Origin of the sequence: Flavobacterium sp. YO64 (assembly GCF_004119505.1) — a bacterium.
Taxonomy (GTDB): Bacteria; Bacteroidota; Bacteroidia; order Flavobacteriales; family Flavobacteriaceae; genus Flavobacterium; species Flavobacterium oncorhynchi.
Genome location: NZ_NRQV01000003.1, coordinates 115343 through 173013 on the forward strand (window position 1 = coordinate 115343; position 57671 = coordinate 173013).

Genomic DNA, 57671 nt, shown 5'->3' on the forward strand with positions numbered 1-57671 from the left:
GATTTATTGCAGCAAATATCAGAACTGAGGTTTAAGTGAAAAAGGAAAACTACAGCTAATTTTCAATGTATGTAACAAGTGGGAAAAACTTTGTAATAAGTTATAAAAATGATTGTCATCCTGAGCGAAGTCGAAGACTTAACAGCCTTCATCGGGCTTCGACTACGCTCAGGATGACAAAAAACAATTTATTACAAATGGCTATAATTTTACTTTTTTCAAAAAATCAGAACGATACGTTTCACTTAAAATTATAGTACTATTTTTATTATTTTCATCCGTATGGTGCAGCACAATTTCATTATGATTAAAGAATTTTATGGCTTTTACGGCTACAATTTCTTTTTTGTTTGCGCGGCAAAAATCGGCATCAGGCAGCTCCTCTAAAAGCGTAGCGAATTTAACATTCTTTAAATTCAAGAAACTTCCATCTGCAAGCAAAACCGTTTTATCACGACTGTCGCTTGAGGCTGTTTTTATATATTGTATTTGATTAAAATAAAGCAGTGTTTTGCCTTTATCTGTATTTAGCTGAACAAACTTTTTAGCTGCATCAGGCTTTTCGAAACGTTCTACAGCTTTTGTAATCGCTTTTTGCAGACGCTCTAATTTTACAGGTTTTGTAATATAATCTATTGCATCAATATTAAAAGCATCGGCCGCATACTCTTTATAAGCCGTGCAAAAAATAACCATTTTATCACTGAGCATTTCGGCCAGATGAAGCCCATCCATTCCAGGCATTTCGATATCTGATATTAATAAATCAAAATCGAGATTCGGAATATCTGATAAAAGTTTCTCTGGATTATTATACGTTTTTACAATTTCGACTTCATGAATTTGTTCACAAAGCATTTTTAAGTACGTTAATCCCGGAAGCTCATCGTCCAGCAGCAAGCATTTCAGTTTTGTATTCAAGGAGATCAATTTTTAAATGAGCAATATAAATATCGTTTTCTACAAACCTGTCCAGTTTGAAATTATTTTTATAAATAATCCTTAAACGATGTTCCAGCGTAGCATGACCAAAACCGCTTCGTTCTTTTTTAAGTACTTTTTTATCTGAGATTTTATTCGAAACCGTCATAAAAAAAGCATTATCACGAAACTCAAAAACAACTGATATAAACGCATCTGCACTTTGCAAATCAGCATGTTTAAAAGCATTTTCAATTAAGTCAATCGAAATTAAAGGCGCCAGCAAAGGCTGATCGTACAATTTATCTTCCTTGTTAATGTTGGTTTTTATCTTTAATTCGAAAAGCGGACTAATCTTGATTTTATTGATTTCGATCAAATTCAATGCAAAATCAATTTCTTCTTTTGCGGTAACAAATTTCTTTTTGCTTTCGTATAAAATATAATCCAAAACATTCGCCAGTTTGTCTAAAGCAAAATAGGTTTGATAAGCATGCGACTGAATTGAATTTAGAATATTCTTAAACAAATGCGGATTCAGTTTTGACTCTAATGTTTCTAACTGTAAATCATTCACCTTAACTTCAAGCGCATAAAAACTCCTTTCAGCATCATCTTTTGCTTTCTTCGCCTGCATTAATTGGTAAATCATAAAACAAATTATGATTATAAGAAGTAAAAGAATCGCTAAAAAAATAAATGTTGTGGTATTGTTTTCCTGCATTTTTAGTTTGTTTTTATGCCACTGATTAAAATGATTTTTTCTCTACTTAAAAAAATCTGTGAGAATCTATGTAATCTGTAGCTTATTTTTTTAATGACTAGAAACGAATTTCAATCCAATAATTGAGGCAATTAATGTTGAAAGGAAAAATATTCTCCAAAAAGTAGCTGGTTCCTTAAAAATTAAAATTCCAACCAGAACAGTTCCAACAGCTCCAATCCCTGTCCAAACCGCATAAGCCGTTCCAATTGGCAGTACCTGTGTTGCTTTATATAATAAAATCATGCTGATCGAAAGGCATACAAAAAAACCAATCATCCAGTAAGTAGACACCATTCCCGCCGTTTCTTTTGCTTTTCCGAGGCATGATGCAAAGCCAACTTCAAAAAGTCCTGCAATAATTAATAAAATCCAACTCATTTTCTTTTCCTTTTAAATTAATTGCAAATATGAGAAAAGCTGATGATTAAACAGTGTAAAGAAAGAAATTTATCACAAAAAACCATATGAATATTTGTGTTAACATTAAGTAAAATACAATCTATTGTTTATGATTTTGAGCACTTTTCACTACATTTGCATCCATTTTTAAAGAATTTATGAAAAACACTATCCAAGTTGGATTTTGGGAAAAACTGGCCCGAATTATACTTAAAAACAGAATAACAATTCTAATTGTACTTTCTGCTTTAACCATTTTCCTTGCTTTGCAATGGAAGAATCTTTCAATGACTTATACCGAAGCAAATCTGCTTCCTAAAGAACACGTTGCAAATAAGGATTATCAAAAATTCCTGGACAAGTTTGGCGAAGAAGGAAATCTTGTAGTAATTGGTTTTAAAGATCCTAAATTTTTTACTCCAAAAAATTATGCCGCTTGGAATGAGTTAATGACAGGTTTAAAAAAATCTAAGGAAGTTGATTTAGTGGTTTCATTAAATGATTTAAAGAAACTTGAAAAAGATACCATTAACGAAAAATTTGTTTTATCCCCGTTTATTGACCAAAGTAAAGCTTTAGATCCAGCTTATTTAAAAACGGTTCAGTATGATTTATTTCATAATTTACCTTTTTACGAAGGACTTTTATTCAATAAAGAAAGCGGCAGTGTTCGTTCTGCAATTTATATCAATAAAGCCTTAGTCAACACAGCTGAAAGAAAGACTTTTATCCTAGAAAATTTAGTTCCGAAAATCGATAAATTCGAAAAAACTACCGGAATTGATCTTCGCGTTTCTGGAATGCCGTATATCAGAACGATCAATGCGGACAATATGAAAGGTGAAATTGGTCTATTTATCGGCGCGGCTTTATTTACCGTTTCTTTGATATTCTTTTTCTTTTTCCGTTCGTTCAGAGCAACATTCATTTCAATTTGTATTTTAATTGTTGGTGTAATCTGGTCTTTTGGAACGCTGGGATTATTTGGTTATAAAATCACGATTTTAACAGCCATTATTCCGCCGTTAATTATCGTAATTGGTATTACAAACTGTATTTTCCTAATTAACAAATATCAGCAGGAAATCAAATTACATAACAATCAGGCAAAAGCGCTGCAACGTGTTATTTCAAAAATTGGAGTTTCGACTTTAATGACGAATTTAACAACAGCAATTGGTTTCGCAACCTTTATGATTACTGGAAATGATTTGCTTTTTGAGTTTGGTCTAGTAACTTCAATCAACGTAATTTCTGTGTATTTATTAACACTTTTTATTGTGCCGATTATATACAGTTTTATGCCGCTGCCAAAAGAAAAACACTTATATCATTTAACTAAAACGTATATTTCAACACTTTTAAATGTTGTTGAAAATCTAGTCAAATCAAAACGTAAAATAGTATATATTGTTTACGGCTTACTTTTGGTTTTTAGTGTAATTGGAGTTTCGCAGATGAAAGTTTCGGGAAGTTTAATTGGTGAGATGCCAAAAAGTGCTTCTTTCTTTAAAGACATTTTATTCTACGAAAAAGAATTTAACGGAGTAATGCCGCTTGAAATTATGATTGACACCAAAAAGAAAAAAGGTGTTATGAAAGCGTCAACCATTCGCAAAATGGACGAATTGCAAACTACAATTGCAGAAATTCCAGAATTAGCAAAACCCGTTTCAATTGTGAATTTAGTTAAATATTCAAAACAGGCTTTCTACAACGGAAATCCTGAATATTATCAATTACCAACTTCGCAAGAACAGGCTTTTATTTTGAGCTACGCCAAAAACGCGACCAAAAACAGCAAAGAAAACCTAATGAAAGCTTATGTTGATTCGACTGGACAATATGCGAGAATCACTACTTTTATGAAAGATATTGGTACTGATGAAATGGCGAAAGTCGAGAAAAAATTACATACTAAAATAGATGAAATTTTCCCGAAAGACCGTTATGAAGTTACCGTTACCGGAAAAGCATTGGTTTTTCAAAAAGGAACATCGTATTTAGTAGATAATTTAATTGAATCACTGATTTTTGCAATCGCAGTTATCGCCATATTGATGTTGTATTTGTTCAGATCATTTAAAATGGTAATGGCATCTGTAATTACTAATATTTTGCCACTTTGCATTACATCTGGATTGATGGGCTATTTTGGAATTCCGTTAAAACCGTCAACTATTCTTGTGTTTAGTATTGCATTTGGAATTTCGGTAGATAATGCCATTCAGTTTATGGCAAAATACAAACATGATCTGCTTCAAAGCGGCGGAAAAGTTAAGAAATCAGTTTTCAGTGCTTTAAGAGAAACTGGAATCAGTACTTTCTATACGTCAGTAGTTTTGATTCTAGGTTTTGCGACTTTTACATTATCAAGCTTTAGCGGAACTATTGCACTTGGAGGATTAATTTCTTGCACTTTGGCTTTTGCAATGTTTGCAAATTTAGTTGTATTGCCTTCATTGGTTTTGACTTTTGAGAAGAAGAAAACTAAGAAAGAGGAATTATTGGAGAATTTGGAGAAATAAGGTTTTGTTTGCCACGAATTCACTAATTGGCACAAATTAAAAATAAAAAACCTTTATCAAAGGTTGACACACAGTTTGTCATTTCGACGAAGGAGAAATCTTCGCAAGTAGCTCCGCACTGCAATTCCAAACTTTGTCGAGTTTCTTACGAAGATTTCTCCTCCGTCGAAATGACAATAATGAGAGAAAAACTAAATTTATAAAACAGCTCTCCTTAAAACGAGTGCCGTAGCCCTGATCGAAGCGGCATCCTTTCTATTTTTTCTTTAAAAACATAAAGATACAGCAGAAAGAGAGCAGGACACGAGCTAAAAGCGAATTGACGAAGTAAACAGCTTCAAAAATTAATTATTATCGTTTATATTTGCAGTTGTTGAAAAACAAATAATTTAATATCAATATTATATAAAATGAAACACACAAAGGTTAAAGACTTATTAAACAGTACGACGACGCTACAGGAAGTGAATGCAAAAGGATGGGTGAGAACTTTTAGAAATAATCAGTTCATCGCGCTTAATGACGGTTCTACAATTAATAATATACAATGTGTTGTTGATTTTGAAAATACGCCGGAAGAAACTTTAAAAAGAATCACAACTGGAGCTGCGGTTTCTGTAATTGGAACTTTGGTGGAGAGTAAAGGCGCAGGTCAGAAATATGAAATTCAAGTGAACAAACTTGAAATTCTTGGAGATTCTGATGCTGAGAAATTCCCAATGCAGCCTAAAAAACACTCTTTAGAATTTTTACGTGAAAACGCTCACTTGCGTGTACGTACAAATGCTTTTGGTGCGATTATGCGTGTGCGTTCGGTATTGTCATTTGCGGTTCACAAATATTTTCAGGAAAAAGGTTTTGTGTATGTAAACACGCCAATTATTACTGGAGCTGACGCTGAAGGTGCTGGTGAAATGTTTCAAGTAACATCTTTACCTTTGGATAATCTTCCAAAAACAGAAGAAGGAAACATTGATTTCAAAAAAGATTTCTTCGGAAAACATACAAACTTAACGGTTTCTGGGCAATTAGAAGGTGAAACTTTTGCAATGGCTTTGGGTCAGATTTATACTTTTGGACCAACGTTCAGAGCAGAAAACTCAAACACTTCTCGTCACTTGGCAGAATTCTGGATGATTGAGCCGGAAGTTGCTTTCAACAACCTTGATGACAACATGGATTTGGCTGAAGATTTTATTCAGTATGTAATTAAATATGCTTTAGACAATTGTGGAGATGATTTAAAATTCTTAGAAGGAAGACTTCTTGAAGAAGAAAAATCAAAACCACAAGCTGAAAGAAGCGAAATGGCTTTATTAGAGAAATTGAACTTCGTTTTAGAAAACAACTTCAAACGTGTGTCTTATACGGAAGCAATTGACATTTTAAGAGATTCAACTCCAAATAAAAAGAAGAAATTTCAATATATCATTAACGAATGGGGCGCTGATTTACAATCAGAACACGAGCGTTATTTGGTTGAAAAACACTTTAAATGTCCGGTAATTTTATTTGATTACCCGGCAAACATCAAAGCGTTTTATATGCGTTTGAACGACAACACAGAACCAGGAAGAGAAACGGTTCGTGCAATGGATATCCTTTTCCCTGGAATTGGAGAAATCGTTGGTGGTTCTGAAAGAGAAGAGCGTTACGATGTTTTAATCGAAAAAATGAAAGCTTTAGAAATCGATGAAGAAGAATTATACTGGTATTTAGACACCAGAAGATTTGGATCAGCAACGCATGCAGGTTTCGGTTTAGGATTTGAGCGTTTGGTATTGTTTGTAACAGGAATGACAAACATTAGAGACGTAATTCCTTTCCCAAGAACTCCTGGAAGCGCAGAATTTTAAAAAAAGTTTAATCGGTTAATCGTTCATTCGGTTAACCGATTTTCACGAAGAAACGAATTGACGATTAAACAAATAAACGATTAAACAGTATAAATGCTAAAGCAATTTTTAAATTTAAAATTATCACAAAAATTATCTCCACAGCAAATTCAGCTGATGAAGTTAATTCAATTGCCTACGCAAGCTTTTGAACAGCGTTTATTAGAAGAAATGAACGAAAATCCGGCTCTTGAAGCTGGAAAAGAAGACGAATACGAAGCCGATGAATTTGCCAATGAAGACTACGATGATTATGATGATGCAGAATCTGACAGAATCGAAGCTGATGACATTAATATTGACGAATATTTAAGCGACGACGATACGCCTGATTATAAAACTCAGGTGAATAATTACAGTGACGATGAAGAACGCGAAACGCCTTTTGCTTCGCCAATTAGTTTTCATCAGGATTTAATCAATCAGCTGAATACTTTTATTTTGAACGATGAAGAACGCGAAATCGCCGAATTCCTTGTTGGAAGTATTGATGATATGGGTTACATCCGCAGAAGCGTTCCAGATATTGTAGACGACATGGCTTTTACTCAGGGAATTTATACTGATGAAGCGATGGTCGAAAAAATGCTGACTGTAATTCACGAACTTGAACCTTCGGGAGTTGGAGCGCGCGATTTGCAGGAATGTTTATTATTGCAATTAAAGCACAAAACACCAACAGAATACGTTGATTTGGCGATCGATATTATCGAAAATCAGTTTGATGCTTTTACGAAGAAACATTACGATAAACTTTTACAGAAATACAGCGTTTCGAACGAACAGCTTAAAAAAGCGATTCACGAAATTGAAAGACTAAACCCAAAACCGGGCGGATCTTTTACAGGAAATAATAAAGTCACTGAAAATGTAGTTCCTGATTTTGCCATCAGAATTGTTGACGGCGAATTGGAATTGACTTTAAACGGAAGAAATGCTCCTTCTCTACACGTTTCTAAAGATTATCAGGAAATGATGCAGACGTATAAAGATTCTCGTGATAAATCATCTGCGCAGAAAGATGCGGTTCAGTTTATCAAACAAAAACTGGATTCGGCTAAATGGTTTATCGACGCAATCAGACAACGTCAGGAAACGCTTTTTGTAACGATGAATGCAATTATGCATTATCAGGAAGAATATTTCTTAGATGGCGACGAAACCAAACTAAAACCAATGATCTTAAAAGACATTGCTGATATGGTTGGTTTAGATATTTCGACAATTTCACGTGTTGCCAACAGTAAATATGTTGAAACACCTTACGGAACAAAACTGATTAAAGAATTCTTTTCTGAAGCCATGAAAAATGAACAAGGAGAAGATGTTTCAACTTTAGAAATCAAAAAGATTCTTAAGAATACTATTGAAGAAGAAGACAAAAAGAAACCGCTTCCAGACGATCAATTGGCTGAAATTTTAAAAGAAAAAGGATATCCAATCGCAAGAAGAACAATTGCAAAATACCGCGAACAATTAGACATTCCTGTAGCAAGAATGAGAAAGAAAATTTAATTCTTTTATTTAAATAAGTTCATTTAAAATAACAAACCCGACATTTTTTAAAACTGTCGGGTTTTGTTTTATAAATATTTTTCTAATCTTACAGATTAAGTTTGTCAGGCTGAGCAAAGTCGAAGCCCTTTTCCATTAAACGAGCCTTCGACTTCGCTCAGGGTGACAAACATTTTAACAACGTCTCAGAGAACGTTAATTTATTTATATTGATCTGGTAATATTTTCACGTTAAACAAGAACGTCTTCTTTTTATCGCAATAACTGTAAATCAAAGTATAATCATTGTCTCTAAAAACTTGCAGTCCCGTATTTGCTTTTGCGGTACTTAAGAGGCTTTTTTCCATTTCTACTTGTATTACATCAACTTCAGCAGTTACTTTTTCTACATTCAACAGTGTCAAATTATACTGAACAACTCTTTCTTCAGGTAAACTTACGCTGTCGAGACGAATCCCTTCTTGAATTTTCAACGGGCAGTTTTTATTGTATTTTTCAACTAACGTTGTTATTTCTGTATTTACTTCATCTGCCTTTTCAGAAAGAAAAAATTGAAAATAAACAGCCAGAGCTATCGCAATTCCAATTATAACTAATAGTATGATATTCTGTTTTCTTTTACTTTCTTTTTCCTTCATGTTTATAAAGCTTAAATGAATTTAAAATCTATTTTTCTTGACTTTTTTTCATAGCATTAAAATAAGCTGCACGACTTAACGGCTCATATTCTTCCGTTTCCCCAAGCATTACAAGTTTGTCATTATCTGTTTTACGGAAACTATAATTAGCCAAATTTCCTGTTCTCGTACAAACGGCATGAACTTTAGTAACATATTCTGCAGTTGCCATAAGTCCCGGCATAGGACCAAAAGGATTTCCTTTAAAATCCATATCAAGTCCAGCAACAATTACACGAATTCCCTGATTGGCAAGATCATTACAAACCGTAATAATTTCATCATCAAAAAACTGAGCTTCGTCAATACCAATAACATCGCATCCTTGTGCTAAAATTAAGATATTGGCTGCGGCAGGCACCGGCGTAGAACGAATTTCGTTAGCATCGTGAGACACCACCATTTCGTCATGATATCGAGTATCAATTGCGGGTTTAAAAATTTCGACTCTTTGTTTGGCAAATTGGGCGCGTTTTAATCTGCGGATTAACTCCTCGGTCTTACCCGAAAACATTGATCCACAAATAACTTCAATCCAACCAAATTGTTCTTTGTGATTTACTGTATTTTCGAGAAACATTTTGTATTTTTCTACCTTTAAAAATGAATAGTTTTTATTACTTTGTACTGGTAATAAATTGACGCAAAAAACTGCTGTTTTTCGGTTTTTCAAAAGTAGAAAATTTTTATCAAAACGGAGATTCGCAATCGCTTATTAACAGAAATAAAAAATTATCTCGTTGATTTTCTCCCAGAATAAAGACATTCAGATACAAAACATAATAAAATACCCTATTCACTATAATTTCAACAGTTATGAAAAAAAAATTGGAAGCCGACTTAATCAGCATTGCACATCGAATTTTAAAACTTAAAAACAAATCCGATATCAATCAATTGTATCTTGAAACTCAGAAATTATATGAGAAACTAGCCGTATTAAAATTTGTTGATGAAAATTTCGATAGTCTAAAACCTACTATAAATCACAGTGAAATTACTTCTGAAATAGAAACTATTTTTGAAAAAGAAGATACTATTCCTGCAGAAGTTAAAATCGAAGAGCCAATTGCCGTTGAAGAAACGGTAACTGAAACCGTAATTGCGGAAGAAACAAAAACGGAAGAAGTTATAGAAGAAACTGTACCTGAAATTATTGCAGAAATCTCTGAAGAAGTCATTTTAGAAACTGAAATTGAGACTATTCCTGAAACTGTTGCAGAAATCAATGAAGAACCTGAAGCAGAGGAAATTGAAGAACCAATTTTTGAAGCTAAAAAAGATATCGAAGCCGCTGACGAACTTTCGTTTACTACGATTAGCGATTTAAAACCAATTCCTGATTTCATTCCGGCTTTCGAATTAGAAACGGAAGAAATAGTTGCAGAAATCAAAGAAGAGCCAAAAATAGAAACTGAGACAAAGTCTCAAGCAGTTCATATGACTTTAGAAGAGCTTTTAGGCGTAAATTATGCCGATGCTCAATTTGTAAAAGTAGATAGTTTTGAGAATGTTTCAGCAAATACAACAAACACGGAATCTAAAGAGAAAAAAGCTGTCGAAACAGCCGTTTTAGAAACTCCAGCAGAACCTAAAACTGTTACATTAAACGAAAAACTTGCAAAAGGTTTCCACGTTGATTTGAATGACCGAATTGCATTCACGAAAAACCTTTTTGGAAACAGTTCTGAAGATTACAGCCGTGTTTTAAATCAGCTTTTAACATTTGATTCTTATGCAGAAGCTAAGGAATTTATTGACGATATGGTAAAACCTGATTATAACAATTGGGACGGAAAAGATGATTATGCAGAGCGTTTCCTTGGAATTATTGAGAAGAAATTCGCATAAAAACGAATTCCACAGATTTACACTAATTTATATTCGTGAAATTTCAACACTTTAATTATTCGTGTTAATTCGTGTAATCTGTGTTTAACTATTAAAAACAACTATGTCAAAATTATATATCGTTCCAACGCCAATTGGTAATCTTGAAGACATGACTTTCAGAGCTATTAGAGTTTTGAAAGAAGTCGATTTGATTTTGGCCGAAGACACTAGAACGAGCGGGAAATTGTTGAAGCATTTTGAAATTGGCACACACATGCACAGCCATCATATGCACAACGAACACAAAACCACCGAAAATTTAATTGCCCGTTTAAAAGCCGGCGAAACTATCGCTTTAATTTCTGACGCAGGAACTCCGGCAATTTCAGATCCAGGATTTTTATTGACACGCGCTTGTGTCGAAAATAAAATTGAAGTAGAATGTCTTCCAGGTGCTACAGCTTTTGTTCCAGCTCTTGTAAACAGCGGTTTACCAAATGATAAATTCGTTTTTGAAGGTTTTCTTCCTGATAAAAAAGGACGTCAAACTCGTTTTTTGGCTTTAGCCGAAGAAACAAGAACAATGATTCTATACGTTTCTCCACATAAACTCGTTAAAACATTAGCAGAATTTATTCAGTATTTTGGCGAAGACAGACAAGTTTGCGTTTCAAGAGAATTATCAAAATTACACGAAGAAAATGTTCGCGGAACCGCAAAAGAAGTTCTCACACATTTTGAAAAAACAGCACCACGAGGCGAAATCGTAGTTGTGGTTGCAGGAAAAACAATAACAAAAGAACCTAAGAAAAATAAGTTTTCTAAGGATGAAGAATAATTTATTTAAGCCACAGATTAAAAAGATTAACACAGATTAAAAATTAAGTCGCCACGAATTGCACGAATTAGCACGTATTAAATTAGTGTAAATTCGTAAAATTCGTGGCGAAGAAATCCCTCTTAATCCTTTTAATCTGTAGCAAAAAAATCAACACATAACAATCATGAGCATTCAAGCCTTTTTAGAAAAAGTAAAACAAACTCCAACACAAATAACATTTCCAGAAACTATTGCTGTAATCGAAGAAAATTACAATTTTACGCCAACTGCTTTTCAAAATGGAACACAGCATAACGCTGCCGGAGAAAACTCTGGTTCTTGTAAATTATTTTCGTTTGCAAAACTGCAAAACTTAAGCAAAGAAGAAACTTTGGCTTGTTTTGGCGCTTTTTATTTTGAAGAAGTTTTAGGAGATCCAAACGGAACAAATCACCAAAACATTAGAAATTTCATCAACTTAGGCTGGGACGGAATACAGTTTGAAGGAAATGCTTTAGAAGCGAAATAAAACAAAATATATTCTGCCACAGATTAAAAAGATTAACACAGATTAATATGAAGGTTGCCACGAATTACACCAATTAGCACGAATTAAATTAGTGGAAATTGGCGCAATTCGTGGCAAAAAATCTTTTAAATCCTTTTATCCCAATAGCTATCGGGAGTGACAAAAAAAATCGCAATCAGATTAAACGATTTCAAAAATCTACAGTCTAAAAACCAACACTCTAAAACCTAAAATCAACCCATGCGTTGGACCTTAAAACCAAAACCTTCACAAGATAAAATCAAACGTTTGGCGCAAGCCTTAAATGTAGAAGATTTTGTTGCAACGCTTTTGATTCAGCGCGGCATTGAAACTTTTGAAGATGCTAAAAATTTCTTTCGCCCCTCTTTAGAACATCTTCACGATCCTTATTTGATGAAAGATATGGACAAGGCGGTTGCGAGAATAGAATTGGCAATTGAAAATCAGGAAAACATTCTGGTTTTTGGCGATTATGATGTTGACGGAACAACAGCGGTTTCTTTGGTTTCATCGTATTTAAAATCACATTATCCAAATATTGCAACTTATATTCCGGATCGTTATGATGAAGGTTACGGAATTTCTTTTAAAGGAATTGACTTTGCTGATGATAACGGATTTTCCTTAATTATTGCACTCGATTGCGGCATAAAATCCATAGATCATATCGCTTACGCGAAAGCAAAAAACATCGATTTTATTGTCTGCGATCACCATAGACCTGGTGAGTTTCTTCCAGACGCGGTTGCGATTCTTGATCCAAAAAGAGAAGACTGCTCTTATCCCTATGATGAACTATGCGGCTGTGGAGTTGGTTTTAAACTGATTCAGGCTTTAGGCCAAAACCGAAATGAAACGATCGAAGATCTAGTTCCATATCTAGATTTGGTTGCAACTGCAATTGCTGCAGATATTGTTCCTATTACGGGAGAAAATCGTGTTTTAGCTTATTTCGGATTACAGGTTATCAATAGCGACCCACGACCAGGAATTAAAGCTTTGGTACATCAGGTTAAAAAGAAAGTTTTAGATATTACTGATGTCGTTTTTATTATTTCCCCAAGAATAAACGCTGCAGGAAGAATCAAACACGGAAATCATGCTGTTGAATTATTAACTGAGTTTGATTTTGATCAAGCGCAGCAGTTTGCATCTGAAATTGAACAATATAATGCTGATCGAAAAGATCTAGATAAAAAAATTACGAAAGAAGCTTTTCTGCAAATCACAGAAAACAACGAGCAAGAACGTTTTTCTACTGTTGTTTTTCAGGAAGACTGGCACAAAGGCGTTATTGGAATTGTCGCTTCAAGATTGATCGAAACCTATTATAGGCCAACTTTGGTTTTTACCAAAAGCGGAGATAAATATGCGGCTTCTGCCCGATCTGTAAAAGGATTTGATGTTTACAATGCATTAGATGCCTGCGCAGAACATTTGGAACAATTTGGAGGACACATGTACGCGGCAGGAATGACTTTAAAAGCCGAAAATTATCAGATTTTTAAAGACGCTTTTGAAAAACAGGTTTCATCAACTATTTCACCTGAAATGCGAACTCCAGAAATTGAAATTGATGCCGAAATTAATTTCTCTGATATTACTCCAAAACTCATCCGTATTTTAAAACAATTTGAACCTTTTGGTCCGCAGAACATGACTCCTGTTTTCATGACTAAGGACATAAAAGATACTGGTTACGCCAAAAATTTAGGTTCTGAAGAAGAACATCTAAGGCTTTTTGTAAAACAATCTAATTCTGATGGAATTGCTGCAATTGGTTTTGGACTCGGAAAAAAATTAAGCATAGCACAAAATCAGAATCTGTTTCAGCTGGCATATTCTTTAGCTGAAAATGAATGGAACGGAACTATTTCAACACAGCTTATGCTGAAAGACATTAGAACAAATGACAACTAAATCAACAAAACCAGATCCGTATCAAGCGCTTCGCTATAGAGAGTTTAATATATTTTTACTACTGCGCTTTGCGATGGTTTTTGCTTGGTCGATGCAGTTTATTGTGATTGAATGGGAGGTTTACAGTTTAACTAAAAATCCGCTTTCGTTAGGAATCATAGGTTTAATGGAAGTAATTCCAGCGGTTTCAATGGCATTATTTGCGGGACATATTGTAGATCAAAGAGAAAAGAAAGGATTATTGGTAAAATGTATTCTAGGATTTTCAGTTATTAGTTTTGGACTATTCTTATTGACTTGGCCAAAAATTGTCAGCGGCTGGTCGACTGAGTCTATCTTATATTCCATTTACTTTTTAGTATTTCTTGGCGGATTAGTTCGTGCTTTTCTTGGCCCTACTATTTTCTCACTACTATCACTTATTATTCCTAAAAAAGCATATCCAAATGCCGCTACTTGGAGCAGTTCGGTTTGGCAGATTGGTGCGGTTATGGGACCCGCACTTGCAGGATTTTCAATTAACTGGATTGGCGTTCACTGGTCAATGTGTCTCGTTTTCGGATTCTCAATTCTTTCCTTAATTGCCTTATCACAAATCAGTAAAAAACCAATCATAAATCCGAAGATTGGAGAATCAATAAAAGACAGTCTTACAGAAGGTTTGACTTTTGTATTTAAAAACCAGATTGTTTTAGGTGCTTTGTCACTTGATATGATTGCGGTACTTTTTGGAGGAGCAGTTGCATTATTACCCGTTTTTGCACAAGATATTTTAAAAGTGGGTTCTGAAGGTTTTGGTATATTAAGAGCTGCACCTGCTGTGGGTGCTTTTATTACGATGATTGTTTCGGCGTATATCCCTTTATATAAAAACGCTGGAAAAAAACTTTTAGGTGCCATATTTGTTTTTGGATTGTCGATCATCTTATTTGGACTTTCTACGTCATTCTGGCTTTCTGTTTTTGCTTTATTCTTGAGCGGACTTGCTGACGGAATTTCGGTAGTAATTCGCCAGACTATTTTGCAGCTTAAAACTCCTGATCATATGCGCGGGCGTGTTGGTGCTGTAAATTCGATTTTTGTTGGCTCTTCAAATGAATTAGGTGCGTTTGAGAGCGGTGCAACTGCCAAATTAATGGGAGCTGTAACATCGGTTGTCTTTGGCGGAAGCATTACACTTTTAACCGTTTTAGGTTTTGGCTTTATATCTCCAACTTTTAGAGATTTAGATCTTCATAAAGATATGGAAGAACATCATAATCAAGAGTAATTAGTTTTTAAACCATATAAGTAATGTAAGTTCATTTAAAGAATGGATCTTAAATATAGAGACCTCCAATAAAACGGAGGTCTTTTTATTTTTGCATCAAGCAAAATAAAAAAGCCTTTACTATGAACTTTATATTACTTATATGGTAAAACATTTTTCAAATTTTTATGCTTTTTTTATTTAGAATTAATATAAATAATATTTATATTTGCTGGAATAAAAGGATTTACAATGAGAGAAATACAACAAATATATCACAACAGCTTCGGCATAGCCTTTTACTGGAAACAAAACAGCCAGACAATTCTCGACAAAGTACAGTTGGTTTTTAAAGAAACGGGCTTCTATTTTACGGTTTCGGAATTGAATATGTTTTGCGATTTAATTGAAGACAGCATTATCGAAAATGCTTGTTGCGAAGCTTGTGAGTTAAAATATTCTTGTCATAAATTTTTACTAAAAACTCCTTGTTCATCAATAGATTTAGCGGTTTCAATGACAGAACTAAAATCTATTAAAGATTTAGTTGAAGGTTCTTTGTTTAAAATCGAATTAGACGAATATGTTTATGGTTCAGGACTAAACTAAGAAACATTCTAAATATTTTAACAACATTTTTTCATTATTGAAATATATTTTGATTTTATTCAAAAAAAAGTATATTTACGGCAATGAAAAAAATAAGCATTCTTATTGCCTTTACTATTCTAGCGCTCTTTTTTACAAACTGCAAAGACGCTTCTGAAGAGTATATTGATCCGCGAGGCACTGATTATGCAGGCTCTGAAAGCTGTATTCAATGTCATCAGACTCAATATGACATGGCAGCAAAAAGTGCTCACTTTAAAGCAACTGCTCCAGCAATTCCGGCAAATATTTTAGGTGATTTTGACAAAGGAAATCACACTTTTATCTATGACAAAAACACCAAAATTGTCATGGAAAAACGCAACGACAGCTTGTATCAGGTTTTATATAAAAACGGAAAAGAGGTTGAAGCACATCGTTTCGAGATTGTTTTTGGAATTAAACATGCACAAACTTCGGTATACTGGCGAGATCGCAATACATATGAATTACCTGTTTCTTACTATAATTCTATAAACAATTGGGCTACAAGCCCAGGTTTTCCGGCAGACAAACCGTATTTTGACCGTATGGTTGTAAAAGACTGTTATTCTTGCCACAGCTCAAATATCAGCAGCAGAAATGTTAATCAGAATTCTACAGATAAGAACTTTTTATCGATGGAGGTTGAAGATGTTATTGATAAAAAAACAATTGTTTACGGAATTGATTGCGAACGCTGTCACGGGCCAGCAAAAAAGCATGTTGATTTTCATCTAAAAAACCCTAACATCAAAGTTGCAAATAGTATTACAAGTTTTAAAACGCTAAACAGACAACAAAAATTAGATGCCTGTGCGCTTTGTCACGCTGGAAATGACGGAATGAAAATGAAATCCCGTTTTGACTTTAAACCGGGAGATAATCTTTCCGATTTTTATAGAGAAACAAGAAGTGTAACGGATACAGCGAAATTTGACGTTCACGGAAACCAATTTCGATTAATGGCGCAAAGCAAATGTTTTATAAAAAGTGACAAAATGGATTGTATAACTTGCCATAATCCGCATGAAAATGCTTCTAAAAATATGGCATCGTATTCTAAAATCTGTATGAGTTGTCATCAAGATTTAAAACACAATGCAACTACTTTAAAAACTATGCCTGAAAAATTATTGGCTGCTAATTGTGTGGAATGCCATATGCCGAAAAAAGCATCAGGCGCAATTAAATTTCAACTTTCTAACAGTAAGCAACTTTCAGAATATATTTTGAGAACGCACAAAATAGGAATCTATCCTGCTAAGTAAATGGTAATTATTTTTCGAATTTTTTAAGTTCAAAAGTTTCTCCATCAAAAACTCCGTAGGTAAAATAGCCAATCCAATCGCCTAAATTTACATAATTAGAATCTTCACCAACAGGAATAATCATTGGTAAATGGCGATGTCCAAAAATAAAGTAATTATAATGTTTGGTTTCAAGTTTGCGTTTGGCGTACAACACGAGCCATTCGTTTTCTTCACCAAGAAATTTTACATCTTCATCACCAGAAATCAGTTTATTTTTAACAGATAAATACTGCGCCAAACTTACGCCTACATCTGGATGAAGCCATCTAAAAAGCCATTTTGAAAACGGATTTGTAAACACCTTTTTCATTCTTTTATAACCTTTATCGCCGGGACCTTTTCCGTCTCCGTGACCAATTAAAAAGGTTTTTCCGTTAAAAGTAAATTCTTTGTTATCATGGTAAACCGGAATATTCAATTCGGTTTCAAAATAATCATTCATCCACAGATCATGATTTCCAACAAAAAAGTAGATTGGAATACCGCTGTCGCGAATTTCGGCCAATTTTCCTAAAATTCGAACAAAACCTTTTGGCACAACGGTTTTATATTCGAACCAAAAATCAAATAAATCACCCAGTAAAAAAATTGCTTCGGCATCTTCTTTAACCTCATCTAACCAAGCTACAAATTTCTTTTCGCGCGGCAGACTCAATTCAGGAGTCGGCGCACCAAAATGCTGATCTGAAGCAAAATACACTTTTTTCATTTAGATTTTTAGATTACTGGACTTCTTAGAATTTTAGACTTTTGTCTCTCTGAGCGAAGTCGAAGAGTTTGGAATTTGGAATTTCTTTTTTGAATATTAAATGTTATCACTTGCGTACCACTCTGCAAACGAAGATTCTGTTTCTTGAAGTTTAAGAGAGAACAGCGAAATTCCTTTTGGCAGTCTTGCTATGATTCTATCTGCAAAATCAACTACCATATTCTCACTTGTTGGCTGATAATCAACCAATATTACATGATGTCCACGGTTTTTTAATTCATTTGCTAATTCGATATGCGGCGTTGTTTGATTGAATACAGTCGCATGGTCAAATTGATCGACGATTTCTTCTTTTACAATTTTCTTTAAATCAGAAAAGTCAATTACCATTCCGAATTTCACATTCGATCGATCTGTAATTGGCGAACCAATAACAGTTACCGACAATTTATAACTGTGTCCGTGAACGTTCTTGCATTTTCCGTCGTAACCGTACAATGCATGCCCGGTTTCGAAACTAAATTGTTTTGTAATTCTAATATTACTCATCGATTTTTAATTTAAGCTTGCAAATTTACAAATTAATAACCGTTTTCGTCTCTTTTTTTAGCACGGTTATACATCCAATAGGCAATTCCTACTAAAATGACAAACGGAATAAATGATCCTATAACAACACCTATTTGATATCCGCTGTCTGGAGCGTTTTTAATTTTCTCTGCAACATCGACCTTTTGGAATAAAGAAATAATAGTCATATTCAATAATTTATATGATGAAAAATTGGTTTTAAATCCTTTTTCAAAACTATGTTACTATTTGGATAAAATCAATGACTTATGTCATGCCTATTTTTTAAACTGCATCAAAGCATTTCTGCTAAAATCAGACAAAACTAATTTACCTGTAATAGCGGCACGTTCAAAAAGCAGCGATTCCCAGTTTTCTGTGTTTTCCCAAATGATCTTTTTCATTTCGTGCAATGCTTCTGGATTGTATGAACTTAATTTTTGAGCAAAATTTTCTACCTCTTTATCGAGATTTTCTAAATCAACTAAAACAGAATATAGCCCTTTTTGAAAAGCCCAATCTGCCGATTTCCATTCGTGCGCTGCCAATGTCATTGCTGTCATTGCTGTTTTTCCTATTTTACGAGATACAGCCGGCTCAATTACAAACGGACCAATACCAATTGCAAGTTCAGATAATTTAATATCGCTTTGAGGAGTTGCAAAAACATAATCGCAAGCCGCAATTATTCCTACTCCGCCTCCAACTGCTTTTCCTTGAACTCGCCCAATTATAAGCTTGCTGCAACTGCGCATAGCATTTAACAAATGTGCAAAACCAGAAAAAAACTCTGTTCCTTGTTCTTCATTTTCTACCTGCAGAAGTTCATCAAACGAAGCGCCGGAACAAAAAGCTTTTTCGCCTTCGCTCTTCAAAACAATAAGTGAAACAGCATCGTTTCGGCTCAATGAATTAATTTCTAATGTAAGTTTATTTAATAATTCTCGCGGAAAAGAATTACTTGCAGGATGCCCAAACTGCACGGTTGCAATTGTATCTTGAAAAGAAGTCGAAAGCGATCCTTTTGTTGTTTCTAAACTCATAAAAATAGTTTTAACTGTAAAGTTACGGTTTTGACAACTATTTTTACTTAGATCCTTTTCTAAATTTGTTTATTGAAAATTAATTGACTTTATTTGCTATGACTTTGGGGGATTAGCTCATTTGGCTAGAGCGCTACGCTGGCAGCGTAGAGGCGATCGGTTCGAATCCGATATTCTCCACAAAAACTGTATTACTTAATTGAAATACGGTTTTTTTTATGATTTATTTTAAACACAATCAACTTTAAACCAACACAAAACCCCATGAAAAAAAGCATTCTGATCGCATTACTTACTCTAGCTGGCGCAAGCTCTTTTGCACAAGAGTTCAAAGTTAAAAAAGGTGAAGTTTTACTAGATGGTAAACCTATTGCTAAAATGTCAGCTAAAGTACTTCGCCAATATGAAATTTCAAATCTGGACGGAACAAATACAATTACAGCATACATGAGAGTCTGTGAAAATCCTGCACCTGGAAAAGCTTATATCGAAATTGCTAATGAAGAAAAGAAAGCAAACGATCTTGATTTTGCAAAATATTCACCTTTCAATGTTGACCGAAGCATTATTCAAACCTTGTTTGCAAAAGGTATGATTACAGAAAACGGAATTCAATTAGAACAAGTAAACACATTTGTAAATGGCGAACCAACTGGTTTAGGCGAAAAGTACGGATGTAAACAGCAAAGTGCAGAAAAAGCAATAACAGATGCATTGGCCTTAACAATTGATGATAGCGGAAATGTTTTTAGTAAAAAAGAAAAAATAGGTTACATCAGAATGATTACAAACAATGGAACTACAAGCGGTGCAGTTGAAAAATACGAAGTAACGAATTTAGATAACAAAGTAATCGGAACTTGGTATGGTAAATTTGGAATGGTTCAAGGCTATGGTAAAGCTTTAAATCAAGAAATTTATACTTACGATGGTAAAGTTTTTAAAGTAGAATTTAATAACGGAGGAAATTTTATTGGTTATAAAATGAGCCAAGATGTTACTGCTATGAACATTATAAAAAAATTAACTGGTAATGGATATTCTTTAGGCCATAAATAAAACCAGCAATACAAAACCAAAAAAGAGTTCTCGTTGTTAATTCGAGAACTCTTTTTATTTATAGCTTCTTCTTATTTCTCATTTGCCGCGTCATCGGCGTCTATTCTATCTTTTACAGCTTTTTTGAAATCATTATTCAATAAATCTGTTAGTTTCTTTTTCTCTTTTTGATTTTTTCTGATTGTAAGTACAACTAGAATAACTACTAGTACTGCAACAACCGCCATTACAACCCAATTAATTTCCATAGCTTTAATTTTTAATTAAAAGTAAGAAACTATAACTAAATACTGTATTATCAAAAAGTTAAGTATTATATTCTACAAAACTTATTTTAACAGAATTATACCTTTTGTAAGACATTTCACTAAATGATATGATTACTTTTGTATATCAAGAATCTTAAAAAAGTGAATGTTTGTAAAATTTCAAAAACAAATCTTTTAAAATGAATCCAAATTTAAAGCTTAAAACCATTTCATTCTTAAAGAAACTTATTGCAGTTGCACTATTAACATTCATATTCACTTTCGTAGAAATATATTGGTCAATGCAAAGTCTTTCTAAACAAATATCCAGCGGAAATCCAGACAGTCATTTTTTTGATGATGCTTATTTAATATCTGTATTTACTACCGTTTTTCTGACAATTATTTTTATTTTACTTGCATTCATAAAAAGAATATATCTAAAAATAACAGCCCAATTACTGATTATAATTTCAACATGGTTTTTCTGGAATTACAGCATTTTTGTTGACCGTGAATCTTCATGGAGTACTTATCTTTTTAAAGAAGAATTAATGCATACTCTTATCTTGTCCTTTTTTCCTATTTTGGTTTTATCAATTGTTATGGTGTTTGTTTTAAATTATATCTCAAAAAATAGGAGCCTAAAGCATGAAAAAATAAATACTCTAAACATTTAAAACTCCTATCAACATTTTTTTAGTTCGTTTTTACAATTTCACTTAAAACTATCAATATGCGTAACCTAAAATTTTTACTTCTCGGATTTTTACTAATGTTTTCTTTTAAAGGCATTTGCCAAGATAAAATTTCACAACAAGTACTAGAACGACTAAAAGCGCAGCAAACCTGCTGGAATAATGGTGATCTCGAAGCTTACCTTGACTTTTATGCTCCCGTAGATTCAGTTCGTATGATTTACAGCGGCGGCGTGGTATATGGAAAAAACAATATCACAGATTTCTTCAAAAAATATTGGCCAAAAGAAAGAATGGGAAAATTGACCATGACCGATTTTGTTATTGAACCTCTTTCAAAAAAAGATGCTTTTGTGAGTGCAAAATTTAGTGTCGAAGCTCCGAATGGTAAAAACAGTTCTGGACAATTTTCAGGAATAATGCGAAATATAAACGGCCTTTGGTATTTGTATGTTGATCACTCGGGATAAATAAATCAACCTAAAAGAATATAACTTATTCCGAAAAAATTAGAATTTGACTACGTTTTAAGTTTCTATTTGAATTTAAAATAAAGTACTTTCGTACACATCGAAACTCAAAATCATATTTAAACAATGACAACAAGATTGTTCTTTTTATCAAGCGCTTTTTTAATTTTATTATCTGCCTGTAATAAAAAAGAAAACACTACAAGTACACTTCATAAAGTAACAGAACAGACGGCAGCTGAAACTGATACTCTTCAAGCTGAAGAAACTTCAAGAAAGGAAAGCATCTATTTATTTACTGTTATGCCAAAAGACAGCAGTGATATTGCTTTTGTTTCTCTTTCAGATATTTATCCTGTAGACGACGAAAAGGACACGCTTGTTTTACCCAACCTTGAAAAAATGGCAGATGCCGATGCTCAATATTTCACCTTTGCCAAAAACTACAGAAAAAGATTTTTATCTAAAACCAATATTTCTGAAACCGATTCATTGTTTGTTTATGATTATGCCAAAAACAAACTTGCGTCTTTTTTAGTAAAAAATCTAAAAACTGCTGCGATGCTAAATTTATATTCTATTGGAGATGCCGGCCCGTATCGTAATTATGATTATATGATTGGTTTCGAAATCAACAAAAAACTTTTAAACGGATTCAGCGAGTATTACAGAAATGCTTTAGTATATGTAGGCAAAGAAAATCCGTTTTCGAAAGAACGCTTGAAGCCAATTTCGTGGAAAAAAATGGCAAAAAAAGATTATCCATCTAAAGCACTGAAAAATAACGACCGTGCTTTGCTGAAGGGTACAATAATGGGCAATACGTATTTTTACAAAACAGAAAGCTATGAGTATTTTTTACAAGACTACCTAGACAGCAATAAAACAATTTATGGCAGACGTTTGTTAGTCGTTGATTCAAAAACAAAAGATGTTATAATCGAAAAACTTTTCAGTCAAAGCGAAGGCACATCACCGGCTCCGTTAAATTATGAAAATGGAGAAGATTCTATTGAGCAATGGACTGGAAAACTTTTTAAAAACAAACCTGACGTTGTTTTTGGTTTCGAATATCTTTCTTTTAGCTGTCCAAGTATTTCTGTAATCGACAAATCAAATGAAGAAATTAATATTCAATGTGATAATCGTCATTAATAGATACTATATATAAAAAGATACTACTTCAACAAAAACCCCATTCTAATCGAACCAAAAAAATATCCTCTATTGGTATCATTAACATCGCCTTCTAATTCACGACCTCGATAAATAAATGAATACGACATATTGAAATTATTATGGCGGTATTTCAACCCAAATTCGGCATTAAAACGAAGCGGCACCAAATCAAAAGTTATAGGACTTGTATCATTAAACATACTGCCTTCGATTGTGGCATCATAAAACTGATAATTAACGCTTGGCATAGCATAAAAATAGAATTCTCTAATATTTGGTTGTACTTGTGCACTCATCGAAGCATCATGCATATTTGAATCGTAAAGCGGAAGCAGTTTTTTAAAACCAATCCTAGTCATAAAACCTGTTGAAACACCTGTAAAAATAGTTCCTAAATTGGCGTCTGACTGCCAATGAAGATCTGCAAAATCATTATGTTTTGATGGAAATAGTTTCTTTGAATACATTACATGAGCCTGTACTGCAAAAGCATTATGAAGCTGATTTTCCCAGCCATACACTTTTTTATATCCAATAATTTTATGAAATCCTTCCTGAGTTTCTCTCCCTAAAGCATTTGGCCCTATAAAACCCACCTGAAAATCGGTCTTTAAAATGGACTCGCTTTGATAAAAAAAACTTTTTCCTGCTTCGGCAAAAAGATATGCGGTAAATGGACGGTCATTTACATTAACTGCCTCTTTGTTTATAAATCTCGGATTATAAATATATTGTCCTATTCTAACTTCAGAAATTTTTTTGTTGATTTTTTCATTGTCGTTTTTAGACAGAAATCGATAAAAAAGCTCTAAACCATTGGTATAATACATATCATTTTTTGATGATGTATATAAATCATTATCAGATATGAAACCAATTTCTGTTTTTTTACCTTGACCAAAAGTCAAAGATGCCGTTAAAATGAGAAATGCAAAAATTATGTTTTTACTTCCCATTATAATTAATTTTTCCAACGGCACGCATTTCGCGTACGATTCTTTCTTTTCTACGGTTTATATAACTTGACGAACCTGTAGCTTTAAATTTTCTTGGATTTGGCAAAATTGCTGCAATTCCGGCTGCCTGCATTGGCGTTAAACTTGAAGCATCACGACGGTACCAATGTTCGGTTGCGGCATAAGCACCATAAACGCCATCTCCCATTTCGATACTATTTAAGTACACTTCCATGATACGCTCTTTGCCCCAAATTAATTCGATTAAAACAGTAAAATAAGCTTCTAGTCCTTTACGGAAGTAGCTTTTTCCCTGCCATAAAAAAACGTTTTTAGCAGTTTGCTGTGAGATTGTACTTCCGCCTCGAATTCGGCGTCCGCGTTCATTGCTTTTATAAGCTTTTTGAAGTGCCTTAAAATCAAAACCATTGTGGCTTAAAAAAGTTCCATCCTCGCTGGCGATAACCGCTTTTTGTAAATTCATTGAAATTTTTTCAATTGGTTCCCAATCGTGATCAAAGTAAACTTCTTTTCCAGCCATTTTATTTTCGATTGCTCGAATAACCATTAAAGGCGTAAAAGGCACTGGCACATATTTAAAAAACACAACCGATGCAATCGAGATTCCAAAAAACCACAGACATAGTTTAATAAAAAACCATTTTACTTTTTCTCCAAAAGAACGATTTGTCTTCTTAGAAGCTGTTTTAGGTTTAGGTTTGCTTGCGGTTGTTTTTTTGGGTTCTGCTTTTTTGATTGCCATTATATTAAATCTGCTAATTCTGTTCCTATTAAACTGCCTATCGCCACTCCCATTCCGCCTAAACGCACTCCACAGAACACGTTTTCAGAAAGTTGAGCAACAACAGAACTTTTACTATTTCCGACTCCCATAATCCCACTCCAGCGGTGTGCAATCTTGAAATCCTGATTCGGTAAAATTACATTTTTCAACAACTCCTCCAATTTATTTTGAATAATTTTCGTCTGTCCAAATTCCGTTGTTGTTTCGCCTTCAAAATCGAGATTTCGACCTCCTCCTAACAAAATGCGATCGTCTATATTTCTGAAATAATAATAACCACGATCTAAATGAAACGTTCCTTTTATGTCCAAATTTTTTATGGGTTCAGTAATTAAAACCTGTGCTCTCGCAGGCTTTACTTCTCCTTTTGTCAAAGAACCTGCAAAACCATTTGTAGCAAAAAGTACTTTACTAGATCTAAAACTAAAATCATTTAGAACAAGCTCAACATAATTTCCTGCATCAAAATACGAGGTTACCGTTTGCTGATTTAAAATTAAAATACCTGCAGAAACAGCTTGTTTCAATAATTCCTGCATCATATTTCCAGTATCTATCTGTGCTTCGAATGGATTAAACACCAAATAATCCTGAGTATTTTCAAATCCAAATCGATCCGTTTCTTTAGAAAAAACATCTGCTTTAAAAAGGGGTTTTAAAATTTCATTAATAAAAGGCATTTTCAAAATACATTCATTAAAACCAGCTTCATCTTCCTTCAAAAACAACTCATATCCGCCGTGAGGTTTAAAATCAATTGCAGAATCTCCTAATCTTTTCCGGAGTAATTGCAGTCCTTTCCAACGTTTTTCGATCAAACCCACAACCTCTCCTTCTGAATTTGTTTTTAAGTCATCCATAATTTCCGAAAGACTTCCAAAACAAGCAAAACCAGCATTTTTTGTACTTGCACCTTGCGGCAGCATTCCTCTTTCTATAACTAGAATTTTTGAAGCAGGAAATCTTTCGCGTAAGCGCAAAGCAGCATGCAGCCCAACAATTCCGCTGCCTACAATTGTGTAATCAATATTTGTAAACCAGTTCTTTAATTCCCAATAACTTAGTTCCATCTTCAGAGTTTTTATAAAAATAATGTTTTTTTATTCGCCACGACTCGAGCGATAGCGAACAGACGAAGTAATTCACGAATTATTTTTTTGTTAGTCTTTGACAATAAAAAATTTGTGAATTCGTGGCGAACAAAATTTTAAAGATTCCGTTTTTAGATCTCTATCCAAATGTCAGGCTGAGCGAAGTCGAAGCCTCTTTTGGGAACGAAGGTCCTTTGACTTCGCTCATGGTGACAATGGATGATAAACTTTAACAAATTTTGGAATTTTAAATTCGTATTTTTAGCCCCACAAAAAATAGAATTTTTATTATGAAAAAAGTATTATTTACAACCTTAATAATGATGAGTTTAAACGCTATCGGGCAAAATGTAATGTCGCCAGAATTGTTATGGAAATTAGGAAGAGTGAGTGCACTTGGTCTTTCGAAAGATGAAAAAAATGTTGTTTTCAAGGTTTCTACTCCTTCTGTAGAAGAAAACAAATCGCATTCTAAATTTTACACTATCCCTGTAGGCGGTGGTAATGCAACTGAAGTTACGGATACAAAAGCGATTTTGGCTGATAAAAACATTTCGCCTGACGGAAAATTTTTAGTGTACAATGAAGAAGTAAAAATTGACAAGGTTTTAGGTAAAGATTTTTATCCAAAACTTGATAAATCTGACGCACAAATTTATGATGGTTTAGATTATCGTCATTGGGATACTTGGAACGTAGGTAAATTTAACCACGTTTTTTATAAGGAAAACAAAGACGGCGCTAAAGGAATTGACATTTTGAAAGGAGAAACTTTTGACTCTCCGCAAAAACCTTTTGGCGGTGATGAAGATTATATCTGGTCTCCTGATGGAAAAAGCATTTTGTATGTGTGCAAGAAAAAAGCAGGAACTGATTATGCGGTTTCTACGAATACCGATATTTATGAGTACAATTTAGAAACTCAAAAAACAACTAACAGAACTGAAGGCAACTTAGGTTATGACACTGCACCACAATTTTCTCCAACAGGAAATTTAACTTGGCTGCAAATGAAACGTGATGGCTATGAGGCTGATAAAAACGATATTATTGTTGAATTTAAAGGAATCAAAACTAACTTAACGGCAAACTGGGATGGAACTGTAGATAATTTTATCTGGAGTAAAGACGGGAAAAATGTATTTTTTGTTGCGCCTGTTGATGGTACAAAACAACTTTTAAGCGTTAATTTTCCTGGGTTAACAAGAATTGCAATTACTGTTCGCCAAATAACAAAAGGTGATTTTGATGTAAATGATTTAGTAGGATTTGCTGGTGATGATATTATTGTAACTAGAAATGACATGAATCACGCACCAGAGATTTTTTCTTTTAACTTGAAGAAAAACACTTGGAAGCAACTTTCAAATGTAAATACTGACACTTACAAAACACTTACTTTAAGCAAAACTGAAAAACGTTATGTTACTACAACTGACGGTAAAAAAATGTTGGTTTGGGTAATTTTACCTCCAAATTTTGATGCTTCAAAAAAATATCCAACTTTATTATTCTGTCAAGGCGGACCTCAAAGTGCATTGACACAATCGTATTCTTTCCGTTGGAATTTCTCATTAATGGCAGCAAAAGGTTATGTTGTTGTGGCGCCAAATCGTCGTGGAATGCCTGGTCATGGTGTTGAATGGAATGAGCAAATTAGTAAAGACTGGGGCGGACAGGTTATGGATGACTACCTTTCTGCAATTGATGATGTTGCTAAAGAAAGCTATGTCGACAAAAGCCGTTTAGGATGTGTTGGTGCGAGCTACGGTGGATATTCAGTATTTTATTTAGCAGGAATTCACAAAAACCGTTTTAAAACTTTCATCGCTCATGATGGTGTTTTCAATACGGTAAGTATGTTGGGAACTACTGAAGAAGTTTTCTTTAACAACTGGGATTTTGGCGGTGCTTATTGGGAAAAAGACAATGCTGTTGCACAAAAAGCATATACGACTTTTAACCCTGCCACTATGGTTGAAAAATGGAACAAACCTATCTTGATTTTCCAAGGCGGGAAAGATTTCCGTGTGCCAATCGGACAAGGACAAGAGGCGTTTCAAGCGGCACAATTGCGAGGAATTAAAAGCCGATTTGTTTATTTCCCTGAAGAAAATCACTGGGTTTTACAACCTCAAAACGCTCAAGTTTGGCAAGGTGAATTCTTTAAATGGTTAAACGAAACTCTTTAATCTCAAAATAAAAACAAAAAATCAGCCTCAGATATTTATATAATCTGAGGCTGATTTCTTTTTAAGACTGTTTAATTATATAAACATTTGGACTGTTTTTGCTTTTTTGAGATCGAAATTTTGAATAAATTGCAGATAATTCCAATATCTCAAACACTTCCTCAATCTACACCTAAATATTTATGGAGAGTAAAAAAAGTTATACAGCACTAAAAGTCTTATTCAGTTATGTTGCATTACTGGCTTTGGTCGTTACTGTTGGATGGTTTTTATACTCTGAAAATGTAGTCTACAATAAATTGGAAGATAAAATTGCTTTTGAAAAAACTAAAATTTTAAGAGTCAGCAAACTATTTTCAAACGTTTATAAAACAGAAAGTTTAGCGCGAAAAACAATTCAAACCAATTCTGAAAGTGATTTTAAAAATTATCTTATCGAAACGGATTCTTTAAGAGCAAGAATTGATACTTTAAAACAAATTGTTACTACTGAATATCAAAAAGTTCTATTAGACAGCGTTACATATTTATTATCTGAAAAAACAGAAAACATCCGCAAGTTAAAAACTATAAAAAACAAAGCTGATGATGAAGTTTCTGTAAATACTGCAATTGATGAAATCACTAAAATGGAGTTTAAGCTTAGAAAACTGGAGCTTCAGGATTTTAGCAAAAACCCAAATCAATTAGGGAGTTATCAGCGAAATGTACTTCAAAAATATGTAGATTATCTGAACCAAAATATTCCTGATGACAGTACTAATACTTTGAGCAAACAAGCTTCTGATTCTATTTTGGCCAATTCGAAGAAATTGTTGAGTAACGTAAAATTGAAGGCTGAAAAGAAAAAGGAATCTTTAAATTTTGAGGAAAACAAGTTATTAAAAAACGAAATTGCCATTTCTGAGCAACTTAGAAAGGTTCTTCGAATTATCGAAAGAGAGATCATTATTAATTCGATAAAAAACAATTCGCTAAAAGAAAAATCATTACGCAAAGTCAATGAAATTGTGACTGCTTCTGCCATTATAGGATTAATATTGACTATTTTCTTTTCGATTTTAATTGTAAGCGATTACTCAAAATCGCAATTGTATAAGAAACAGCTTGAAATTGCGAATTTTAAAACTAAAAATTTATTAAAAAGCCGAGAGCAGTTAATTTCGACAGTAAGCCATGATTTAAAAACTCCTTTGAGCACCATTGTGGGCTATTCTGAACTTTTGGGTAATTCTGATGTCAACACAAAACAATCTTACTTTATTAAGAACATCAAAAATTCTTCTGAATATATTACACAACTGGTTCAGGACTTATTAGATTTCTCTAAAATTGAAGCTGGAAAAATTACTATCGAAAAGGTTCCTTTTTCTTTAACTGAAATTATTGAAGACACTGCCAAAAGTGTTCAATCTGTTTACGAGCAAAAAAACATTGATTTAATTATAAATGTTGACGAAAAATTAAAAACAAGAATCGTTGGCGATCCGTTTCGATTAAAACAGATTTTAACCAATATTATTGGTAATGCCTTTAAATTTACCGAAGAAGGTTTTATTAAGATCAGCGCATATTGTACTGATGATGAAAACTCTTTTGCAATTACAATTGAAGACACTGGTATTGGAATCGAAAAAGGCAATCAAAAATTAGTTTTTGAAGAGTTTGCACAGGCCAATGAAAACATTGAAAAGAAATACGGCGGTACAGGATTAGGTCTGTCAATCTGCCAAAAAATAATTGCAATTCTTGGTGGAAGTTTAAAACTCGAAAGTACGTTTGGAAAAGGAAGCACATTTAAAATCAAACTTCCTCTGCAGTTTGACAGCAGTACTAATACTGTTGAACAAAACGAAAAGCCAAAACTTGGTTTTACGCAAAAACTAACTTTTATTGTAATTGATGACGATACTAATCTTTTGAATTTAACAAGCGGTGTGCTTCGACAAGAAAAGCATGAAGTTTTATCCTTTAACAGCGCCGTAAAAGCATTGGAAACTATTCAAAATACGCCTTTTGATTTTGTTATTACCGACATTCAGATGCCTGAAATGGATGGTTTTATGTTTTTGAAAAAGCTCCTAACTTCTGAAAAAGGATTGTACAAAAACCAACCTGTTATAGCTTTGACAGGAAGAACAGATTTAGAAGCGTCTGTTTACACCGAAGCTGGATTTACGACGGTAATCAAGAAACCATATTCGCCAAAAGTACTAATAGAAACAATTCAGTCTATCTTGGCTGATGACAGACTTCCAAATACAGAAATAAATGAGCAAGAAGTTGAAGAAACAGCTGCACAATTGTATTCTTTAAAAACGCTAAAAGAGTTTTTGGGTCATGATAATGATGCTTTAAAAGACATTTTAAAAGCTTTCATGGCTAGCAGTAATGAGAATTTTACGGCTCTTGAAAATGCTATTGTAGAAGAAAACATTACAGATATTCGAGCAATCGCTCATCGAATTGCGCCTATGTTCAAACAGATTGAAGCACGAGAAATTGGAGCTATTCTAAAAATACTGGAACAAAATGATCTTGAAATTGAACAGGTAAAAGACATTTATCAGGATCTAAAAATCAAAAGGGATCTGCTGTTTAACGCTTTACAACAAGAAATAGTCTAATCTATATTGTATTGTTTTAATTTATTGTAAAGTGTTTTTCTGGTAATTTTAAGCAGTTTTGCGGCTTCTGATTTATTGTTTTGAGTTCTATTCAGCGCCTGAATAATGGCTTCTTTTTCGTTATCAGATAATGAAAAAGAACCTCCAGTATTTTGCTGCTTTTGAGTCTGAAAGAATTCAGCCGGCAATACATCACTTTTTATAAAATCTCCTTGAGACAAAAGTGTAGCTCGTTTAACGCAATTTTGTAATTCGCGTAAATTACCCGGCCAGTTGTAATTTTGAAATATAGTAACAACTTCTGGAGAAAATCCTATAATATCTTTATTTAACTGCTGATTTGCTTTTTCAAGAAAATAATCCGCAAAAACCATTAAATCTTCATCACGATCTTTTAAAGATGGAGACTGAATGGAGAATTCATTGATTCTATGGTATAAATCTTCTCTAAAATCACCGTTTTTTACTGCCTCACGTAAATCTTCATTTGTAGCAGTAATGATTCGGATATCAACGTTTATTTCTTTATTGCTTCCAACAGGTTTTATTTTTCGCTCTTGAAGTGCGCGTAATAATTGAATTTGATTTTCATAAGAAAGATTTCCTATTTCATCCAAGAAAAGTGTACCTCCGTTTGCGGCTTCAAAATACCCCATTTTATCACTAATTGCTCCCGTAAAAGATCCTTTTAGATGTCCAAAAAATTCACTAGCCGCTAACTCTTTGGGAATAGCTCCGCAATCTACTGCAATAAAATTATTATTCTTTCGATGGCTTTGCTGGTGAATACTTTTGGCAATAATTTCTTTTCCGGTACCGCTTTCGCCGATAATTAAAACAGACATATCTGTAGGACTTACTAATTGAATGTGATCCAATAGTTTTTTTGAAGCAACCGAAATTCCTTTTACAAATTCATTTTCAGTTGATACTGCCTTTTTTACTCGCTTTTTTTCTTTAACAGGTGCTTCATCTTCAAATTCAGATTCAGGAACCTGCAGCGCATTTGTAATGACAAGGAGAACCTCATCTGGATTAAATGGTTTTGAGATATAATCGGCAGCGCCATTCTTTATTGCTTTTACAGCTGTATTTACATCAGAATATCCAGTCATTAATACAACTGGAATTTGAGGATGAGAATTTTTAAATTCAGACATAAGCCCTATGCCGTCAGAATCAGGCAGGCGAAGATCTGTCAAAATTAAATCAAACGATTCAGTTTTAATTGCTGATCTTGCTTCTGCAGCAGAGAATGCTATAGTTACTTCGTATTGTTTTTTTACTAGAAATTTCTCCAGCAGTTTACAAAACGAAATATCATCTTCTATCAATAAAATCTTTGGCATTTGTTTTTAGGGACTTTTTTGCTAAAATAAGACTATTAAAATTGTATTTTCACAAAGTTATGCAAAAAAAAAGAGATTGCACGCTGCAATCTCTTTTCACCAAAAACATAAATCTAATTTCACCTAATTATATTTTCAACCAGTTGCCATTGACATCTGAAAAAACAGTAGCCTTCTGGTCACCAACCGATATTTCTAGTTTGTATTCCTTTTTATCATTAACAAAAGCTTTCTCCAGTTTTGCATTTGGATAAGCGGTTTGCAGAGCGGTTTTTACAGCTGCCGGAACAGCTTCTGAAGTAATCTCGGTATATTCTGTTTGTACCGAAATTGACATTTGTACTTTATTTGAAGTTGTCTCTGCTAAAGCAGGAAGTGACAAACTCGCTAAAATAATAGTTACTGCTAGGGCTGACTTTTTCATAGTGCTCTGTTTTTAATTATTTCTTAATGATATTTCCTGAAGCATCAGTGAAAAAAGTATATTTCTTACCTTCTTTTGAAATTTCAAGCTTGTACTCATTTTTATCGTTTTTGTACGCTTTTTCAAGTTTAGTACCTGGAAAAGATTTCTCGATTGTTGACTTCACTGCTGCCGGAACAGCATCTGCTGTAACTTCAGTGTATCCATCTTGAATGTTTACTGTTTCAATAACAGAAACTGACTGATTCGAAATTGCCGCCTGAGATGTCAAACCTCCTAAAATAAGTGCTGCAGATAAGATTAACTTTTTCATAATGCTTAGTTTTTATGGTTACTTTTTAATAATTTTTCCTGTCGCATCTGTGTACACAGTTGATTTTTCACCTCTAACAGTGATTTCAATTTTGTACTCTTTTTTATCGTTTACAAATGCTTTCTCCAATTTTACACCTGGATAAGCTTCGTCTAAAGATGTTTTGATTGCTGCCGGAACGGCATCAATTTCTTTATACTCATCTTGATAATTTACTGTGTTTACAGCTGATTTTGCCGCAACAGTATTTTCTGCCTGAATTGACAAACTTCCTAAAAGGATAGCTGCCGATAAGATTAACTTTTTCATAATTATATTTTTTTAAAGTTGACTTGACTTATTTTTTGATCCAAGATCCATCAGCGTTAGCATAAAGAGAACCTACTTTGTCTCCTACAGTAACATCTAATTTATACTCTGATTTTGCATTTTTAAAAGCTTTCGAAAGTATTGCATCTGGATACGCTTTTTTAAGAGCGTCTGTTACTGCAGATGGAACTTCTTCAAGTTTAATTTCAGTGTATTCGTCTTGAATTGAAATTGTTTTTACGATTGTATTTGAAATTGGCGAAGTTGAAGCAAATGATGTTAAACCTCCCAAAACGATTGCGGCTGATAAAAATAAATTTTTCATGGTAGTGATATTTTAATATTGTTAATTTAATCTTAGTATTACTAATTCGAATTTTCAAGAGAATACTCTTTAGGGATTATTTTTTAATCCAAGTTCCGTCAGCGTTAGCGAAAAGATTCCCTACTTTTTCTCCTACTGTAACGTCTAATTTGTATTCAGATTTCTCGTTTTTGTATGCTTTTGTAATTACTGCATCTGGATATGCTTTTTTCAAAGCTTCAGTAATAGGAGCTGGAAGCTCTTCTAGTTTAATCTCTGTATATTCGTCTTCAATCGAGATAACTTTTACAATAGTGTTTGTAACTGGACTAGTTGAAGCAAATGAAGTTAAACTTCCTAAAACAATTGCGGCTGATAAAAATAGATTTTTCATAATGTATATATTTAGTAATTAATAGTTGTTTTACACTTTAGATAAAGAAACTATCGTGCCGTAAACCAAATACCAAACCCCAAAGCAGTAAAACCACTTATTATCAGCAGGTTAACACTGAATACACAAAAATACAAAAAATACGAATAGTGTGTAAATCAATTATATAGTGTGTAAAAAGTAAACACTTTTTGTGTTTACTTAACCCTATAACACAACAAAACCCGACAAGTAAACTTATCGGGTTTATGATATAGATTAAAAAAAAAGCTGTCGAAATCGACAGCTTTACTTATTTATTCTTGAATTGGATTCATTTTGAAAGTATCCATAAAAGCAGTTGTGTAATCTCCTGCAATATATTTAGGATCATCCATCAATTGTCTGTGGAAAGGTATTGTAGTTTTTACACCTTCAATAACAAATTCATCCAAAGCTCTTCTCATTTTACTGATCGCCTCTTCACGAGATTGTGCAGTTGTAATTAACTTAGCAATCATTGAATCGTAATTTGGCGGAATGCTATAACCTGAATAAACATGAGTATCTAAACGAACTCCGTGTCCTCCTGGCATATGAAGCGTAGTAATTTTTCCTGGTGAAGGACGAAAATCATTATAAGGATCTTCGGCATTAATACGACATTCAATAGCATGTAATTGTGGTAAATAGTTTTTTCCTGAAATTGGAATTCCGGCAGCAACCATAATTTGCTCACGAATCAAATCGTAATCAATTACTTGTTCCGTAATTGGATGCTCTACCTGAATACGTGTATTCATTTCCATGAAATAGAAATTTCTGTGTTTGTCAACCAAAAATTCTACAGTTCCAGCTCCTTCGTATTTAATGAATTCAGCAGCTTTTACAGCAGCTTCTCCCATTGCAGCACGTAGTTCATCTGTCATGAAAGGTGAAGGTGTTTCTTCAGTAAGTTTTTGGTGACGACGTTGTACAGAACAATCTCTTTCAGAAAGGTGACACGCTTTTCCGTAAGAATCTCCAACAACTTGAATTTCGATATGACGTGGCTCTTCAATAAGTTTTTCCATGTACATTCCGTCATTTCCAAAAGCTGCAGCAGCTTCTTGACGTGCACTTTCCCAAGCTTTTAAAAGTTCATCTTCTTTCCAGATAGCACGCATTCCTTTTCCACCACCACCAGCAGTAGCTTTCATCATAACTGGATAACCAATTTCTTTAGCTATTTTTAGTGCATGTTCGTAAGATTCTAATAATCCATCTGAACCTGGCACACATGGTACTCCTGCCGCTTTCATTGTAGCTTTTGCAGAAGCTTTATCTCCCATTCTGTCGATCATTTCAGGAGCCGCACCAATAAATTTGATTCCATGCTCTTGACAAATTTTTGAGAATTTAGCATTCTCAGAAAGAAAACCGTATCCTGGGTGTATTGCATCTGCATTTGTAATTTCTGCAGCAGCAATAATATTTGACATTTTTAAATACGATAAGTTACTTGGAGGAGGTCCAATACAAACCGCTTCATCAGCAAATTTAACGTGCAAGCTTTCTGCATCTGCTGTAGAGTAAACTGCAACAGTTTTGATTCCCATTTCCTTGCAAGTACGAATTACACGAAGTGCAATTTCTCCTCTATTCGCAATTAATATTTTTTTAAACATCTTATTTTAATTAGATAATTAGACAATTTGATAATTAGATAATTTTAGATGTCTGTATTAATTCTGGCAGATCAATCTAAAATCTAAAATCTAAAATCTAAATTTATTTATGATGGATCTACTAAGAATAAAGGTTGATCAAATTCAACTGGAGACATATCGTCAACAAGAATCTTAACAATTTTTCCTGAAACTTCTGATTCGATTTCGTTGAATAATTTCATTGCTTCAATTACACAAAGAACATCTCCTTTTGCGATAGTGCTTCCTACTTCAGTAAAAACTGGTTTGTCTGGAGATGGTTTTCTATAAAATGTTCCAATAATTGGAGATTTTATCGTTATGAATTTAGAATTTTCAGCTGGAGCTTGTGGCTCAGCCGCTACATTTACAACTACTGGCGCTGTTACTTGCGGTGCAGCTGCTTGTGGTAATGCTGCCTGAGCTGGCAATTGCTGTACATAAGTAGTTTCTGTTACATTTCCTTCTAAAGTTGTTCTGATCGTGATTTTTACATCATCCATTTCTAACTTCACTTCTGCAACTCCCGAATTGGCTACAAATTTGATTAGGTTTTGAATTTCTTTTAAATCCATAATGACTCGTTTTTAGTTTTGATTTATTTTTTATCGTAAGCCCATTTTAGGTAAATAGATCCCCAAGTGAATCCACCGCCAAATGCAGCTAAAATAATATTGTCTCCTTTTTTGAGTTGTTTCTCAAAATCATAAAGTACCAAAGGTAATGTTCCTGAAGTTGTATTACCATATTTTTCAATATTAACTAATACTTTAGACTCTTCTAGTTCAAGTCTTCCTGCAGTTGCATCAATGATGCGTTTGTTTGCCTGATGAGGCACTAACCAATCAACATCTTGATTTGTTAGATTGTTTCTTTTCAAGATCAACTCGCTTGCGTCTGCCATATTGGTTACAGCATATTTAAATACTGTTTTACCATCTTGCATAATATTGTGTTGTCTGTTTTTTACAGTATCTTCTGAAGCTGGGATTAAAGACCCTCCAGCTGGTATTTTAAGAAAATCACGACCTACTCCATCGCTTCTTAAATACTCATCTTGTAAACCTAAGCCTTCATAATTTGGCTCAAATAAAACAGCACCGCCTCCATCACCAAAAATAATGCAAGTTGCTCTGTCTGTATAATCTACAATTGATGACATTTTATCTGCCCCAATTAATAGTACTTTTTTATATCTTCCAGATTGTACATAAGCCGCAGCAGTTGACATTCCGTATAAGAAACTTGAACAAGCTGCTTGCAAATCATAAGCAAATGCATTAGTTGCTCCAATTTCTGTTGCAACATAAACTCCTGTAGAAGCCACCATCATATCTGGTGTTGCTGTTGCCATAATAACCATATCAATTTCTAAAGGATCGATATTAGCTTTTTCGATCAAATCTTGTGCTGCTTTTATAGCAAGGTACGATGTTCCTTTGTCAGCATCTTTAAGAATCCTTCTTTCTTTAATTCCGGTACGAGTGGTAATCCATTCGTCATTGGTTTCTACCATTGTTTCCAACACTTTGTTAGAAAGCACAAAGTCTGGAACGTATCCTCCAACAGCGGTAATTGCGGCTGTGATTGTATTCATTATATTCTATTATTTCCTTTCAAATATTGTTATTTGAAAAATTTTTAAAAGACTTGAAAATTACAAAAAAAATCAAAACGAATTTGCCTGTATTTTCTTAAAAAACGAAAATTATAACCAACAAAAAAAACTCTCACTATGTGAGAGTTCTAGTATAATTTACAAAAACGTATTAAGCAACCGCTTCAGATTTATCGATAACAACTTGCCCTCTGTAGTACATTTTACCTTCATGCCAGTAAGCTCTGTGGTATAAATGTGCTTCTCCAGTAATAGGACATGTAGCGATTTGAGCTACAGTAGCTTTATAATGTGTTCTTCTCTTATCTCTTCTTGTTTTCGAGGTCTTTCTCTTAGGATGTGCCATTTTACTATATTATTTATCCGTTAATAGTTTCTTTAATTTTTCCCAACGCGGGTCAATATCTTCTTCTTGTTTACTCTCTTCCTTTTGTTCTTTTACACTTAATTCATTCAACTTTGTTAAAGCTTCGGTCTGTAAAGTCCCGTCTTTAACGCCTGGATGAATTCGTTTTTGAGGCACTGAAAGCGCTATCATTTCATAAATGTATTGTGCTACATTCACTTCATGCTCTCCATGCGGTAAAATCAACAACTCTTCATTATCATCATTGAATTCATCTCCAAAGCGAACAATCAATTTCATTTTCCCTTTTAAAGGAAGATCAAAATCTTCACTTGTTAGATCACAAGGTACATTTACAGTTCCTTTATGTTTGAATTCTAACTCTAACATGTTGCTTTTCTTTTCGAAAACCAAACTCACTTTAATTTCAGAACTTTGAAACTCTTCATAGTCAAAGTCTTTAAAGAACGTGTTATTTATTTGATACTCAAAATGGTGTTTTCCCAGCTTTAACCCTATAAAAGGAATTAAAAATTCTTTTGTTTTGCTCATTTCAACATCAATTTGTACAATCCGAATATAAAACTACATATCTGAATTGGGGTGCAAAGATATAAAATTATTATAAATCTAATAATCTTATTCACCTTTTTTTGTTTATAACTGTTTTTCTTTTATTTTAAGAGGTTTTTGGCTAATCTCCTCATACTGATTACGCGAGCGAAAAATATCAAGCGCAAGATAAACAGCCTCTTTAAACGAGTTGAAATCTGCCATGTCTTTTCCAGCAATATCATAACCAGTTCCATGATCCGGTGATGTTCTAATTTTATTTAAACCCGCTGTATAATTAACTCCTTTACCAAAAGACAATGTTTTGAACGGAATCAATCCTTGGTCGTGATAAGTCGCTACAACAGCATCATATTTCTCATATTGACCGCTTCCAAAAAATCCATCGGCAGAAAATGGTCCGAAAACCATAGTTCCAGAATCGAATATTTTTTTCAAAACCGGTTTCAAAACTAAATCATCTTCTTTTCCAATCACTCCGCCGTCGCCGCAATGCGGATTTAATCCTAAAACTGCAATTTTTGGTTTTACGATACTAAAGTCTTGAATTAAAGATTTTCTAATTGTTTCAATCTTTCTTGTAATTAATTCTTCTGTTAAATGAGAAGAAACTTCACTTATAGGCACATGATCTGTTAACAAACCTACTCTTAAATTATCCTGAACCATCATCATTAAAGCATTACCTTCTAACTCTTGATCTAGATAATCGGTATGACCTGGGAATTTAAATTCTTCAGATTGAATATTGTATTTATTTATAGGAGCCGTAACAAGCACATCAACCAAACCTTCTTTTAAAGCTTTTGTTGCTGCTACAAATGATTTTATAGCATACTCTCCTATTTTTTCATCATTAGTTCCTAAGTTAATATCAACTCCTTCTCTCCAAAGATTAAACACGTTTACTTTTCCTGGAACAATCTGATCTAATTTATCTATTCCATGAAACTGAACAGTCGAAGTAAAACTTTTTTTAACAAAGGATAGAATTTTAGCATTTGCAAAAATAACCGGTGTACACAATTCCAACATTCGAGAATCCTCAAATGTTTTTAGTATAACTTCGCTTCCAATACCGTTTAAATCTCCAACTGAAATTCCAACAATTATATTTTCTGCTTTTTTATTCATGAGCTCAGCTTATTTATTACTAATTTTGATGTGCAAATTTAGTAAAATAAAACCACAATGTTCACAGGAATTATAGAAACCCTAGGAAGGATTCACGAAATACAAAAAGACAAAAACAACTTACATGTAACTGTCGACTCTTCTATTACAAACGAATTAAAGATTGACCAAAGTGTTTCGCACAACGGAATCTGTCTTACAGTAGTCGCTATAAAAGATTCATTTTATACGGTTACTGCAATTGAAGAAACTATTTTAAAGACCAATATTGGCGATTGGAAGGTTAATGATATTGTAAATCTAGAAAGAGGCATGAAACTTGGCGACCGTCTTGACGGACATATCGTACAAGGTCACGTTGACCAAACTGGTACATGCACAAAAATTGAAGAGGCTAACGGAAGTTGGAATTACACTTTCGATTACGACGCAAATCTTAGCAATATTACAATCGAAAAAGGTTCTATAACAGTAAACGGAGTTAGTCTGACGGTTGTAAATTCTAAAACCAACGAATTCAGTGTTTCTATTATTCCTTATACTTTTGAAAATACAAATTTCAAAAATTTCAAGGTTGGTTCTAAAATAAATTTAGAGTTTGATGTTGTTGGAAAATACATTTCAAGACTTTATTCAATAAACAAATAGTTTTAGAAAAAATTCAAAACGAAAAAGCTTCAAATTAAATTGAAGCTTTTTTTGTTTTATTTCGATATATAATTGTTATTCCTAGAATTAATCCGCTTGCAATTAAAAAAGAAAGATCCTCATTAATTGGCACTTTTGTTGGCGGCGGAGGCTTAGCATCTCCAGCACGCGGCGGAGGTGGCATCTCCTCTGCCAATATATATATCGGGTTAAATACTATCAAAAAAAAGACCAGCCAAACAGTTCTTACAATTCTCATAAATTTCAAATTTCATTGCCAAAAAGCAATCTTTTACAAAAAAGCAACATTGATAAGCCAAAACAGTCCCACCTATCCAATAAATTTATATATAATATAATTCTTACATCAAATATATGCGTATTTTATAAAAAACACAAAATTTCCCAACTGTTTTCCTTTTAGATCTTTTAAAACACTTTTTAGCATCATGAAACTTAAAAACTTCCCACAGAATAAAGTTTCAAAAAACACATCTACTTTAAATAAGTCAGAAAGAACTGTAAAGTACGAGATTGAAAAATAAAATACGTTTTCTTTTTAAGCCCTGACCATCATCAACTATACTCTAATTAATATATTTGCAAGAAATAATACAGAATAAAAAGCGCAAGACATCATTCCTTTAGCCAAACAAATAATGGAGAATAAATTTACAGTTGGAAGTTTGTACGCAGGTGTAGGCGGCATATGTCTAGGCTTTAAGAAAGCTGGTTTTAATCTAAAATGGGCCAATGAATTTGACAAACATGCATGCAAAACTTACAAATCAAATTTCGAACACAATTTAATTGAAGGAGATGTAATGAACTTAAATTTAAGTTCTCTTGAAAAAATAGATATTTTAACAGCTGGATTTCCCTGCCAGCCTTTTTCGCTTGCGGGACACAGAAAAGGTTTTGAGGACAGAAGGGGAAATCATTTTTTTAAAATCCTTGATTTTATTGACGAAATGAGACCTAAGGTTGTTTTCCTTGAAAACGTTAAGAACTTAAGAGGACATGACAATGGCAATACTCTTAAGGTTATCGAAAGCGAAATAAAAAAACGAAACTACACGTTTGACAGCGCTATTTTAAACACTAAAGATTTTGGGAACACACCTCATAACAGGGAAAGGCTTTTTATGGTTGCTTTTGACAAAAACTTTGTCAATAACAAAAAGTTTAGATTTGAGTTTCCCAAAAAAGAAAATCTGACTACCACAGTAAAAGATTTAATTCTTACCGAAAAAGTACCGGATAAGTTTTATTATGGCGAAGATAAATACATGTACAATACGCTAAAAGAATCTATTGTCGATAAAGGCAAAATTTATCAATTCAGGAGACATTATGTTAGAGAAAACAAAGCTGGTTTATGCCCAACTTTGACTGCAAACATGGGAACTGGCGGACATAATGTTCCAATTATTATAACAGATCATGGATTTCGAAAACTAACGCCTCGTGAATGTTTTAGATTTCAAGGTTTTCCAGACAGCTTTAAACTTCCTTCTATTTCAAATTCTAACTTATACAAACAAGCAGGAAATTCGGTAAGCATGCCTGTTATTGAAAGATTAGCCAATGAGATTTCTAAAGTTATCGAAAAAGTCGAAAAGAAGAAAAACGCCTAAACCCTATTTCTCTTGGCTTTTGATCTTTGAATTTTCTATTTCTCCTTGAATTTTCAGTAAACAAGTATCTAGTTCTTTCTGAATTTCTTTACTCCAAAAACGTATTACTTTCCATTCTTCTGAAATTAAATAAGCATTAACCTCAGCATCGCGTTTCCTATTTCGTTCAATTTTAGGAATCCAATATTCACGATTCGACTTAATATGTTCTTGATTTAAGTCCCAATCTTTACCGTGAAAAAATTCGCTGTCTATAAAAATGGCAATTTTATACTTTGCAAAAGTCAAATCAGGCTTACCAAATACCTTTTTATTATTCTTTCGATACCTATAGCCTAGCCGCCATAAAGCCTTTGCAATTCTAACTTCGTCTTTGGTTGCGGTGCTTTTTATAGCCTGCATATTTTTTCTCCGTTGTTCAGGCGTTAAATTATCCATTGTCTTGTCCTGATTAAATTTGTCTTTGCAGTATAAATTTAATTCATTTTTAATTAAACAATGAAATTTCAATGACTTACCTAAAAGCCCAAAAACAAAAAAAAGCCTTTACATTGCTGTAAAGGCTTTGTGTTTCATTAAACAACTATAATTCTTTCTTTTGTAATTTCATCACTCTCTTTTTATCTAACTTTTTAATCATCATTCAAATAAAAAAATTAGATACTTCAAAATTACACAATATGATAAAAATTAATTTTCTATTTTAAATTTAATAAAGTCAAGCCATGATTTAATTTCTTCATATCCTCCAATTTCTTTTAATCTAGCTGTTGTCATTTTCTGAACAGCACTATTATTCAATTCACTCTTAACTTTAGAATCACTACTTCTAGAATACCTTACCCTTTTTAATTCGCTAATTAGTGGTTTTAAATAATTTTCTTCAGTGTTAATATGATCATAATTAATTTTATCATCAAGATATTCTTCATATACATCAAAATGCTCCTCTATAGCCTGAGGGTGAAGATAATTTTCCATCATCAATTTTACTGTCACAGCAGAATCACTGTTATCATCCTCTTTCATCTTATTCGCAAATTCTACATATTTCCCATCTTCGTCACGGTCTACTATTAAATATTCAAATACATTAAGCCTCTTGAAATATCTATTCTCAACATGATGCTTAAGATTTCCACCTCCAAGTATATTAAATATTAAAGTCCCTTTTTCTTCTTCTTGTTTTAAACAAATAATAGAGGGATCTTCTGAATTTAATATTTTACTAATATGAATTAAATAAGAAATATCATTAGGACCTTCAACGCTCAAAATAATTTTGACAGTCTTAGAAGGATCTGGTAAAATACCTAATGTTTGAATAATTTTATTCAAAATTTCAACATTATCCGTACCATCTTTATTGACCCCACTTTCTTACTAAAATTTTACCTTCTTCTTTAATATAAATATAGCGCAAAGAGTGTTTTGGAATTAACTGAGCTAAATTTGAATTATGTGTTGTAAATAAAACTTTGAGAATTATCCGATTGAGAAAGTTCTATAAGTGATTTGATAATTAAAAGTTGATGATTAGGGTGCTGTGAAGTTTCTGGCTCTTCTAAAGCATAAATTACATTTGGGGAATTACTATTTTCAAATCTAGCCTTATCAATTTGAGCTCTGAAAAAACTTAACAACACAAGTCTTCTAATACCACTACCTCTATTATTTAAAGGAATTCCTAACTCATTTTCTAAGTTTAGTTTAAAAATCGTATTCCAAGCAGGTTCTTTTGAAAAGGTCGATTTCAAATTTTGTGCAAGCTGCTCATCAATTTCTTTCAATTTTTCAACAATTCTATCGGCTTCTTTGGTGGAATCTTCTTTTACTCTCTCTTTAATAATTTCCAGCATAGCAAAAATCTCCTCGTCTTTTAAAACCTTTGAAATTACTGTTTTCATAGGATTTTGAACATCTTCATCTCCATCAGTCAACTCCTTATCTACTTTAAAAAGTGAATAAATGGGCAAATACTTCTGTAAACTTGCATATATTTTTTTTCTATTATCCTCCGCATTCAAACCTCCTTCAACTTGAATTTCTTGCAAAGCTATTGCCGACGGAAATTGACTTCTTATTGCTTGTCTAATTTCCTTATTTACTCTTTTATTCACATCTTCCAAATCAACTTGTAGTGTTCCAGCCATCACTTTTAATGACGGAAGCTTCAAATTGAGTAGTTCACTAACCTCAGGTGCAGTGGGATGCATACATTTAATAAAAATCTTTTCAGTTAATGTCGGATTAGAATATCTTTTAATAATCTCTAAATCGCCATCATCATTTAATAAAAATTCTTCTTTAAATGACGTCTTTGCAGTATCATCTAAAATTACTTCATCAGGAAGATTATCAAAAACACATACAAGTTCCATAGGACCTACCGAACCTATCCGAATATCTAACTTGGATGGTTTAGAATTAAAAAAAATGTCCAAAGCCTCCAAAATAGTAGATTTTCCAATATCATTTTTTCCAATAAAAGCATTCAAGTGATCAAACTCAATTTCTAAATTGTCATAACAACGAAAATTTTTTAAAATAATTTTTTTTAAGTTCATAAGTTAGGCTAGGTAAAAAGTTAATATAATAAATTAAGATTAAAAAAATGAATTTCCAACAAACCTATAGTTTATAATACCAAATAAAATCAGTCATCATTAATATCCTTATCGCCACAATTTTAATCCTATAATTAACAACTATTCTTAAATTCTAAAACATCTATACAAGATGTTTTCTAAAATTAATATACTCGAAATGTAAATAAAAAAACCTACAAGAATTACAACTTACAAACATTTATATTAATTGCGGCCTAAAAACAAAAAAGCCTTTACATTGCTGTAAAGGCTTTCTATTTCTAAATAAGTGGTCCCACCTGGGCTCGAACCAGGGACCACCTGATTATGAGTCAGGTGCTCTAACCAGCTGAGCTATAGGACCGGTTTAGAGGATGCAATATTACTACTATTTTTCATTCACTCCAAATATTTTAAGACATGATTTGCATTTAATTTTAATTCAAAGCCCATGTTTTAAAAACAAGATTGATTTTCAAGACATTATTGAGAATAAAAAAAGTATCTTTTTTTATCTAATTTCCTGACAAAGCTCAACCAAAACGCCATTTGTATTCTTTGGATGCAGAAAAACCACCAATTTATTATCAGCTCCTTTCTTCGGAACTTCATTTATCAATACGAAACCTTCCTCTTTTAGTCGTGAAATCTCGGCATGAATATCTTCAACATCAAAAGCGATGTGATGAATTCCTTCACCTTTTTTTTCTAAAAATTTTGCAATCGGGCTTTCTGGATTCGTCGCCATCAAAAGTTCGATTTTGTTCGTTCCAGTTTGAAAGAAAGAAGTTAAAACGCCTTCACTTTCTACCGTTTCTTCTTTGTACGATGGAACGCCCAATAGTTTCTCGAACAATACATTTGCATCGTCCATATTTTTTACGGCAATTCCAATATGTTCTATTTTATTTACCATCTTATTTTAATTGAGTTACATAAGTATTAAAATAACCACATTCTGCAATTACATCCTGATAATATTTAGTATCCGAATATTCTTTTTGCAGTGTTTTAAATCCATTCCAAGCGATAAAGTTTATTTTATCGTCATTGGCATCCCACCAATATCTAACACTATTGTATTTTGTATTATAATATTCGTTTCGTTCACATTTCGAGATTAAATATACACATTTTGCTTTCTGCTCCTTTGTAGATGCTGCCTGTAATGCTTTTTGGTAATACATTTTAGAAACACTGCAATCTGTAATCATCTTTTTCATAGAATCTCTAAACGAATATGGACTTGAACCATAACCTACAATAGTAATTTCGTAAAAAGTTCTTCCATTTCCAAAATGCGAAATATTATAAAATGCATTTCCTAATAATAAACTATTGGTATAAACATCTTCGTTTTTAGCCAGTTTATCCTGCATTTCTTTTATTGTATTTAAGAAATCCAATTGTGTATATTTTCTTTTTTGATAAGCGGCGTGATCGCAATCGTGACAATCTTTTATGCTTCCGTTAAACGGATTTCCTAAAAATTTAGAGTTTTGAACTGAATCTGTCTGCTTTAAAAATTCAATTGCTTCTGGAATTTTGTTTTTGAAAGTTGCCTGAACTGCCTGAAAATTATTAATATCTTTTAATTTCAAACTATAAATTCCCGCACCAATATTCTCGATTTCAGTTTTATTAGACTTAGACAAAAACGTTTTTATTCCTTGTAAATTCTTCTCGTCATCATAAAAAGCATTTCCATCATTCCAATAGCTGTAACGAGATTCGCCAAAAATCTCAGCTAAAACTAGATTTCCTTTTTCTCTATAAAGCGTAGACAAATAACTTCTGCTCCATGAAGAAGCATTTTGATAACGAAATTCTTGTCCTTTATAGTTTTTTGGAAGTTCGTAATACAACCAATTCAAATCCGCTAGAATTGTTTTCTCGTTTTTATCCGTTAGTTTATCAATTTTGCTTAAGTTATTTACAAAACGCAATAAACGAAGCTGCATTCCTGCCAATTCCGTTTTTGGAAGCGTTTTTACCGCTTTATCAAAATTCTTATCCGCATTTGTATAATCCCCTTTTAAAGTCTGTAAATACCCAAGCGACAAATCCCATAAATAAGGTCTATCTGTATTTCCTGCTGCCGAAATTTTAGCAATTAAATCCAGCGCTTTTTTATCAACCTTAACTTGATTTTCTGTTTTATTTTCCGCAACAGTCAACTTTTTTACGGGCTGGTTTTCTCCGCCATCCTTCTGAAACGAGTTATTTATAGACTGTTCAAGTCCGTTTACCAATCTAGTCGCCAAATAATTTAAATGTTCACTTTTTGGATCTAATTCGCAAATTTTCTCGATTGCCTGTTTTTCATCTTTATAATAGCCGTGAATAGCCCAAAGTGCCGCTTTCTCTTTATTAGTCTTTGCCATTGTCAGCGCTTTATTCCAGTCTGTTTCATTTTTTGGAGCAAAACTATAGGCTGTTACGACTCTTAATTCAGGACATTTATCAAAAACCTGTGCATACAAATAGTTCGAAACGGCATATTTTCCTTGTTTATGATTAATTCCGGCAACGTATGAAAGTGCGCGGTAATACAACGTGTTTTTAGGAACTGAGCTTTCTGTCTTATTAAAAAACTCAATTGCTTTTTGCTTATTATTACTGTAAAAACGAGCTTTCATAGTAAGAAACCAATATCTGTTTTTTAAGAACGGATCAGACAAAGTATTGTAAACATTCTCGATTGACTGAATCATTTTAGCATCATTGAACGTTTTTGCCACAACGGGATCGTAACTCCAATGATCTTCACTAATTGAAACAGTTTCTATTTTTTGTGCCAAATACAAAAACTCAACAAAGTTTTTTACTTTTTCATCTTTCAATGGCATCTTTTTTCCCCATTTTAAAGACGAAGCATTTTCTTTTTTGGCTTTATAATACACATGAAGATCTGTGATTTCTTCCTTATTCTTAATCTTATTTTTATTATCTGAATAATAATTTGGCTTCTCATCACCAATTAAAAAATAATTTACTGTCGTAGTATCTATTTTTCCTTTAAGATAAGCTGCCCAATCTGATTTTATGTCTTTATTGAAACGTGAATTATGCTGGGTATCAAAACCAATTCCGTAGAAAATACCGCCTGACAAAAAAAGCGGCGAATAGGATTTATCTGCAAAAGTTTCTGGAGTAAAATTGGAGTTATAAGCCCCAAAATAATCCCAATCACCATCTGCGCAAGCATAAATTATTCCATATGCAAAAAGGAAAGCCGCACTAAAACCAAGAAATAACTTGCTTAAAAATATTCTTCTCATAATTGTTTAAATTGAATTCGTCTAAATCGTAAAATATAATTTCTTTTGGAGACTGCGCTTTATTATCGTCTAAATCTTCAGCCATTTCTTTTAAATCTTCGGGAGAAATTGTCTCTGTTTTCAGCAGATCATTTTCTTCGTAGTAAACACCGTTTTTGTAATTAGATTGTTTTACTCTAAAAAATATAGAACTAATCTGCTCGAAGTTTTTATCTTTTTTGAGTTCGCTGACATTTAATTTCGAACGCAAACCTAAAACTTTTTGATTCCTGATATGAATTGCCCACGAATAAATAGGAAGTGCATAATCGAGATGCAGCGGATATTTCTTTAAACTTTTAAGATATTTCTCAGAGATTTTTCGACTGTAAATAGAGTTTAATGAATCTGGCGCTATACTTCCCATATTATAAAACATCAAAACACCGTTATCAACATTCGGAATTTTAGTTTTCTTAAAGTATTTCACTTGATGAAGTCTGATTGTGGCCGAGAGTTTTTTCTTTGAAAGCTTTTTTACCTGCTCAATAAACTTCAGATAATTGTCTTTGCTGTTTAATGTCCAATCGCAGTCAATTTGAATTTCGGTACAATTAATTTTATTCTTGCTGTTGATTTCGGTAATTAAATGAATGGTCTTTTTTGCAAGATCTTCAACATCTAAATACTTCTCAAGCATTACTTTATTTTGGATAAAAACAACTGGAACAATTTCAAATTCCTGCACATTTTCATAAAAATGAACCGGACTTACGGGAAATGGCTTTTGGGTTTGAGGATCAAGTCCGATGTCAAAATATCGAACATAAAGTTTATGAACCTCATTGTCTTTGAGAGCGGTTCTTTCTGTTTCAGAAAATTTTAGATTAGTTTTCCAATAATAAAAAGAAATTATCGGCTGCTCATTTTTGCTGCACGCAGTCAGAAAAAGAAGTAACAAAACCCAAAAAAATCTTTTAACCAAAACGAAGTGATATTATATTTAGGATCAAAAGTAAGAAATTATCTAGTATCAGAGGTTTTAAATTCTAAAAAATACGAAAATATCTACGATGCTAAATCCTAATAAATGGCCAAAAAATTTCAATTAAAGCAAATATAATTGTTATTTTGTGCAATCAAATTTAAAGACCGCTATGTTTAAAAGCAAACTCAAATATATTTCATTTTTACTGGTATTATTAATGGTGAGCTGCGCCAAAAGAGGCAATATTACTGGCGGATTAAAGGATACTCTGGCTCCTATTTTAATATCCAGCACTCCTAAAAACTTAACTACAGATTTTCAGGGAAACGAGATTACACTGGTATTTGATGAATATGTTAAATTAAAAAACCTCAACAAACAGCTTATTATTTCTCCTCCAATGAAATATGAGCCGCAGATTACGCCTGTTGGTGTGAGTAAATTTTTAAAAATAAAACTTAGAGATACTTTACAGCCCAATACTACTTACAGCTTAAATTTTGGACAAAGTATTACTGATAATAACGAAGGAAATCCGCTGAACCAGTTTAAATACATTTTTTCAACCGGCGCTTATATCGATTCGCTTACTCTTGGCGGAAAAATTAAAGATGCTTACGCAAAAAATGTAGATAATTTTGTTTCGGTGATGCTTTATGAAGCAAACGACAAATACAAAGATTCTGTTATTTACAAAGAATTTCCGCGATACATTACCAATACTTTAGACAGTATGAGAACTTTTAAATTTGAAAATTTAAAAGCTGGAAAATACTTATTAGTTGCCCTAAAGGATAAAGGAAGCAATAATAAATTTAATCCAAAAGACGATAAAATTGGATTTATAAAACATTTTATTACGGTACCAAATGATACTATTTTTGAGTTAGAATTATTTAAGGAAACATTGCCATTAAAGGCTTTTAAACCAATTCAAGCTTCTGGAAACAGACTGCTTCTTCCGTATGAAGGAACACAGAATTTTAAAAATTCAAAGCCAAAAATTGTACTCAAAAACAATGGACAGATTCTGGAAACTATAGTAACACAATTTCCTAAAAAAGATTCGCTGCAAGTTTGGTACAAACCTTTAAAAGCTGATTCATTGTCGTTGGAAGTGAGTAATGACAAGTACAATAAAAAATTCACTTTTAAGGTTAAGGATCAGAAAAAAGACACTTTAAATATTAAAGCGGTTCAAAACGGTGTGCTTAATTTTAGAGAAAAATTTACGTTAGAAACTGAAACGCCGCTGGTAAAATTTGACAAAACAAAAATTAGACTGGTCAATAAAGATTCCACTGCAATTGATTTTACTACAGAATACGACGAGTTTGAACAGAAACTGTACGTTGATTTCAAGAAAGAGCCTTTGCAAAAATATAATTTTACATTTTTCCCGGGCGCGTTAACTGATTTCTATGACAAAACAAACGATACATTATCGTATAAGTTAACTACAAAGGAATTTGAAGATTACGGCAATCTGGTTTTGAATTTACAAAACGTAAAACGCTTTCCTATAATTGTTGAAATCACCAATAAAAAAGGCGATAATGTATATGCTTCTGAATATTCTGAAGGCAATACAAAAATTGAATTCAACTTACTGCTTCCAGAAGAATTTACGGTTAGAGTTATCTATGATGATAATAAAAACAAGATGTACGACACGGGTAGTTTCTTAAACAAAACGTATGCTGAAGAGGTGTTTTATTATCAAAAAGGTGTAGATGTTCGATCGAATTGGGATGTTGATCAATCTATCGATTTAAATATTCCTTATAATCCTGAAGTCGAGAAAAAAGACGATGATTTAAAGAGAAAGAAGGAAGAGAAAAAACGGAAAGCTTTTTAATTCTTAATTCAATCGGATAAAAAATGGATAATGAATTAATCGAAAGTAAAAACTGGTTTCAATCAAACTGGAAATGGATTATTCCTTTAGTTCTTTCATTGGTTCTAATCTCTGGCTATTTACTCTCAAGCTCGGACGAAAACATAATGGATTTTGCTCAGGCATATAATGATACTGCATTGTATGAAAAGGCAATAGAAAAAGCCAATTCAAACAAAAGAGTTTTAGAAACTGTTGGAGAAATTCAGCCAATCGACAAATTAGCAATTCTAGAAGGTAACACGATTTATACGGACAACAATACTTCGGTTGTATTATCGATCAGAATTAAAGGCACAAAAAGCAAGGGAAAATTAGATATTACGGCTAAAAAAATGGGTTCAGAATGGGAATATAAAAAGATTCTTGTTCGCTGTAAAAATCCAAAAGAAGAAATTACGGTTGTTGGTTCCAATTAAAAACATCTTGTTTCTTAAGCAAATTCAGAAGTAAGCGGACTTTTAACCGAAAATTCACTATCTAGATAAACATAACCTGTGGTTTCAACCACAGGGATACGGATTATGATTGTGTACCCGTGGTTGAAACCACGGGCTATATTTTTAATATTATGAATAGAAAATCTTTGCGGAGTTACCTGCGAAGTGTTATGCTTAATTTTTCCAGCTCCACAGTTTTTCTTGTTGATCCTAGATTACTTAAGATTGTTTATTTTAAATTTAAAAATTATTCTAAAAAAATGAAAAACCCATTTTCCAGTAAAAACAGAAGAGTTATTCAGAAGTAAGGCGATCAAAAGCCACCGTTTGCAACACAGTTTTTAATTCTGAACGTGCATTCTTAATCAAGATTGATTTTAAAACTGTCTTTATCGTTTAAAAAAGCAAACTTTTTTCGAGCTTCCAGCATTGTATTTTTATCTAGTTCAAGAATAAAAACATCTTCTGTTTCCTGCGGTTCTAAAATATAATTTCCTAAAAAATCTATTACTTGCGAATGTCCAATATGCTCAAAATTATTGGCATCAAGCCCAATTCTGTTCACTCCAACTACATAACTTAAATTTTCGATGGCACGTGCTTTTAGCAAAGTGTCCCAAGCATTTGTGCGTACTTTTGGCCAATTGGCAACATACAAAAGCAAATCATAATTCTCGACATTTCGAACAAACACTGGAAATCTCAAATCATAACAAACCTGCAGACAAATTTTCCAATCGAGATAATCAACAATTACTTTTTGAGTTCCTGCTGTATAAAATTCATCTTCACCAGCTAACGTAAACAAATGTCGTTTGTCGTAAAACTGAATTTCACCTGACGGAAAAACAAACAGCATTCGGTTATAATACTTTTCATTTTCAACAATAACTAAACTTCCCACAACTGCACTGCTTTTAGCTTTCGCCATAGCTTTCATCCACAACACAGTTTCTCCCTGCATCGTTTCGGCAACTGCAGAAGGATTCATTGTAAAACCAGTCGAAAACATTTCTGGAAGAACAATAAGATTTACTTCAGAATCGAGCGAGTTTATTTTCGCTTCAAAGCGTTTTCTGTTTTCAGAAGCATTTTCCCAATAAAGATCGGATTGAATTAGTGCTGTTTTCATATCTCAAAAATACGAATTTTCAGCTAAAAAAGATTTCCTTCTAAAAAAGTCTTCGTTGCAAAATTTTCTCAAACAGCCTTTTAAAACTGCACTTTTTTTGGAAAACAAAAATACATCAGGAAAAAAATATGCAAAAAAAATGCATTTCTTGCAAAAAAAATGCAAATGTGAAAAATAAATATATATATTTGATCGCCAATAAAAACCAAAAAAAAACGTGAAAACCAAAAAATTATGAAAACAAAGTTAATTTCATTAGTGTTTATTGGGGGGATAATCTTCTCAGCAAACGCGAAAGAGACTGCAATTAAAAAACATCTTTTTGAGCAACAAAGCAGTCAGGTTGAAATTTCAGGCCAAGTAATTGGTCAGGATGATGGAATGCCAATTGCAGGTGCAACAATTTATGCTAAAGGCAATAAAAAAAACGCATCTATTACTGATGAAACAGGAAAATTCAAATTAAATGTGCCAGAAAACGAAACTCATATTATCGTTTCTTACATGGGTTACACAACTTTAGAATATGAATTAAATGCAGCTAAAGATTTAGTTATACGTTTAAAACCTGCAGAAAATGTTTTAGATCAGGTTTTAGTAACCGCATTAGGGGTTAAAAAAAGCAGTAAAGCCGTTGCTTATGCGGTAACTGAATTAAAAGGAACTGAATTTACAAAGGCTAAAGAAACCAATATTTCGAATGCTTTAGTTGGAAAAATTGCCGGTGTAAACGTAAGCAGCACTGCAACGGGACCAAACGGTTCAACAAGGGTTGTTATTAGAGGAAATGGTTCCTTAAACGGAAACAACCAGCCGATGTATGTGGTAAACGACTTGCCTATTGACAATACGCAGCTTAATTTACCTGGAATTGGAAATGGTGCGGGACAAACCAGAATAAATGTTGACCGAGGTGACGGAACTGCTGTTATAAATCCTGACGATATTAAAACTATTACGGTTCTTAAAGGTGGAACGGCAGCGGCATTATACGGTGCAAATGCTGCAAATGGTGTCATCTTGATTCAGACAAAAAGAGGTTCGATTCAAAAAGGAATTGGAGTTGAATACAATACTTCTTTTACTTTTGAAACGCCTTCAATCATACCAGATTGGCAATACGAATATGGTTCTGGAGATGCCAATAAAAAACCAACTACTAAGGCAGAAGCAATAAATTATGGCCGCTGGTCTTGGGGAGCAAAAATGGACGGAACTGACGTTATTCAATTTGACGGAGTAAAAAGACCATACAGCCCTCAAAAAAATAACATCAAGAATTTCTACGAAACGGGAACAACTTTTATCAATTCGATAGCTTTATCCGGCGGAACTGAAAAAGCAACAGGACGTCTTTCATTTTCTAATATGGACAATCAATCTGTTGTGCCAAACTCTGGTTTTAACCGTAAAAGCGTAAATATTGCGAGCAATGTAAACTTAACGGATTGGTTAAAATTTGATGTGGTAGCGCAATACAATTTAGAAAAAAACAACAATAGAGTTACGGTTTCAGATGCTGAGGCAAACCCTAACTGGGGAACTTATATGATTGCCAACACGGTTGACATTAGAAATCTTGCTCCAGGTTATGATGAAAATGGTATTGAAGAAGCTTGGAACCCAGTTGCAATTGCTACGAACCCTTATTTTGTTGTCAATAAAATAAAAAACAACGATACTAAAAACCGTTTTATAGGTATGTTGAATGTAAAACTGAACTTCACTCCTGAATTATTCCTTCAAGGTAGAATTGGTCAAGATTTTACAAACTATGATTTCTTTGGATACATCCCAAAAACAACTTTAAACAATCCTGTTGGATATGCACAAGGTTCAAAAATGAAATTGTCTAATTTGAATTCTGAAGCTATTCTTAATTATACTAAGAAAAACATTTACAACAATTTCTCTTTAAATGCATTAGTGGGTGTAAACTCTCGTACTACTTTGAGAGATGAAACAAGAATTGAAGGTTCTGGTTTTGTATTGGATGATTTTTATGCACTAAGCAACTTAGGTACAATTACATACAGCTATCCTTACGGAAAAACAAAAACAAACTCTGTTTATGGCGCTGTAGATTTAGATTATAAAAATGTTGTGTTTTTAAACTTTACAGGTCGTCAAGATTGGTTCTCGACACTTTCACCAGACAATAACTCTGTATTTTATCCATCAGTTGGAACAAGTATTATAGTTTCTGACATTGTAAAAATGCCTGAATTTATTTCATTTGCAAAACTTAGAAGTTCATGGGCTCAAGTAGGAGGAGCAACACCAGATCCTTATGCATTAAACCAATCTTACTCAATGGTTCAAGGCGGACATAATGGCGAACAGCTGCAAACACCTACAAGCAACAGAGTTCCAAATTCAACTTTAAGCCCTTTAACTTCAACAACAATTGAGGTTGGAACTGATTTAGGTTTTTTCAACAATCGCTTAAATCTAGATTTTGCATGGTACAATCGTTCAACTACAAACGACATTGTCGAGACTACAATTTCAACGGGTTCAGGAGCAAACAGTGCTTTATTAAACCTTGGAAAAATGAGAAATAAAGGGATTGAATTTTTGCTAAGCGGTAAAATAATTAACTCTCGTAATTTTTCATGGGATGCAAGTTTCAACGGTTCTTACAATGAGAACAAAGTTGAAGCACTTACAGATGGACTAAACTCTATAACGATGGCAACTTCTGTAAACGGTTATGCAACTATTACAAGCGATGTTGGACATCCTTACAGCACAATAAAAGGATACAGACCGCTTAAAGATGCAAACGGAAATACGGTATATACTTTAAGCGGAGGTTCGGCTGCAATTGCAAGAGGACCACTTGAAATATTAGGAGAAGGTGTACATCCTTGGACAGCTGGTATTACGAACGAATTCAAATACAAAAACGTATCATTCAGCTTTTTAATTGATGGTAAATTCGGCGGAAGCTTATACTCTGGAACTGATTTGTACGGAACGCGTATGGGATTAACTAAATTGACTCTTGAAGGTCGTGAAAACGGATTGCCTATTAAAGGTGTTGACACAAACGGAAATCCTGTTGATATGGTAATCGCTCCAGAAAACTTGAGATATTACTATGATGGTTTAAAAAGTATTTCATCAACATTTATCTATGATGCAAGCTTTATAAAATTACGTCAAATAATATTAGGCTATACATTACCAGTTGATAAAATAAGAGGTTTATCAAAACTTCAAGGAGCTTCGATCTCATTTATTGCAAGAAACTTGTTTATTCTTTACAAGAAAACGCCAAACGTAGATCCTGAATCTGTATTCAGCGCAGGAAATGCACAAGGTGTAGAACAATTTGGAGTGCCAAAAACCAGAAGTTTCGGTTTAAGTTTAAATATCAAATTTTAAACTCATTTTATCTCTAATTTTTAAATTAAAAGACATGAAAAAGATAACCCTTTTATATATAGCAGGTATCCTTTTAGGAAGCATGACAGCCTGTACGGAAGATTTTGAAGAAATCAATTCCAACCCAAATGCCGTTGAAAAACCAAATCCGAATTTCATTTTCAGCAGAGCACAGCTGGACGGCTTGGCAAACAACTATTTTTTCACCAACATACTGCAATGCGGCGGAATGTTACAGCATTATGCTACTTACAAAGAAGCTTCGGGTGTTGGAGACAAATACTTAAATAATGAAGTGTATTACTCGGCGTATTTCAATCAAGCCTACCCTACGGCATTAAACGAAACAGAAATTGTAATTAACACTGTAAAAAGCAATCCGAACGACAGTAATAAACTTAATATTGCTAGAATCTGGAAAGCCTTCTTGTATCATAAAATTACCGATTTGTATGGAGACGTTCCGTATACAGAAGCAGCAAAAGCAAATAGTGCAAATGTTTTTCTTCCAAAATACGATTCACAAGAATTCATATACAAAGATTTGTTGAAAGAACTTGACGAAGCTGCTATTGCATTAGATCCTGCTAAACCAAGTTTTGGCAAGGCCGATTTTATTTACGCTGGAGATGTTGCAAAATGGAAAAAATTCTCTTATTCATTAATGCTTCGCTTAGGATTAAGATTATCTAAAGTTGATCCTGCTTTATCTAAAACATGGGTAACCAAAGCGATTGCCGGCGGAGTAATTTTAAATGGCGGCGACAACGCAATTATGACATATAAAGAGGGGCCAAACAACTTTAACCGAAATCCAGTTGGTTTTGATTCTAGAAGTGAAGATTATTCAGCTGGATCGTATGGAAAAACAAACCGTGAAGGCGGTAAGCTGGCTAAAACATTTATTGATTTACTAAAAAACACTGCCGATCCTAGAATTAGTGTTTACTCTGGAGTATGGCAGGGAACTGTACAAAATACAAGTGCTGCGGTACAAAAAGGTTTTCCTAACGGAATAAAAACGGCTCCATCACCAGAAGAACAACAAACTTATTCTGAACCAAATCAAAATACCATTTTAAAATACGATGCGCCGCTTGTACTTATAAGCAATGCCGAAACAAACTTGTATTTAGCAGAAGCTGCTGCAAGAGGCTGGTATACGAGTGAAACGGATAAAGATTTATATGAAAAAGGCGTAAAAGCATCTTTCGCAAACATGGGAATTTATGGCAGCTCGTATGCAATTGCAGACGCAACACCTTACTTAACTGCAAATCCGTATAATGCTTCAGGATCATTTGACGTAAAGATGAATCAGATTCACACTCAAATTTATGTTGCTTTGTTTGTTGATGAACAGGAAATTTATGCCAACTGGAGAAGAACAGGATACCCTGTTTTGGTTCCTGTAAACTATCCAGGAAACGTTACAAATGGTACAATTCCAAGACGTATAAAATACCCAACAGGCGAATATTCAGTGAATTCGATTAACTTAGCAGAAGCGGTTAAGCGACAAGGAGCAGATACTTTTACAACAAAAATCTGGTGGGATAAATAAAAACACAATTCATAAATGAGCATTTTAATTCTTACGGCATGCATTGCATTTTTAATCATTCAAATTGCTTGGTTTAAAATCAATCCGTTTATTGCTTTTATAATAACAGCTTTATTAGCAGGTCTATTTTTAGGCCTGCCAATAAACACATTGTCACAAACAGTACAAAAAGGTTTAGGCGAAATGCTGGGTTCAATCACATTAATTATTGTGTTTGGAACCTGTATTGGAAAACTAACCGTTTCATCAGGAGCGGCCAATGTTATTGCCAAAACAGTTATGGGATGGACAGGCAAAAAATACGTACGTTTAGGCTTAATGATTACAGGTTTTATTGTTGGGATACCTCTATTTTATAGTGTTGGATTTGTTTTGTTAGTACCTCTAATCTTTTCAGTAGCCCATCAATTTAAATTGTCAAAAGTATATCTGGGAATCCCTATGCTTGCGTCGCTTTCAGTAGCACACGGTTTTTTGCCCCCACATCCTTCTCCAATGGCGTTAAGCAGTATTTTAAATGCCGATATTGGACTGGTTTTGATTTACGGAATAATAATAGCGATTCCGACTATTTTTATTGCGGGTTTATTGTTTTCTAATTTACTTAAAAACATCAAAACCGAATCGGATCACGAAATTATAAATGTTGAAGAAGTTGCCAATCAAGGCAAACTTCCAAGCTTTTCTCTTAGTTTATTTTCTGCTTTATTTCCTGTTTTCGGATTAACAGTTACTTCTTTACTGCCATTAATTTCAACAAATGAAAATCTAATAAACATTTGCAAAACAATAGGAGAGCCAAGCATGATTATGCTGATTTCTTTACTTCTTTGCACCTATACCCTGGGAATTAGAATGAACCGAAGTCTTGTTTCTGTTATGGATGATTATGCCATTGCCATTAAAGATGTTGCTTTGATCGTTTTAATCGTAGGCGGTGCCGGAAGTTTAAAAGAAGTTATGATTGTAAGCGGTGTAAACGACACTATTGTCGCTGCTTTAACACAAATAAACATTCATCCGTATTTATTGGCTT

57 protein-coding genes and 2 tRNA genes (1 of these 59 cut by a window edge) are annotated in these 57671 nt (G+C 33.3%); 25 read left to right on the forward strand and 34 right to left on the reverse strand.

Translation table 11 applies throughout. The features are described 5' to 3' along the window. Positions 1-201: 201 nt before the first annotated feature. From BOW57_RS03115 to BOW57_RS03125, 3 genes are all read right to left on the reverse strand, one after another. Positions 202-921: a LytTR family DNA-binding domain-containing protein gene (locus tag BOW57_RS03115; RefSeq protein ID WP_129053006.1), complete on the reverse strand. Its 720-nt coding sequence runs from the start codon at positions 919-921 to the stop codon at positions 202-204. Then, a complete protein-coding gene (locus BOW57_RS03120; protein ID WP_089058414.1) occupies positions 884-1645 on the reverse strand; it encodes a sensor histidine kinase in 762 nt (253 codons plus the stop codon). The genes BOW57_RS03115 and BOW57_RS03120 overlap by 38 nt, the downstream gene beginning before the upstream one ends. Before the next feature lie 90 nt (positions 1646-1735). Beyond that, the gene (locus BOW57_RS03125) at positions 1736-2065 is read right to left on the reverse strand and encodes a multidrug efflux SMR transporter (protein ID WP_089054330.1); all 330 of its coding nucleotides are present in this window, start codon (positions 2063-2065) and stop codon (positions 1736-1738) included. Between the two features lie 179 nt (positions 2066-2244). Between BOW57_RS03125 and BOW57_RS03130 the strand changes: the two genes are divergently transcribed. The 3 genes from BOW57_RS03130 (at position 2245) to rpoN (ending at position 8024) form a co-directional block, all read left to right on the forward strand. After that, positions 2245-4614 carry an RND family transporter gene (locus BOW57_RS03130; RefSeq protein WP_129053007.1) on the forward strand — a complete coding sequence of 790 codons (2370 nt, stop codon included), beginning with the start codon at positions 2245-2247 and terminating at the stop codon, positions 4612-4614. Between the two features lie 410 nt (positions 4615-5024). Further along, on the forward strand, positions 5025-6470 hold the full coding sequence (gene asnS, locus BOW57_RS03135) for an asparagine--tRNA ligase (RefSeq protein ID WP_129053008.1): 1446 nt from the start codon (positions 5025-5027) through the stop codon (positions 6468-6470). Positions 6471-6563: 93 nt separating this feature from the next. Beyond that, positions 6564-8024 (forward strand): RNA polymerase factor sigma-54, encoded by a 1461-nt coding sequence (rpoN, locus tag BOW57_RS03140; RefSeq protein ID WP_129053009.1) that lies wholly within the window; start codon positions 6564-6566, stop codon positions 8022-8024. Between the two features lie 200 nt (positions 8025-8224). Here the strand turns inward: rpoN and BOW57_RS03145 are convergent, their stop codons facing one another. Further along, a complete protein-coding gene (locus BOW57_RS03145) occupies positions 8225-8662 on the reverse strand; it encodes a hypothetical protein (protein WP_089054334.1) in 438 nt (145 codons plus the stop codon). Positions 8663-8690: 28 nt separating this feature from the next. Beyond that, positions 8691-9281 carry a thymidine kinase gene (locus tag BOW57_RS03150; protein ID WP_089054374.1) on the reverse strand — a complete coding sequence of 197 codons (591 nt, stop codon included), beginning with the start codon at positions 9279-9281 and terminating at the stop codon, positions 8691-8693. Positions 9282-9517: 236 nt separating this feature from the next. Between BOW57_RS03150 and BOW57_RS03155 the strand changes: the two genes are divergently transcribed. From BOW57_RS03155 to BOW57_RS03185, 7 genes are all read left to right on the forward strand, one after another. Continuing rightward, positions 9518-10552 (forward strand): hypothetical protein, encoded by a 1035-nt coding sequence (locus BOW57_RS03155; protein ID WP_129053010.1) that lies wholly within the window; start codon positions 9518-9520, stop codon positions 10550-10552. Between the two features lie 103 nt (positions 10553-10655). Then, positions 10656-11372 (forward strand): 16S rRNA (cytidine(1402)-2'-O)-methyltransferase, encoded by a 717-nt coding sequence (gene rsmI, locus BOW57_RS03160; RefSeq protein ID WP_129053011.1) that lies wholly within the window; start codon positions 10656-10658, stop codon positions 11370-11372. A 166-nt stretch (positions 11373-11538) separates the two neighbouring features. After that, positions 11539-11883 (forward strand): HopJ type III effector protein, encoded by a 345-nt coding sequence (locus tag BOW57_RS03165; protein WP_008465164.1) that lies wholly within the window; start codon positions 11539-11541, stop codon positions 11881-11883. A gap of 240 nt (positions 11884-12123) precedes the next feature. Continuing rightward, positions 12124-13824: a single-stranded-DNA-specific exonuclease RecJ gene (gene recJ, locus BOW57_RS03170; protein ID WP_129053012.1), complete on the forward strand. Its 1701-nt coding sequence runs from the start codon at positions 12124-12126 to the stop codon at positions 13822-13824. Further along, on the forward strand, positions 13814-15094 hold the full coding sequence (locus BOW57_RS03175; RefSeq protein ID WP_129053013.1) for an MFS transporter: 1281 nt from the start codon (positions 13814-13816) through the stop codon (positions 15092-15094). The genes recJ and BOW57_RS03175 overlap by 11 nt, the downstream gene beginning before the upstream one ends. A gap of 231 nt (positions 15095-15325) precedes the next feature. Then, positions 15326-15682: a hypothetical protein gene (locus BOW57_RS03180; protein WP_129053014.1), complete on the forward strand. Its 357-nt coding sequence runs from the start codon at positions 15326-15328 to the stop codon at positions 15680-15682. Between the two features lie 83 nt (positions 15683-15765). Then, positions 15766-16971, forward strand: a complete 1206-nt coding sequence (locus BOW57_RS03185; protein ID WP_129053015.1) for a cytochrome c3 family protein — start codon at positions 15766-15768, stop codon at positions 16969-16971. Between the two features lie 7 nt (positions 16972-16978). On the opposite strand, the gene BOW57_RS03190 is transcribed toward BOW57_RS03185, so the two are convergent. From BOW57_RS03190 to BOW57_RS03200, 4 genes are all read right to left on the reverse strand, one after another. Beyond that, the gene (locus BOW57_RS03190; protein WP_089054342.1) at positions 16979-17722 is read right to left on the reverse strand and encodes a UDP-2,3-diacylglucosamine diphosphatase; all 744 of its coding nucleotides are present in this window, start codon (positions 17720-17722) and stop codon (positions 16979-16981) included. 96 nt (positions 17723-17818) lie between these two features. Then, entirely contained in the window at positions 17819-18271 is a 453-nt protein-coding gene (locus BOW57_RS03195) for a 6-carboxytetrahydropterin synthase (RefSeq protein WP_089054343.1), read from the reverse strand. 32 nt (positions 18272-18303) lie between these two features. Beyond that, the gene (locus tag BOW57_RS20560) at positions 18304-18480 is read right to left on the reverse strand and encodes a hypothetical protein (RefSeq protein ID WP_164973662.1); all 177 of its coding nucleotides are present in this window, start codon (positions 18478-18480) and stop codon (positions 18304-18306) included. A 90-nt stretch (positions 18481-18570) separates the two neighbouring features. Beyond that, positions 18571-19335, reverse strand: coding sequence for an enoyl-CoA hydratase/isomerase family protein (locus tag BOW57_RS03200; RefSeq protein ID WP_129053016.1), 765 nt, complete (start codon positions 19333-19335; stop codon positions 18571-18573). Between the two features lie 106 nt (positions 19336-19441). On the opposite strand from BOW57_RS03200, the gene BOW57_RS03205 reads away from it, so the two are divergent. Together BOW57_RS03205 and BOW57_RS03210 are read left to right on the forward strand one after the other, a co-directional pair. Then, positions 19442-19515 (forward strand) — tRNA-Ala (locus tag BOW57_RS03205). Positions 19516-19599: 84 nt separating this feature from the next. Then, positions 19600-20394, forward strand: a complete 795-nt coding sequence (locus BOW57_RS03210) for a hypothetical protein (protein ID WP_089054345.1) — start codon at positions 19600-19602, stop codon at positions 20392-20394. A gap of 71 nt (positions 20395-20465) precedes the next feature. Here the strand turns inward: BOW57_RS03210 and BOW57_RS20565 are convergent, their stop codons facing one another. Beyond that, entirely contained in the window at positions 20466-20642 is a 177-nt protein-coding gene (locus BOW57_RS20565; protein ID WP_164973663.1) for a hypothetical protein, read from the reverse strand. A gap of 200 nt (positions 20643-20842) precedes the next feature. On the opposite strand from BOW57_RS20565, the gene BOW57_RS03215 reads away from it, so the two are divergent. The 3 genes from BOW57_RS03215 (at position 20843) to BOW57_RS03225 (ending at position 22965) form a co-directional block, all read left to right on the forward strand. Further along, positions 20843-21322 (forward strand): hypothetical protein, encoded by a 480-nt coding sequence (locus BOW57_RS03215; RefSeq protein ID WP_129053017.1) that lies wholly within the window; start codon positions 20843-20845, stop codon positions 21320-21322. 56 nt (positions 21323-21378) lie between these two features. Beyond that, positions 21379-21810 (forward strand): DUF4440 domain-containing protein, encoded by a 432-nt coding sequence (locus tag BOW57_RS03220; RefSeq protein WP_129053018.1) that lies wholly within the window; start codon positions 21379-21381, stop codon positions 21808-21810. 126 nt (positions 21811-21936) lie between these two features. After that, on the forward strand, positions 21937-22965 hold the full coding sequence (locus BOW57_RS03225) for an oxidoreductase (RefSeq protein ID WP_129053019.1): 1029 nt from the start codon (positions 21937-21939) through the stop codon (positions 22963-22965). Between the two features lie 23 nt (positions 22966-22988). Here the strand turns inward: BOW57_RS03225 and BOW57_RS03230 are convergent, their stop codons facing one another. The 3 genes from BOW57_RS03230 to BOW57_RS03240 are packed head-to-tail and all read right to left on the reverse strand — an operon-like array spanning position 22989 to position 25820. Next, positions 22989-23945: a lipid A deacylase LpxR family protein gene (locus tag BOW57_RS03230; RefSeq protein WP_129053020.1), complete on the reverse strand. Its 957-nt coding sequence runs from the start codon at positions 23943-23945 to the stop codon at positions 22989-22991. Continuing rightward, a complete protein-coding gene (mtgA, locus tag BOW57_RS03235) occupies positions 23935-24708 on the reverse strand; it encodes a monofunctional biosynthetic peptidoglycan transglycosylase (protein WP_129053021.1) in 774 nt (257 codons plus the stop codon). The genes BOW57_RS03230 and mtgA overlap by 11 nt, the downstream gene beginning before the upstream one ends. Beyond that, positions 24708-25820, reverse strand: coding sequence for an FAD-binding oxidoreductase (locus BOW57_RS03240; RefSeq protein WP_129053022.1), 1113 nt, complete (start codon positions 25818-25820; stop codon positions 24708-24710). Before BOW57_RS03240 ends, mtgA begins: the two co-directional genes overlap by 1 nt. A gap of 122 nt (positions 25821-25942) precedes the next feature. Between BOW57_RS03240 and BOW57_RS20945 the strand changes: the two genes are divergently transcribed. The 3 genes from BOW57_RS20945 to BOW57_RS03250 all read left to right on the forward strand — a co-directional run bounded on the left by BOW57_RS20945 (position 25943) and on the right by BOW57_RS03250 (position 30660). Beyond that, positions 25943-26074, forward strand: a complete 132-nt coding sequence (locus tag BOW57_RS20945; protein WP_256371860.1) for a hypothetical protein — start codon at positions 25943-25945, stop codon at positions 26072-26074. A 57-nt stretch (positions 26075-26131) separates the two neighbouring features. After that, positions 26132-28033 (forward strand): S9 family peptidase, encoded by a 1902-nt coding sequence (locus BOW57_RS03245; protein WP_129053023.1) that lies wholly within the window; start codon positions 26132-26134, stop codon positions 28031-28033. Between the two features lie 182 nt (positions 28034-28215). Continuing rightward, the gene (locus BOW57_RS03250) at positions 28216-30660 is read left to right on the forward strand and encodes an ATP-binding protein (protein WP_129053024.1); all 2445 of its coding nucleotides are present in this window, start codon (positions 28216-28218) and stop codon (positions 30658-30660) included. Here BOW57_RS03250 and BOW57_RS03255 read toward each other — a convergent pair. The 12 genes from BOW57_RS03255 to pdxA all read right to left on the reverse strand — a co-directional run bounded on the left by BOW57_RS03255 (position 30657) and on the right by pdxA (position 39091). Further along, positions 30657-32009 (reverse strand): sigma-54 dependent transcriptional regulator, encoded by a 1353-nt coding sequence (locus tag BOW57_RS03255; RefSeq protein ID WP_129053025.1) that lies wholly within the window; start codon positions 32007-32009, stop codon positions 30657-30659. The genes BOW57_RS03250 and BOW57_RS03255 overlap by 4 nt on opposite strands. 127 nt (positions 32010-32136) lie before the next feature. Then, a complete protein-coding gene (locus BOW57_RS03260) occupies positions 32137-32433 on the reverse strand; it encodes a hypothetical protein (RefSeq protein WP_129053026.1) in 297 nt (98 codons plus the stop codon). Positions 32434-32449: 16 nt separating this feature from the next. Beyond that, a complete protein-coding gene (locus BOW57_RS03265; protein WP_129053027.1) occupies positions 32450-32746 on the reverse strand; it encodes a PepSY-like domain-containing protein in 297 nt (98 codons plus the stop codon). A gap of 18 nt (positions 32747-32764) precedes the next feature. Further along, positions 32765-33055 carry a hypothetical protein gene (locus BOW57_RS03270; protein WP_129053028.1) on the reverse strand — a complete coding sequence of 97 codons (291 nt, stop codon included), beginning with the start codon at positions 33053-33055 and terminating at the stop codon, positions 32765-32767. 28 nt (positions 33056-33083) lie between these two features. Further along, positions 33084-33380: a hypothetical protein gene (locus BOW57_RS03275; protein ID WP_129053029.1), complete on the reverse strand. Its 297-nt coding sequence runs from the start codon at positions 33378-33380 to the stop codon at positions 33084-33086. 76 nt (positions 33381-33456) lie between these two features. Then, the gene (locus BOW57_RS03280) at positions 33457-33753 is read right to left on the reverse strand and encodes a hypothetical protein (RefSeq protein ID WP_089054360.1); all 297 of its coding nucleotides are present in this window, start codon (positions 33751-33753) and stop codon (positions 33457-33459) included. 296 nt (positions 33754-34049) lie between these two features. Beyond that, positions 34050-35399 (reverse strand): acetyl-CoA carboxylase biotin carboxylase subunit, encoded by a 1350-nt coding sequence (gene accC, locus BOW57_RS03285; RefSeq protein ID WP_089054361.1) that lies wholly within the window; start codon positions 35397-35399, stop codon positions 34050-34052. 107 nt (positions 35400-35506) lie between these two features. Beyond that, a complete protein-coding gene (gene accB / locus BOW57_RS03290) occupies positions 35507-35995 on the reverse strand; it encodes an acetyl-CoA carboxylase biotin carboxyl carrier protein (protein WP_089054362.1) in 489 nt (162 codons plus the stop codon). A gap of 23 nt (positions 35996-36018) precedes the next feature. Then, positions 36019-37017 (reverse strand): beta-ketoacyl-ACP synthase III, encoded by a 999-nt coding sequence (locus BOW57_RS03295; protein ID WP_129025070.1) that lies wholly within the window; start codon positions 37015-37017, stop codon positions 36019-36021. A gap of 172 nt (positions 37018-37189) precedes the next feature. Continuing rightward, positions 37190-37384, reverse strand: a complete 195-nt coding sequence (gene rpmF, locus BOW57_RS03300) for a 50S ribosomal protein L32 (RefSeq protein ID WP_008465217.1) — start codon at positions 37382-37384, stop codon at positions 37190-37192. A gap of 9 nt (positions 37385-37393) precedes the next feature. Continuing rightward, positions 37394-37936, reverse strand: a complete 543-nt coding sequence (locus BOW57_RS03305) for a DUF177 domain-containing protein (RefSeq protein WP_089054364.1) — start codon at positions 37934-37936, stop codon at positions 37394-37396. Positions 37937-38041: 105 nt separating this feature from the next. Continuing rightward, positions 38042-39091, reverse strand: coding sequence for a 4-hydroxythreonine-4-phosphate dehydrogenase PdxA (gene pdxA / locus BOW57_RS03310; protein WP_089054365.1), 1050 nt, complete (start codon positions 39089-39091; stop codon positions 38042-38044). A gap of 57 nt (positions 39092-39148) precedes the next feature. Here pdxA and BOW57_RS03315 point away from each other — a divergent pair, with 57 nt between their 5' ends. Further along, positions 39149-39739, forward strand: a complete 591-nt coding sequence (locus BOW57_RS03315; RefSeq protein ID WP_089057047.1) for a riboflavin synthase — start codon at positions 39149-39151, stop codon at positions 39737-39739. 34 nt (positions 39740-39773) lie between these two features. Here the strand turns inward: BOW57_RS03315 and BOW57_RS03320 are convergent, their stop codons facing one another. Next, the gene (locus BOW57_RS03320) at positions 39774-39998 is read right to left on the reverse strand and encodes a hypothetical protein (protein ID WP_129053030.1); all 225 of its coding nucleotides are present in this window, start codon (positions 39996-39998) and stop codon (positions 39774-39776) included. Positions 39999-40398: 400 nt separating this feature from the next. Between BOW57_RS03320 and dcm the strand changes: the two genes are divergently transcribed. Beyond that, entirely contained in the window at positions 40399-41376 is a 978-nt protein-coding gene (gene dcm, locus BOW57_RS03325) for a DNA (cytosine-5-)-methyltransferase (protein ID WP_129053031.1), read from the forward strand. Positions 41377-41379: 3 nt separating this feature from the next. Here dcm and BOW57_RS03330 read toward each other — a convergent pair whose 3' ends face one another. The 7 genes from BOW57_RS03330 to BOW57_RS03360 all read right to left on the reverse strand — a co-directional run bounded on the left by BOW57_RS03330 (position 41380) and on the right by BOW57_RS03360 (position 48185). Further along, positions 41380-41814, reverse strand: coding sequence for a very short patch repair endonuclease (locus BOW57_RS03330; protein WP_129053032.1), 435 nt, complete (start codon positions 41812-41814; stop codon positions 41380-41382). A gap of 252 nt (positions 41815-42066) precedes the next feature. Further along, a complete protein-coding gene (locus BOW57_RS03335; RefSeq protein ID WP_129053033.1) occupies positions 42067-42714 on the reverse strand; it encodes a hypothetical protein in 648 nt (215 codons plus the stop codon). A 119-nt stretch (positions 42715-42833) separates the two neighbouring features. After that, a complete protein-coding gene (locus tag BOW57_RS03340; protein WP_129053034.1) occupies positions 42834-43943 on the reverse strand; it encodes an ATP-binding protein in 1110 nt (369 codons plus the stop codon). 311 nt (positions 43944-44254) lie between these two features. Next, positions 44255-44328 (reverse strand) — tRNA-Ile (locus BOW57_RS03345). 147 nt (positions 44329-44475) lie between these two features. Beyond that, positions 44476-44880, reverse strand: coding sequence for a methylmalonyl-CoA epimerase (gene mce, locus BOW57_RS03350; protein WP_089054694.1), 405 nt, complete (start codon positions 44878-44880; stop codon positions 44476-44478). 1 nt (position 44881) lies between these two features. Continuing rightward, positions 44882-47245: a hypothetical protein gene (locus BOW57_RS03355; protein WP_129053035.1), complete on the reverse strand. Its 2364-nt coding sequence runs from the start codon at positions 47243-47245 to the stop codon at positions 44882-44884. Beyond that, the gene (locus tag BOW57_RS03360; RefSeq protein WP_241687370.1) at positions 47205-48185 is read right to left on the reverse strand and encodes a hypothetical protein; all 981 of its coding nucleotides are present in this window, start codon (positions 48183-48185) and stop codon (positions 47205-47207) included. The genes BOW57_RS03355 and BOW57_RS03360 overlap by 41 nt, the downstream gene beginning before the upstream one ends. Positions 48186-48381: 196 nt before the next feature. Here BOW57_RS03360 and BOW57_RS03365 point away from each other — a divergent pair, with 196 nt between their 5' ends. Beyond that, entirely contained in the window at positions 48382-50070 is a 1689-nt protein-coding gene (locus tag BOW57_RS03365; protein ID WP_089054691.1) for an Ig-like domain-containing protein, read from the forward strand. Between the two features lie 23 nt (positions 50071-50093). Beyond that, positions 50094-50528 carry a cytochrome c oxidase assembly factor Coa1 family protein gene (locus BOW57_RS03370; RefSeq protein WP_129053037.1) on the forward strand — a complete coding sequence of 145 codons (435 nt, stop codon included), beginning with the start codon at positions 50094-50096 and terminating at the stop codon, positions 50526-50528. 382 nt (positions 50529-50910) lie between these two features. On the opposite strand, the gene BOW57_RS03375 is transcribed toward BOW57_RS03370, so the two are convergent. Continuing rightward, positions 50911-51681: a nitrilase family protein gene (locus BOW57_RS03375; protein ID WP_129053038.1), complete on the reverse strand. Its 771-nt coding sequence runs from the start codon at positions 51679-51681 to the stop codon at positions 50911-50913. Between the two features lie 234 nt (positions 51682-51915). Between BOW57_RS03375 and BOW57_RS03380 the strand changes: the two genes are divergently transcribed. The 3 genes in view from BOW57_RS03380 to BOW57_RS03390 are tightly spaced (at most 34 nt apart) and all read left to right on the forward strand, a layout consistent with a single transcriptional unit that may run on beyond the window. Continuing rightward, positions 51916-55071 carry a SusC/RagA family TonB-linked outer membrane protein gene (locus tag BOW57_RS03380; protein ID WP_129053039.1) on the forward strand — a complete coding sequence of 1052 codons (3156 nt, stop codon included), beginning with the start codon at positions 51916-51918 and terminating at the stop codon, positions 55069-55071. 34 nt (positions 55072-55105) lie between these two features. Beyond that, positions 55106-56635: a SusD/RagB family nutrient-binding outer membrane lipoprotein gene (locus BOW57_RS03385; protein WP_129025158.1), complete on the forward strand. Its 1530-nt coding sequence runs from the start codon at positions 55106-55108 to the stop codon at positions 56633-56635. Positions 56636-56650: 15 nt separating this feature from the next. Beyond that, on the forward strand, positions 56651-57671 hold the 5' portion of the coding sequence (locus BOW57_RS03390) for a GntP family permease (protein WP_129053040.1). 299 nt of this gene lie beyond the right edge of the window; the window shows 1021 of its 1320 coding nt (coding positions 1-1021); it begins with the start codon at positions 56651-56653; its stop codon lies beyond the right edge, outside the window.

Bases quoted from the DNA above. Each gene is read 5' to 3' on its own strand.
- BOW57_RS03215 (WP_129053017.1), top strand. From the start codon at position 20,843: ATGAATCCAAATTTAAAGCTTAAAACCATTTCATTCTTAAAGAAACTT.
- BOW57_RS20560 (WP_164973662.1), bottom strand. From the start codon at position 18,480: ATGACTATTATTTCTTTATTCCAAAAGGTCGATGTTGCAGAGAAAATT.
- BOW57_RS03165 (WP_008465164.1), top strand. From the start codon at position 11,539: ATGAGCATTCAAGCCTTTTTAGAAAAAGTAAAACAAACTCCAACACAA.
- rpoN (WP_129053009.1), top strand. From the start codon at position 6,564: ATGCTAAAGCAATTTTTAAATTTAAAATTATCACAAAAATTATCTCCA.
- BOW57_RS03130 (WP_129053007.1), top strand. From the start codon at position 2,245: ATGAAAAACACTATCCAAGTTGGATTTTGGGAAAAACTGGCCCGAATT.
- recJ (WP_129053012.1), top strand. From the start codon at position 12,124: ATGCGTTGGACCTTAAAACCAAAACCTTCACAAGATAAAATCAAACGT.
- pdxA (WP_089054365.1), bottom strand. From the start codon at position 39,091: ATGAATAAAAAAGCAGAAAATATAATTGTTGGAATTTCAGTTGGAGAT.
- BOW57_RS03240 (WP_129053022.1), bottom strand. From the start codon at position 25,820: ATGGAACTAAGTTATTGGGAATTAAAGAACTGGTTTACAAATATTGAT.
- BOW57_RS03245 (WP_129053023.1), top strand. From the start codon at position 26,132: ATGAAAAAAGTATTATTTACAACCTTAATAATGATGAGTTTAAACGCT.
- BOW57_RS03175 (WP_129053013.1), top strand. From the start codon at position 13,814: ATGACAACTAAATCAACAAAACCAGATCCGTATCAAGCGCTTCGCTAT.
- BOW57_RS20565 (WP_164973663.1), bottom strand. From the start codon at position 20,642: ATGGAAATTAATTGGGTTGTAATGGCGGTTGTTGCAGTACTAGTAGTT.
- BOW57_RS03295 (WP_129025070.1), bottom strand. From the start codon at position 37,017: ATGAATACAATCACAGCCGCAATTACCGCTGTTGGAGGATACGTTCCA.
- BOW57_RS03370 (WP_129053037.1), top strand. From the start codon at position 50,094: ATGGATAATGAATTAATCGAAAGTAAAAACTGGTTTCAATCAAACTGG.
- BOW57_RS03185 (WP_129053015.1), top strand. From the start codon at position 15,766: ATGAAAAAAATAAGCATTCTTATTGCCTTTACTATTCTAGCGCTCTTT.
- BOW57_RS03145 (WP_089054334.1), bottom strand. From the start codon at position 8,662: ATGAAGGAAAAAGAAAGTAAAAGAAAACAGAATATCATACTATTAGTT.
- mce (WP_089054694.1), bottom strand. From the start codon at position 44,880: ATGGTAAATAAAATAGAACATATTGGAATTGCCGTAAAAAATATGGAC.
- BOW57_RS03380 (WP_129053039.1), top strand. From the start codon at position 51,916: ATGAAAACAAAGTTAATTTCATTAGTGTTTATTGGGGGGATAATCTTC.
- accB (WP_089054362.1), bottom strand. From the start codon at position 35,995: ATGGATTTAAAAGAAATTCAAAACCTAATCAAATTTGTAGCCAATTCG.
- BOW57_RS03180 (WP_129053014.1), top strand. From the start codon at position 15,326: ATGAGAGAAATACAACAAATATATCACAACAGCTTCGGCATAGCCTTT.
- BOW57_RS03385 (WP_129025158.1), top strand. From the start codon at position 55,106: ATGAAAAAGATAACCCTTTTATATATAGCAGGTATCCTTTTAGGAAGC.
- BOW57_RS03260 (WP_129053026.1), bottom strand. From the start codon at position 32,433: ATGAAAAAGTCAGCCCTAGCAGTAACTATTATTTTAGCGAGTTTGTCA.
- BOW57_RS03190 (WP_089054342.1), bottom strand. From the start codon at position 17,722: ATGAAAAAAGTGTATTTTGCTTCAGATCAGCATTTTGGTGCGCCGACT.
- mtgA (WP_129053021.1), bottom strand. From the start codon at position 24,708: ATGGCAATCAAAAAAGCAGAACCCAAAAAAACAACCGCAAGCAAACCT.
- BOW57_RS03355 (WP_129053035.1), bottom strand. From the start codon at position 47,245: ATGAGAAGAATATTTTTAAGCAAGTTATTTCTTGGTTTTAGTGCGGCT.
- accC (WP_089054361.1), bottom strand. From the start codon at position 35,399: ATGTTTAAAAAAATATTAATTGCGAATAGAGGAGAAATTGCACTTCGT.
- BOW57_RS03255 (WP_129053025.1), bottom strand. From the start codon at position 32,009: ATGCCAAAGATTTTATTGATAGAAGATGATATTTCGTTTTGTAAACTG.
- BOW57_RS03275 (WP_129053029.1), bottom strand. From the start codon at position 33,380: ATGAAAAATTTATTTTTATCAGCCGCAATCGTTTTGGGAGGTTTAACA.
- BOW57_RS03320 (WP_129053030.1), bottom strand. From the start codon at position 39,998: ATGAGAATTGTAAGAACTGTTTGGCTGGTCTTTTTTTTGATAGTATTT.
- BOW57_RS03150 (WP_089054374.1), bottom strand. From the start codon at position 9,281: ATGTTTCTCGAAAATACAGTAAATCACAAAGAACAATTTGGTTGGATT.
- BOW57_RS03210 (WP_089054345.1), top strand. From the start codon at position 19,600: ATGAAAAAAAGCATTCTGATCGCATTACTTACTCTAGCTGGCGCAAGC.
- BOW57_RS03220 (WP_129053018.1), top strand. From the start codon at position 21,379: ATGCGTAACCTAAAATTTTTACTTCTCGGATTTTTACTAATGTTTTCT.
- BOW57_RS03225 (WP_129053019.1), top strand. From the start codon at position 21,937: ATGACAACAAGATTGTTCTTTTTATCAAGCGCTTTTTTAATTTTATTA.
- rsmI (WP_129053011.1), top strand. From the start codon at position 10,656: ATGTCAAAATTATATATCGTTCCAACGCCAATTGGTAATCTTGAAGAC.
- BOW57_RS03365 (WP_089054691.1), top strand. From the start codon at position 48,382: ATGTTTAAAAGCAAACTCAAATATATTTCATTTTTACTGGTATTATTA.
- BOW57_RS03330 (WP_129053032.1), bottom strand. From the start codon at position 41,814: ATGGATAATTTAACGCCTGAACAACGGAGAAAAAATATGCAGGCTATA.
- BOW57_RS03375 (WP_129053038.1), bottom strand. From the start codon at position 51,681: ATGAAAACAGCACTAATTCAATCCGATCTTTATTGGGAAAATGCTTCT.
- dcm (WP_129053031.1), top strand. From the start codon at position 40,399: ATGGAGAATAAATTTACAGTTGGAAGTTTGTACGCAGGTGTAGGCGGC.
- BOW57_RS03200 (WP_129053016.1), bottom strand. From the start codon at position 19,335: ATGAGTTTAGAAACAACAAAAGGATCGCTTTCGACTTCTTTTCAAGAT.
- BOW57_RS03155 (WP_129053010.1), top strand. From the start codon at position 9,518: ATGAAAAAAAAATTGGAAGCCGACTTAATCAGCATTGCACATCGAATT.
- BOW57_RS03315 (WP_089057047.1), top strand. From the start codon at position 39,149: ATGTTCACAGGAATTATAGAAACCCTAGGAAGGATTCACGAAATACAA.
- BOW57_RS03125 (WP_089054330.1), bottom strand. From the start codon at position 2,065: ATGAGTTGGATTTTATTAATTATTGCAGGACTTTTTGAAGTTGGCTTT.
- BOW57_RS03305 (WP_089054364.1), bottom strand. From the start codon at position 37,936: ATGAGCAAAACAAAAGAATTTTTAATTCCTTTTATAGGGTTAAAGCTG.
- BOW57_RS03230 (WP_129053020.1), bottom strand. From the start codon at position 23,945: ATGGGAAGTAAAAACATAATTTTTGCATTTCTCATTTTAACGGCATCT.
- BOW57_RS03265 (WP_129053027.1), bottom strand. From the start codon at position 32,746: ATGAAAAAGTTAATCTTATCTGCAGCACTTATTTTAGGAGGTTTGACA.
- BOW57_RS03250 (WP_129053024.1), top strand. From the start codon at position 28,216: ATGGAGAGTAAAAAAAGTTATACAGCACTAAAAGTCTTATTCAGTTAT.
- asnS (WP_129053008.1), top strand. From the start codon at position 5,025: ATGAAACACACAAAGGTTAAAGACTTATTAAACAGTACGACGACGCTA.
- rpmF (WP_008465217.1), bottom strand. From the start codon at position 37,384: ATGGCACATCCTAAGAGAAAGACCTCGAAAACAAGAAGAGATAAGAGA.
- BOW57_RS03120 (WP_089058414.1), bottom strand. From the start codon at position 1,645: ATGCAGGAAAACAATACCACAACATTTATTTTTTTAGCGATTCTTTTA.
- BOW57_RS03195 (WP_089054343.1), bottom strand. From the start codon at position 18,271: ATGAGTAATATTAGAATTACAAAACAATTTAGTTTCGAAACCGGGCAT.
- BOW57_RS03270 (WP_129053028.1), bottom strand. From the start codon at position 33,055: ATGAAAAAGTTAATCTTATCGGCAGCTATCCTTTTAGGAAGTTTGTCA.
- BOW57_RS03340 (WP_129053034.1), bottom strand. From the start codon at position 43,943: ATGAACTTAAAAAAAATTATTTTAAAAAATTTTCGTTGTTATGACAAT.
- BOW57_RS03280 (WP_089054360.1), bottom strand. From the start codon at position 33,753: ATGAAAAATCTATTTTTATCAGCCGCAATTGTTTTAGGAAGTTTAACT.